The 55,150-nt window shown below is 69.5% G+C and carries 53 protein-coding genes and 2 pseudogenes (1 of these 55 cut by a window edge); 29 read left to right on the top strand and 26 right to left on the bottom strand.

Features of this window, described 5'->3' with window-relative positions; genetic code table 11:
- From HNV26_RS11090 to HNV26_RS11080, 4 genes are all read left to right on the top strand, one after another.
- Positions 1-461 carry the 3' portion of an iron ABC transporter ATP-binding protein gene (locus HNV26_RS11090; protein ID WP_171440352.1) on the top strand. Its footprint begins 298 nt before the window's first position, so only the last 461 of its 759 coding nucleotides appear in the window; its start codon lies beyond the left edge, outside the window; its stop codon occupies positions 459-461.
- On the top strand, positions 461-691 hold the full coding sequence (locus tag HNV26_RS39250; protein ID WP_216612075.1) for a cittilin family RiPP precursor: 231 nt from the start codon (positions 461-463) through the stop codon (positions 689-691). The genes HNV26_RS11090 and HNV26_RS39250 overlap by 1 nt, the downstream gene beginning before the upstream one ends.
- Positions 692-809: 118 nt before the next feature.
- Positions 810-2,162 carry a cytochrome P450 gene (locus HNV26_RS11085; protein ID WP_253816450.1) on the top strand — a complete coding sequence of 451 codons (1,353 nt, stop codon included), beginning with the start codon at positions 810-812 and terminating at the stop codon, positions 2,160-2,162.
- Complete coding sequence (locus tag HNV26_RS11080; protein ID WP_171440354.1) at positions 2,146-2,760, top strand: class I SAM-dependent methyltransferase; 615 nt, start codon at positions 2,146-2,148, stop codon at positions 2,758-2,760. Before HNV26_RS11085 ends, HNV26_RS11080 begins: the two co-directional genes overlap by 17 nt.
- A gap of 43 nt (positions 2,761-2,803) precedes the next feature.
- On the opposite strand, the gene HNV26_RS11075 is transcribed toward HNV26_RS11080, so the two are convergent.
- Both HNV26_RS11075 and HNV26_RS11070 read right to left on the bottom strand, forming a co-directional pair.
- A complete protein-coding gene (locus HNV26_RS11075) occupies positions 2,804-4,039 on the bottom strand; it encodes an RNA polymerase sigma factor (RefSeq protein WP_171440355.1) in 1,236 nt (411 codons plus the stop codon).
- An 18-nt stretch (positions 4,040-4,057) separates the two neighbouring features.
- Complete coding sequence (locus HNV26_RS11070; protein WP_171440356.1) at positions 4,058-4,420, bottom strand: YciI family protein; 363 nt, start codon at positions 4,418-4,420, stop codon at positions 4,058-4,060.
- Positions 4,421-4,792: 372 nt separating this feature from the next.
- On the opposite strand from HNV26_RS11070, the gene HNV26_RS11065 reads away from it, so the two are divergent.
- The 3 genes from HNV26_RS11065 to HNV26_RS11055 all read left to right on the top strand — a co-directional run bounded on the left by HNV26_RS11065 (position 4,793) and on the right by HNV26_RS11055 (position 7,340).
- Positions 4,793-5,602: a M57 family metalloprotease gene (locus HNV26_RS11065; RefSeq protein ID WP_216612073.1), complete on the top strand. Its 810-nt coding sequence runs from the start codon at positions 4,793-4,795 to the stop codon at positions 5,600-5,602.
- 241 nt (positions 5,603-5,843) lie between these two features.
- Complete coding sequence (locus tag HNV26_RS11060; RefSeq protein ID WP_171440358.1) at positions 5,844-6,815, top strand: aldo/keto reductase; 972 nt, start codon at positions 5,844-5,846, stop codon at positions 6,813-6,815.
- 144 nt (positions 6,816-6,959) lie between these two features.
- Complete coding sequence (locus HNV26_RS11055) at positions 6,960-7,340, top strand: hypothetical protein (RefSeq protein WP_171440359.1); 381 nt, start codon at positions 6,960-6,962, stop codon at positions 7,338-7,340.
- A 69-nt stretch (positions 7,341-7,409) separates the two neighbouring features.
- Here HNV26_RS11055 and HNV26_RS11050 read toward each other — a convergent pair whose 3' ends face one another.
- The 4 genes from HNV26_RS11050 to HNV26_RS11035 form a co-directional block, all read right to left on the bottom strand.
- The gene (locus HNV26_RS11050) at positions 7,410-7,955 is read right to left on the bottom strand and encodes an SRPBCC family protein (RefSeq protein ID WP_253816449.1); all 546 of its coding nucleotides are present in this window, start codon (positions 7,953-7,955) and stop codon (positions 7,410-7,412) included.
- Positions 7,956-7,995: 40 nt separating this feature from the next.
- Complete coding sequence (locus tag HNV26_RS11045; RefSeq protein WP_171440361.1) at positions 7,996-8,484, bottom strand: SRPBCC family protein; 489 nt, start codon at positions 8,482-8,484, stop codon at positions 7,996-7,998.
- Between the two features lie 114 nt (positions 8,485-8,598).
- Complete coding sequence (locus HNV26_RS11040) at positions 8,599-8,919, bottom strand: transcriptional regulator (protein WP_011550804.1); 321 nt, start codon at positions 8,917-8,919, stop codon at positions 8,599-8,601.
- Entirely contained in the window at positions 8,916-9,476 is a 561-nt protein-coding gene (locus HNV26_RS11035) for an SPW repeat domain-containing protein (protein ID WP_253816448.1), read from the bottom strand. Before HNV26_RS11035 ends, HNV26_RS11040 begins: the two co-directional genes overlap by 4 nt.
- A 267-nt stretch (positions 9,477-9,743) precedes the next feature.
- Between HNV26_RS11035 and HNV26_RS11030 the strand changes: the two genes are divergently transcribed.
- From HNV26_RS11030 to HNV26_RS11020, 3 genes are all read left to right on the top strand, one after another.
- On the top strand, positions 9,744-9,947 hold the full coding sequence (locus tag HNV26_RS11030) for a cold-shock protein (protein ID WP_002635980.1): 204 nt from the start codon (positions 9,744-9,746) through the stop codon (positions 9,945-9,947).
- A gap of 93 nt (positions 9,948-10,040) precedes the next feature.
- The gene (locus tag HNV26_RS11025; RefSeq protein ID WP_171440362.1) at positions 10,041-10,607 is read left to right on the top strand and encodes an endonuclease dU; all 567 of its coding nucleotides are present in this window, start codon (positions 10,041-10,043) and stop codon (positions 10,605-10,607) included.
- A 200-nt stretch (positions 10,608-10,807) separates the two neighbouring features.
- Positions 10,808-11,236: a hypothetical protein gene (locus HNV26_RS11020; protein WP_171440363.1), complete on the top strand. Its 429-nt coding sequence runs from the start codon at positions 10,808-10,810 to the stop codon at positions 11,234-11,236.
- Positions 11,237-11,290: 54 nt separating this feature from the next.
- On the opposite strand, the gene HNV26_RS11015 is transcribed toward HNV26_RS11020, so the two are convergent.
- Positions 11,291-11,848 (bottom strand): DUF2378 family protein, encoded by a 558-nt coding sequence (locus tag HNV26_RS11015; protein ID WP_171440364.1) that lies wholly within the window; start codon positions 11,846-11,848, stop codon positions 11,291-11,293.
- Positions 11,849-11,903: 55 nt separating this feature from the next.
- Between HNV26_RS11015 and HNV26_RS11010 the strand changes: the two genes are divergently transcribed.
- Positions 11,904-12,656 (top strand): hypothetical protein, encoded by a 753-nt coding sequence (locus HNV26_RS11010; RefSeq protein ID WP_143043105.1) that lies wholly within the window; start codon positions 11,904-11,906, stop codon positions 12,654-12,656.
- Between the two features lie 25 nt (positions 12,657-12,681).
- On the opposite strand, the gene HNV26_RS11005 is transcribed toward HNV26_RS11010, so the two are convergent.
- The 4 genes from HNV26_RS11005 to HNV26_RS10990 form a co-directional block, all read right to left on the bottom strand.
- Positions 12,682-15,798 (bottom strand): efflux RND transporter permease subunit, encoded by a 3,117-nt coding sequence (locus HNV26_RS11005; protein ID WP_171440365.1) that lies wholly within the window; start codon positions 15,796-15,798, stop codon positions 12,682-12,684.
- A gap of 12 nt (positions 15,799-15,810) precedes the next feature.
- Positions 15,811-16,920: an efflux RND transporter periplasmic adaptor subunit gene (locus HNV26_RS11000; protein WP_171440366.1), complete on the bottom strand. Its 1,110-nt coding sequence runs from the start codon at positions 16,918-16,920 to the stop codon at positions 15,811-15,813.
- The gene (locus tag HNV26_RS10995) at positions 16,917-17,648 is read right to left on the bottom strand and encodes a TetR/AcrR family transcriptional regulator (RefSeq protein WP_171440367.1); all 732 of its coding nucleotides are present in this window, start codon (positions 17,646-17,648) and stop codon (positions 16,917-16,919) included. The genes HNV26_RS11000 and HNV26_RS10995 overlap by 4 nt, the downstream gene beginning before the upstream one ends.
- A gap of 98 nt (positions 17,649-17,746) precedes the next feature.
- On the bottom strand, positions 17,747-18,424 hold the full coding sequence (locus HNV26_RS10990; RefSeq protein ID WP_171440368.1) for a DUF2293 domain-containing protein: 678 nt from the start codon (positions 18,422-18,424) through the stop codon (positions 17,747-17,749).
- A 119-nt stretch (positions 18,425-18,543) separates the two neighbouring features.
- Between HNV26_RS10990 and rnz the strand changes: the two genes are divergently transcribed.
- Positions 18,544-19,467, top strand: coding sequence for a ribonuclease Z (gene rnz, locus HNV26_RS10985; protein ID WP_011550794.1), 924 nt, complete (start codon positions 18,544-18,546; stop codon positions 19,465-19,467).
- 2 nt (positions 19,468-19,469) lie between these two features.
- Here rnz and HNV26_RS10980 read toward each other — a convergent pair whose 3' ends face one another.
- Positions 19,470-19,994, bottom strand: a complete 525-nt coding sequence (locus HNV26_RS10980; protein WP_171440369.1) for a hypothetical protein — start codon at positions 19,992-19,994, stop codon at positions 19,470-19,472.
- A gap of 201 nt (positions 19,995-20,195) precedes the next feature.
- Between HNV26_RS10980 and HNV26_RS10975 the strand changes: the two genes are divergently transcribed.
- From HNV26_RS10975 to HNV26_RS10960, 4 genes are all read left to right on the top strand, one after another.
- Positions 20,196-20,969: a rhomboid family intramembrane serine protease gene (locus HNV26_RS10975; protein WP_171440370.1), complete on the top strand. Its 774-nt coding sequence runs from the start codon at positions 20,196-20,198 to the stop codon at positions 20,967-20,969.
- A gap of 100 nt (positions 20,970-21,069) precedes the next feature.
- Positions 21,070-21,768 carry a hypothetical protein gene (locus tag HNV26_RS10970; protein WP_253816447.1) on the top strand — a complete coding sequence of 233 codons (699 nt, stop codon included), beginning with the start codon at positions 21,070-21,072 and terminating at the stop codon, positions 21,766-21,768.
- Positions 21,769-21,891: 123 nt separating this feature from the next.
- Positions 21,892-23,613: an amidohydrolase gene (locus tag HNV26_RS10965; protein ID WP_253816446.1), complete on the top strand. Its 1,722-nt coding sequence runs from the start codon at positions 21,892-21,894 to the stop codon at positions 23,611-23,613.
- A 186-nt stretch (positions 23,614-23,799) separates the two neighbouring features.
- Complete coding sequence (locus tag HNV26_RS10960) at positions 23,800-24,348, top strand: hypothetical protein (RefSeq protein WP_366816841.1); 549 nt, start codon at positions 23,800-23,802, stop codon at positions 24,346-24,348.
- A gap of 43 nt (positions 24,349-24,391) precedes the next feature.
- Here HNV26_RS10960 and HNV26_RS10955 read toward each other — a convergent pair whose 3' ends face one another.
- Together HNV26_RS10955 and HNV26_RS10950 are read right to left on the bottom strand one after the other, a co-directional pair.
- Positions 24,392-24,835 (bottom strand): hypothetical protein, encoded by a 444-nt coding sequence (locus tag HNV26_RS10955; protein ID WP_141591770.1) that lies wholly within the window; start codon positions 24,833-24,835, stop codon positions 24,392-24,394.
- A gap of 131 nt (positions 24,836-24,966) precedes the next feature.
- Complete coding sequence (locus HNV26_RS10950) at positions 24,967-26,973, bottom strand: hypothetical protein (protein ID WP_171440374.1); 2,007 nt, start codon at positions 26,971-26,973, stop codon at positions 24,967-24,969.
- Positions 26,974-27,072: 99 nt separating this feature from the next.
- Between HNV26_RS10950 and HNV26_RS10945 the strand changes: the two genes are divergently transcribed.
- A complete protein-coding gene (locus HNV26_RS10945; protein ID WP_253816445.1) occupies positions 27,073-28,302 on the top strand; it encodes a DUF6068 family protein in 1,230 nt (409 codons plus the stop codon).
- A gap of 11 nt (positions 28,303-28,313) precedes the next feature.
- Here the strand turns inward: HNV26_RS10945 and HNV26_RS10940 are convergent, their stop codons facing one another.
- Positions 28,314-30,044, bottom strand: coding sequence for a leucine-rich repeat domain-containing protein (locus HNV26_RS10940; protein WP_366816837.1), 1,731 nt, complete (start codon positions 30,042-30,044; stop codon positions 28,314-28,316).
- 95 nt (positions 30,045-30,139) lie between these two features.
- On the opposite strand from HNV26_RS10940, the gene HNV26_RS10935 reads away from it, so the two are divergent.
- Positions 30,140-31,054, top strand: coding sequence for a hypothetical protein (locus tag HNV26_RS10935; protein ID WP_171452792.1), 915 nt, complete (start codon positions 30,140-30,142; stop codon positions 31,052-31,054).
- Positions 31,055-31,107: 53 nt separating this feature from the next.
- Here HNV26_RS10935 and HNV26_RS10930 read toward each other — a convergent pair.
- Positions 31,108-31,254 (bottom strand): annotated as a pseudogene (locus HNV26_RS10930) (Ohr subfamily peroxiredoxin); the annotation flags it as partial.
- 96 nt (positions 31,255-31,350) lie between these two features.
- Complete coding sequence (locus HNV26_RS10925) at positions 31,351-32,979, bottom strand: S8 family serine peptidase (RefSeq protein ID WP_171440378.1); 1,629 nt, start codon at positions 32,977-32,979, stop codon at positions 31,351-31,353.
- A 182-nt stretch (positions 32,980-33,161) separates the two neighbouring features.
- On the opposite strand from HNV26_RS10925, the gene HNV26_RS10920 reads away from it, so the two are divergent.
- Both HNV26_RS10920 and HNV26_RS10915 read left to right on the top strand, forming a co-directional pair.
- Entirely contained in the window at positions 33,162-33,947 is a 786-nt protein-coding gene (locus HNV26_RS10920) for a HipA family kinase (protein ID WP_171440379.1), read from the top strand.
- Positions 33,925-34,341 carry a DUF3037 domain-containing protein gene (locus HNV26_RS10915; RefSeq protein WP_171440380.1) on the top strand — a complete coding sequence of 139 codons (417 nt, stop codon included), beginning with the start codon at positions 33,925-33,927 and terminating at the stop codon, positions 34,339-34,341. Before HNV26_RS10920 ends, HNV26_RS10915 begins: the two co-directional genes overlap by 23 nt.
- Here HNV26_RS10915 and HNV26_RS10910 read toward each other — a convergent pair.
- Together HNV26_RS10910 and HNV26_RS10905 are read right to left on the bottom strand one after the other, a co-directional pair.
- Positions 34,316-34,873, bottom strand: a complete 558-nt coding sequence (locus HNV26_RS10910; protein ID WP_171440381.1) for a hypothetical protein — start codon at positions 34,871-34,873, stop codon at positions 34,316-34,318. The genes HNV26_RS10915 and HNV26_RS10910 overlap by 26 nt on opposite strands.
- Positions 34,874-34,929: 56 nt before the next feature.
- Positions 34,930-35,445 carry a hypothetical protein gene (locus HNV26_RS10905; protein ID WP_253816444.1) on the bottom strand — a complete coding sequence of 172 codons (516 nt, stop codon included), beginning with the start codon at positions 35,443-35,445 and terminating at the stop codon, positions 34,930-34,932.
- Between the two features lie 326 nt (positions 35,446-35,771).
- Between HNV26_RS10905 and HNV26_RS10900 the strand changes: the two genes are divergently transcribed.
- Positions 35,772-36,764: an endonuclease/exonuclease/phosphatase family protein gene (locus tag HNV26_RS10900; RefSeq protein ID WP_171440383.1), complete on the top strand. Its 993-nt coding sequence runs from the start codon at positions 35,772-35,774 to the stop codon at positions 36,762-36,764.
- A gap of 10 nt (positions 36,765-36,774) precedes the next feature.
- On the opposite strand, the gene HNV26_RS10895 is transcribed toward HNV26_RS10900, so the two are convergent.
- Entirely contained in the window at positions 36,775-37,566 is a 792-nt protein-coding gene (locus tag HNV26_RS10895; RefSeq protein WP_171440384.1) for a J domain-containing protein, read from the bottom strand.
- Positions 37,567-37,753: 187 nt separating this feature from the next.
- Between HNV26_RS10895 and HNV26_RS10890 the strand changes: the two genes are divergently transcribed.
- From HNV26_RS10890 to HNV26_RS10880, 3 genes are all read left to right on the top strand, one after another.
- Positions 37,754-40,396, top strand: a complete 2,643-nt coding sequence (locus tag HNV26_RS10890) for a M1 family aminopeptidase (RefSeq protein WP_171440385.1) — start codon at positions 37,754-37,756, stop codon at positions 40,394-40,396.
- 147 nt (positions 40,397-40,543) lie between these two features.
- Positions 40,544-42,139: a sensor histidine kinase gene (locus HNV26_RS10885; RefSeq protein ID WP_253816443.1), complete on the top strand. Its 1,596-nt coding sequence runs from the start codon at positions 40,544-40,546 to the stop codon at positions 42,137-42,139.
- Positions 42,140-42,293: 154 nt separating this feature from the next.
- On the top strand, positions 42,294-42,461 hold the full coding sequence (locus HNV26_RS10880; protein ID WP_162295036.1) for a hypothetical protein: 168 nt from the start codon (positions 42,294-42,296) through the stop codon (positions 42,459-42,461).
- A 6-nt stretch (positions 42,462-42,467) separates the two neighbouring features.
- Here the strand turns inward: HNV26_RS10880 and HNV26_RS10875 are convergent, their stop codons facing one another.
- Positions 42,468-43,037, bottom strand: a complete 570-nt coding sequence (locus tag HNV26_RS10875) for a TspO/MBR family protein (protein ID WP_171440386.1) — start codon at positions 43,035-43,037, stop codon at positions 42,468-42,470.
- A gap of 153 nt (positions 43,038-43,190) precedes the next feature.
- Here HNV26_RS10875 and HNV26_RS10870 point away from each other — a divergent pair.
- Positions 43,191-43,694: pseudogene (locus tag HNV26_RS10870) on the top strand (DUF924 family protein); the annotation flags it as partial.
- A gap of 3 nt (positions 43,695-43,697) precedes the next feature.
- Here the strand turns inward: HNV26_RS10870 and HNV26_RS10865 are convergent.
- Positions 43,698-44,471 (bottom strand): ferritin-like domain-containing protein, encoded by a 774-nt coding sequence (locus HNV26_RS10865; protein ID WP_171440387.1) that lies wholly within the window; start codon positions 44,469-44,471, stop codon positions 43,698-43,700.
- A 1-nt stretch (position 44,472) separates the two neighbouring features.
- A complete protein-coding gene (locus HNV26_RS10860) occupies positions 44,473-45,678 on the bottom strand; it encodes a hypothetical protein (RefSeq protein WP_171440388.1) in 1,206 nt (401 codons plus the stop codon).
- A gap of 262 nt (positions 45,679-45,940) precedes the next feature.
- Between HNV26_RS10860 and HNV26_RS10855 the strand changes: the two genes are divergently transcribed.
- Genes HNV26_RS10855 through HNV26_RS10845 form a run of 3 tightly spaced genes read left to right on the top strand, consistent with a single transcriptional unit; the run spans position 45,941 to position 49,883 of the window.
- Positions 45,941-48,295: a CHASE2 domain-containing protein gene (locus HNV26_RS10855; protein ID WP_171440389.1), complete on the top strand. Its 2,355-nt coding sequence runs from the start codon at positions 45,941-45,943 to the stop codon at positions 48,293-48,295.
- A 26-nt stretch (positions 48,296-48,321) separates the two neighbouring features.
- On the top strand, positions 48,322-48,900 hold the full coding sequence (locus HNV26_RS10850; RefSeq protein ID WP_171440390.1) for an SH3 domain-containing protein: 579 nt from the start codon (positions 48,322-48,324) through the stop codon (positions 48,898-48,900).
- Positions 48,897-49,883 carry a M48 family metalloprotease gene (locus tag HNV26_RS10845; RefSeq protein ID WP_171440391.1) on the top strand — a complete coding sequence of 329 codons (987 nt, stop codon included), beginning with the start codon at positions 48,897-48,899 and terminating at the stop codon, positions 49,881-49,883. The genes HNV26_RS10850 and HNV26_RS10845 overlap by 4 nt, the downstream gene beginning before the upstream one ends.
- Before the next feature lie 10 nt (positions 49,884-49,893).
- On the opposite strand, the gene HNV26_RS10840 is transcribed toward HNV26_RS10845, so the two are convergent.
- The 3 genes from HNV26_RS10840 to HNV26_RS10830 are packed head-to-tail and all read right to left on the bottom strand — an operon-like array spanning position 49,894 to position 54,207.
- Positions 49,894-51,108: an extensin-like protein gene (locus HNV26_RS10840; protein WP_171440392.1), complete on the bottom strand. Its 1,215-nt coding sequence runs from the start codon at positions 51,106-51,108 to the stop codon at positions 49,894-49,896.
- A 5-nt stretch (positions 51,109-51,113) separates the two neighbouring features.
- Positions 51,114-52,073, bottom strand: coding sequence for a ParA family protein (locus HNV26_RS10835; RefSeq protein ID WP_011550766.1), 960 nt, complete (start codon positions 52,071-52,073; stop codon positions 51,114-51,116).
- A 40-nt stretch (positions 52,074-52,113) separates the two neighbouring features.
- The gene (locus HNV26_RS10830) at positions 52,114-54,207 is read right to left on the bottom strand and encodes a HEAT repeat domain-containing protein (RefSeq protein WP_366816836.1); all 2,094 of its coding nucleotides are present in this window, start codon (positions 54,205-54,207) and stop codon (positions 52,114-52,116) included.
- 421 nt (positions 54,208-54,628) lie between these two features.
- Between HNV26_RS10830 and HNV26_RS10825 the strand changes: the two genes are divergently transcribed.
- Positions 54,629-54,988, top strand: a complete 360-nt coding sequence (locus HNV26_RS10825; RefSeq protein WP_026114223.1) for a helix-turn-helix transcriptional regulator — start codon at positions 54,629-54,631, stop codon at positions 54,986-54,988.
- Positions 54,989-55,150: the final 162 nt, after the last annotated feature.

The following is a 55,150-nucleotide window of genomic DNA, read 5'->3' as shown; positions in this document are numbered from 1 at the left end:
GCTATCCGCACACCCAGGGCCGCCCCACCGTGCAGGACCGCGAACACGTGGAGCGGGCCATCGAGCACATGGGGCTGAGCGCGCTCGCCGACCGCTTCCTGGATGAGATGTCCGGCGGCCAGCGTCAGCGCGCCTTCGTGGCCATGGTGCTCTGCCAGGACACGGACCACGTGCTGCTGGACGAGCCGCTCAACGGCCTGGACCTGAAACACGCGGTGTCCATGATGAAGCGGCTCCGGCACGCCGCGGACACGCTGGGCAAGAGCTTCGTGCTGGTGCTGCACGACATCAACTTCGCCTCCTGCTACTCCGACCACATCGTCGCCATGCGCGACGGCAAGGTCGCGTTCCAGGGCCGCCCGGAGGACATCATGCGCCCCGACGTCCTGCGCGCCATCTACGAGTTGGACATCTCCGTGCAGCAGATTGAAGGCGATTGGATTGCCACCCACTACCGGTGATGGCGCGGCGCACCAGCCTGGAAAGCAAGGGGTTTCCACTAATCACAGACACTTGCACTGCCTTCTCGGGCTGTGCCACATTTCACCGCGCTGGCCATGACGTCAGCAGACAGCAAGACGCCACCACCTCAAACCAGGAGTTCGCCATGAAGAAGGCCCTGTACTCTTTGGCTGTGTTGATGCGGTTTGCTCGCGCGGACAAGCTCTCCGCCCCGTATATCTATTACTAGTCAAAAGCCGTCAGGCATTGTGCCCTGACGGTTGGGTCTCAAGAGCTGGTCGACGTGGGTGGCGCGCATGGTTCGCTCCACCTGCGCCAGCGGCAGTTCCCCCCTCCAGGACCCTTTCATGCCACAGGTGCGCCTTCCGCCGGGGCCCCAGGGCCACTTCATTGCTGGCAACCTGGTGGAGTTCTCCGAGGACCCGCTGGGGTTCCTCACCCGCTGCGCCAGGGAGTACGGCGACGTGGTGCGCCTGGGGAAGCGCAACTTCCTCCTCAATCACCCCGACCTGATTGAACGCGTCCTCGTCAACGGCGACGGCAACTTCGTGAAGCTCGCCGGAGTGGGCCAGGGCAAGCGTCACAAGGGCGGCTTTCCCGAAGCGATGATGAACAGCGAGGGTGAGGACTGGCTGCGCAAGCGGCGACTCGTCCAGCCCGCGTTCCATCGCAAGCACGTGGCCGCGTGTGGTGACACCGTGGTCGCCCTCACCGAGACGATGCTCCAGACGTGGCGCCCGGGCGACGCGCGCGACGTGCACGCGGACGTGTCCGCGCTGGCGCTCGACATCGTCAGCCGCTTCCTCTTCCACACGCCCATCGACGATGAGGCCCACCACGTGGCCGCCGCCGTGGACGCCGTCATGCGGCACACCGACAGCCCCCTGCGTCCGCCCATCTGGGTGCCCACGCCCACCAACCTCCGCCTGCGCCGCGCCCTGGGCCGGCTCAACACGCTGCTCGCGACGCTCGTGCGCCGCTATCGGGAGCAACCGGAGTCGCGCACGGACCTGCTCGCCCTGCTGCTGTCCGCTCCGGTGCCCCTCTCCGAGGCCCAGCTGCGCGATGAGCTGGCGACGATGATCATGTCCGGGCACGAGACGACGGCGGACGCGCTGGTGTGGGCCTGGTACCTGCTGGCCCAGCACCCGGAGGCCGAGGCCCGGCTGGTGGAGGAGCTGGAGACGGTGCTCGGGGGCCGGCTCCCTGGCGCCGACGACCTTCCGCGCCTGCGCTACACGGAGGCGGTGGTGAAGGAGGCCATGCGCCTGTACTCACCGGCGTGGATTACCAGCCGGGAGGCGCTGCGCGACTGTGAGCTCGGTGGGTTCCACGTCCCGGCGGGGACGATGCTGGCGGTGAGCCAGTGGGTCACCCACCGCGACGCGCGCTACTTCGACGCCCCCGAGTCCTTCCGTCCCGAGCGCTGGCTGTCCGAGGACGCCCAACGCATGCACCGGTACGTCTACTTCCCGTTCGGCGGCGGCCCCCGGTTCTGCATCGGCTCGGCGCTGGCGATGATTGAGACGGTGCTCATCACCGCGTGCGTGGCACGGCGGTTCCGACTGGAGCTGGCACCGGGCTGCGTGGTGCGGCCCCGGCCGGCGCTCGCGCTCCAGCCGCTCGGAGTCCGCCTGATTCCGCGGCATCGCTCTCACAAAACCCAGGAAGGCGAGGTGCGGCATGCGGCGGGAGCATGAAGGGGCAGCGGTCCGGCGCGAGTTCTTCCGCTCGGCATACCTGCTGGGCGCGCCCTGGGACATTGGACGGCCCCAACGGGCCTTCGTCCAGTTGTGGGAGGCCGGCGCGATTTCCGGCGAGGTGCTCGACGTGGGCTGCGGCTTCGCGGAGAACGCCCTCTTCCTGGCGGCCAAGGGCCTGCCGGTGTGCGGCGTGGACATGATAGAGTCGGCCATCCAGCGGGCACGCGAGACGGCCTGTCTGCGCGGGCTCGACGTGGACCTGCGCGTGGGCAACGCCCTGGAGCTGGCCACGCTGGGCCGGCGCTTCGACACCATCCTTGATTCGGCCCTGCTCCATGTCTTCGAGCCTGGAGACCGGCCCGCGTTCGCCGCCAGCCTCGCGAGCGTGCTCCGGCCCGGCGGGCACTACCATGCGCTGTACTTCCGCGACGGACCGCGCGCCGTTCCACCGGAGGCCCTGAGCGCGGCCTTCGGGGAAGGCTGGCGCGTGAAGTCCATCCAGGAGGCGCACTACGAGCAGACCGACCCGGAGGGCGCGCGGGCCTGGCTCGCCACCATCGAACGGGTGCCTCCTTCGTCATCGACGGAGGACTGACCCAGGCGCTGGAGCGACCACCGAGAAGCCAGCGAGGGCGCCTTCACTCCGCCAGCAGCTCGCGGAGCCGCGCTTCCAGGAAACGCCGCTCGGGCGCGGTGCGGACCGTTGCCAGTGCCCGCCGGTAGGCACTCACGGCCTCGTCCTTGCGCCCCAGACGCCGGAGCAGGTCCGCGCGCGCGGCCGGCAGCAGGTGGTAGTCCGCCAGCCGTCCGGAGGCCTCCAGGTCATCCACCAGGGACAATCCGTGCTCGGGGCCGCGGGCCATCGCCACGGCGGCGGCATGGTTGAGCGCCACCACGGGCCCCGGCGTCAGCACCACCAGCCGCGCATACAGCGCGGCAATCTGCGCCCAGTCGGTGTCCTCGGCGCGCGGAGCCTGGGCATGCAGCGCCGCGATGGCCGCCTGCACCGTGTACGGCCCCCGAGCGCCCATGGCGAGCGCGGCCTCCAGCTCCGCCAGTCCTTCGTCCCGCTGCGCGCCATCCCAGAGCGAACGGTCCTGCCGGTCCAGCAGCACCAGCCCGCCATCCGCCGCCACGCGTGCCCGGCGGCGGGAGTGGTGCAGCAGCATCAACGCCCGCAGGGACGCCACCTCCGCATCGCCTGGAAGCAGCGAGCGCGCCAGCCGGGCCAGGCGCAGGGCCTCTTCGCAAAGGTCCACTCGCAGCAACGCCGGCCCGTCCGTGGCCGCGTAGCCCTCCGAGAAGACGAGGTAGAGCGTGTGCAGAACGCCCTCGGTGCGCTCCGCCAGCGCCTCGGGCTCCGGGATGACGTAGGGAATGCGCGCGGTGCGTATCTTCCGCTGCGCGCGCACCAGCCGCTGGGCCAGCGTGGCGGGCGACACGAGGAACGCGCGGGCGATCTCCTCCGTCGTCAGCCCACACAGGCAACGAAGCGCGAGCGCCACCTGTGCCTCGGGTGACAAGGCGGGGTGACAGCAGGTGAAGAGCAGCCGCAGCGAGTCGTCCGGAAACGTCTGCCATTCGGCGCCGTCCACCGATGGCGCCGCCGCCTCCAACGCGCCCACGCGCGCCTCCAGGCGAGCGGACCGCCGCATGAGGTCCACCGCCTTGTTGCGCGCGACACGCATCAGCCAACCGGCTGGCTCCCGCGGAACACCCTCGCGCGGCCACTGATTCAAGGCAGCGGCGAAGGCGTCCTGCACCACCTCCTCCGCCGCGCCGAAGTCGCCGTCCAGCACGCGGATGAGCGTGGCCACGATGCGCCCGTAATCCTCACGGTGCGCCCGCTCGAGAATGGAGGGGGTGTCCATCATGCCGCGCGGGCCCCGGCGTCAGTCCTGGGGCATGGTGAATTCCCGCACCGGCCGAACCTCGATGGAGCCGCTGCGCGCGCTGGGAATGCGAGACGCGATGCCAATCGCCTCGTCGAGGTCCCTGGCCTCCACGAGAAAGAAACCGCCCAGTTGCTCCCGCGTCTCCGCGAATGGGCCATCGGTCGTCAGTCGCTTGCCGTCGCGGATGCGCACCGTAGTGGCCGCCGCCGTGGGCTCCAGCTCCTCGCCCGAAATGAAGTGCCCGCTCTGCCGGATGGCCTGCTCGAAGGTACCGTACTCCCCCATCACGCGCTGGACGTCCGCCTCCGACAGCGCCTCGGCGGCCTTCTCGTTCTCGTAGATCATCAGCAGGTACTTCATGGGTCCGTGCCTCACGGGTGAGCGGGAGAAGAGCCTCCCTGCTTCCGTGGTCGAACGGAATCCCCGCGAATCGACCGCCCTTTCGCGGGGGATTTCTTGGGGGATTTCTTTTCGATGCCCCCGGTGCCCACCGTCGATGCGGGCCGGTTCACCCCGGGTGAAGGCGGGGCCATGGCGCCGCGTCTCGGAGAATCAGCCCAACGGGCGTCCCGCCAATTGTCGGGGCCCTGAGTTAGAACAGACCCCATCACTTCCAGTGAGACTCAAGCCCGGGTTCAGAATTCGCGTGGACCTGTGTGTCCGTTTTCCCGGTGCCGGGGTCTTCTTCTCGCTTTTCGTTTCAATTCCGAGAATCCGCTCCGAGGGTCCACCATGGCTAAGTTTCACTCCGTTGCGCTTCTGGCAGGCATCTCCATCCTTGGCTCCGCGTGCGGCGCCCCTGAGTCCGAGACGCAGGAGACGCAGCAGGTCTCGTTCGAGGAGTTCCGCGCCGGTGCGTATCAGGAGCCCGAGTCCGGTGGGTTCGTCGTCGACGGTGACATCTTCCTGCCGACGGAGTCGGAGCTGCGCGAGTTCTACGAGCAGTCCGTCAGCGGCATTGGCACCCAGCAGGGTGCGCTGGCCGTGTATTACAGCGGCGGACGCGACATCAAGTGGAGCGCCAGCCAGGCGCTCAACCTCACGTACTGCGTGAGCACCAAGTTCGGGAGCAACTACACGCGCGTGGTCAACGCGATGAAGAGCGCCGCGGCGGAGTGGGAGGCGGCCGGCAACATCAAGTTCGTGCACGTCAGCGCTGAAGACTCGAAGTGCACCAACCGCAACAACAACGTCGTGTTCGACGTGAACCAGACCAACACGACCCAGTACCTGGCGCGCGCCTTCTTCCCCAACAGCGCCCGCCGCAGCGCCAACGTCCTCATCTCGACCACGTCCTTCCAGAACATCGCCCCCTGGACGCTGGAGGGCGTGCTCCGCCACGAGCTGGGTCACGTGCTGGGCTTCCGCCACGAGCACACCCGCCTCACCACCACCGGCTGCTACGAGGACAACGCCTGGCGCGCGCTGACGCCGTATGACTCCAGCTCCGTCATGCACTACCCGCAGTGCAGCGGCACCCAGACGGGTGACCTGGTGCTGACCAGCGACGACCGCAGCGGCGCCCGCGCGCTGTACCCGTAAGCCCTACGGTCTTCCGTCGGCCCCAAGGGCCACCGCCTTCATGGCGGTGGCCCTTTTTCGTTTCACCACCGCCGCCTCGACACGCGCCCGGGTTGGCTGCCCGACACCTGGCGTGGGGACCACCACGAACCCCTGGCCCCCATGCGCCGCGGAGGCCCTGAATGCACGGCACCCGCGGGACGGTGAACGGCCGGGCCGTCCTCGGTGGAGGGAGTCTGCCTCCGGCCATCGAGGAGTCGCCATGAAGTACACGCAATTGGGCCGCTCGGGGCTCTCCGTCAGCCGGCTGTGCCTGGGCACCATGAACTTCGGTTGGACGGCCGAGGAGCCGGAGTCCCACGCCATCATGGATTCCGCGCTCGGCCACGGCATCAACTTCTTCGACACCGCCAACGTCTACGGCTTCGGGGAGAACAAGGGCCGCACCGAGGAGGTCATCGGCAACTGGTTCGCCAAGGGCGACCGGCGGCGCGAGCGCACCGTGCTCGCGACCAAGCTCTACGCGCCCATGGGTGACTGGCCCAACGAGGGCAAGCTGTCCGCGCTCAACATCCGCCGCGCGCTGGATGCCAGCCTGAAGCGGCTGCGCACGGACTACGTCGACCTCTATCAGTTCCACCACATCGACCGCGCCACGCCCTGGGAGGAGATCTGGCAGGCCATGGAGGTGGCCGTGGCGCAGGGAAAGGTGCTCTACGTCGGCAGCAGCAACTTCGCGGGCTGGCACATCGCCCAGGCCCAGGCCGTGGCGGCACGGCGCAACTTCACCGGGCTGGTCAGCGAGCAGTCGCTCTACAACCTGATGGCGCGCACCGTGGAGCTGGAGGTGATTCCGTCCGCGCAGTTCCACGGCGTGGGCATCCTCCCCTGGTCTCCCCTCCAGGGCGGACTGCTGGGCGGCGTGCTCCGCAAGGAGCGCGAAGGCAAGCGCCGCCTGGAAGGACGCGCCAAGGAAGCCCTCCAGAAGCACCGCGAGCGCATCGAGCGCTATGAGGCGTTCGCCGACGAGCTCGGACATGAGCCCGGCGACATCGCGCTGGCGTGGCTGCTGCACCAGCCCGCCGTCACCGCGCCCATCATCGGGCCGCGAACGTCCGCCCAGCTCGAGGCCGCCGTCCGCGCGGCCGGTGTCACACTTGATGCGAAAACACTGTCACGCCTGGATGACATCTTCCCGGGCCACAGGCCCGCACCGGAGGACTATGCCTGGTGACGCACCGGGCGAGACATAAAAGGCTACAAATCCCTCTCAAACGGTCGAAAAAGACACCCATCCATCACAAGGCGAGACCATTGACGACAGGAAATTCCTCTCATATTCCCTGCCACGGTATCCCCCAACAAGAGAGAGGCTCTCATGAAGTCGATGGCTGGAATCTTCGTCATGGCGCTGGTGATGCTGACCTCCTGTGGGCCCGTGCCCACCGAGGAGCAGGCGCAGGGAGGTAACGACGTCACCGCCGAGGACCACTTCCGCACGCAGGAGGCCGCGCTGACCGGTGACTGTTCGGTGCGGATCGAGTGCCAGGGTGGGGATATCAAGGAGTGCAGTGGCACGGGCTTCGCCTGTTCGGCCAACAGCGCCAACGGCGGCACCGTGACTTGCAACGGCAACTCCCAGACCTGCGGGCCCATCATCCTGGAGCCCACCTGCAGCTGCCGGGCGGATGGCTGCTGCAATCAGCTGTGCGCCCTCACCGACCCGGATTGCCGCTTCGTCCCCGAAGAGCCGAAGTAGACATGGACCTCCGGGTGCGGTCCTCCAAGGGCCGCCCCCGGATGCACCGCGAGAGCGCCGGCAACCGCGCTACTCAAAGCCCGGGCGCGTGACGTACTCGGCGTGGGCGCGCTCGTAGGCTGCCCAGAAGTCCGGCGAGCGCTGTCCATTCAGCCGGTCGACCAGGAGGTCGAGGTGCGTATGCCAGCCGCCCGCCACGCTGCGCAGGGAGTCCCGGCCATCGAGTCGCACGTGGGTGACGGTCAGCAGGACGCCACCCTCGCGCTCGGTCAGCTCGAAGCGGACCTCTGACGGGTCCCCGTGGTTCTCCGCCCACGTATAGGCAAACAGGCGCGGCGGCTCGCACGCCGTCACGCGCCCCGCGTTGACGTGGCCCTGTGCCATGTCCTCGTGGCGCGGCGGTGGGGCGCCGCCTTCCTCTGACAGTTCGGCGTGGCGGAACAACAGCTCCACCTTGCCACCGACCTTCGTCTCCGTGGGGCCACCCGCGAGCCACAGCCGGCGCTTCTCCGGCTCGGTGAGATAGGCCCACACGCGCTCGATGGGGCCGGGCAGCAGGCGTTCGATTCGGACGGTGTCGGAGGACAACAGGCGGGCGTGCGAGTCTCGTTTCATGGCGCCTTCGGTCATGCGTGGGGGTGGGGGAACCGCGGCGTCAGACGAGGTGCCGCGCGTCCTCGGGGACATGGTCCGGAACGAGCGCGAGCGCGATGCCGTGCTCCAGCCAGGCCTTGGCCCCGGCGAGGAGCAGGTTGAAGCCTCCCGTGCTGTCCAGCGCTCGCGCCACGACGGCCTTGTCGTCCCCCCGGAAGCCGGACTCGACGACGCGGACATACGTGCGGTCCGGCGACAGCGCCGTGAAGGTCCACTCCACGAAGGTCATCGCCCCCGGGTCGCCCCACTCGATGCGCAGGCGGGCGCCGGGCTCGAAGTCCAGCACGTTCACGGTGGCCGACACGCCGTAGGTGTCCCAGAACCACTGCGCCGTGCCGCCGGGCTGGAGCCGCGCGCTCCCCCGGCTGAACCAGAACTTCGTGGTGATTGCGGGGTCCACGAAGGCCGCGAAGACGTCCGCCACGGGACGGCGAATCATCATCATCGCCGTGGCAACCGGCGCACCCTGGTCATTCCCTGTCGACGCCATGACGCACTCCCAATATTCATCCAGTTGGTTGAGTATCTCTGCGACCACCGCTCGATTGTCAACCGAATGGTGAAATTTCCACCGCGCCCGGGACGGCGCCCCCCCCAGGCGCCTTCAACCGATGACGCGGAAGGCCGGCGGATCGATGCGCGTGGCGCGGCACTGGGGGCAGGCACCGGGCCGCGTGAAGCGCCTGCGGTCCTTGAAGGTGAAGCCACACGCCAGACATGAGGCGGGCAACACCTCCAGGCGGGCGCCCTGGACCTTGAGGGATTTCTCCAGGTGCTCCAGGTGTCCGGCCACGTCCTTCTCGGAGATGCCCACCAGGGCGGAGAGGTCCTTCGCGGTGAGGCCGCTCTCCGGGGCGGACGTCAGCGCCGCCTCCAGCGCGCCGCGCACGGTGCTGCCGCGCGCTGGAGGAACAGGGGCACTCACGCGCCAATCGCCCCCGGGTCCGTCGCCAGCTCGCCGCCCAGGTGCATGCCCGTCTGGCACCGGTAGTCCGTCACCAGCGACGCGAGCACGGTCGTCACGCCCACCGCCACGTGGATGGCCGCGGCCAGCGGGCTGCGCTTCGCATAGCCCAGCACGAAGGGCGAGAGGATGGACGCGGCGCCAAAGGCATAGTCGGCGATTTCATGCGCTTCGATGGGGATGAGCTTGGTCAAGCTGATGCGGTAGTCCGTCAACAATGACACACCGAGGATGGTGGACCCCAGGGCAATGCCCGCGGACTTCGCCACGGCGTCTCCGGACAACACCCCCGCCACCACCGAGGCCGTCCCGCCCTTGTAGTCCATGAGCGAGTGCAGGTCCTGGGGCACCCACCGGCGCAACGGCAGCCGTCCCAGGAGCGGACGGGAGATGATGCCAGCGGCGGCGCTCCGGTCCATGGCGCGGCGCACGCCCCGCCGGAAGCGCCCTTCCGGAGGCACCGGGGGCCGCGGGACGAGTCTGGGGGTGGACGGGCTCAGGGTCTGCGGTTCAGCCATGTGGCGCTCCTTCCAGTCTTGCCGTCGTGAAGTCGCCACTACGGTAGGCACGCGGCCCGTGACGCATGGCGATGCGCGCCTCGCCTGCCCGGGCACCGAGGGTAGGAAGCCTGTCCACCCGCGAATTCCTGGCTGCTGGGGGACCAGGGGGGCTTCCACTCGGTGGCCCGCCCCGGGCAGACTATGGCTCGCAGCACGGCCCTTCAGTTTCTGAGAGGGCGATATCCGCGGCCATCTCAGCCGCTTTGGAACGAAAGAACGCGATTCATGGCAACCGGTACCGTCAAGTGGTTCAACGATGCGAAGGGTTTTGGGTTCATCGTGCAGGACGGCGGCGGTGAGGACGTGTTCGTCCATCACAGCGCCATCAACATGGATGGCTTCCGCACCCTGCAGGAAGGCCAGAAGGTGGAGTTCGAAGTAGGCCGGGGCCCCAAGGGTCTGCAGGCGCAGAACGTTCGCGCGGCCTGAACGGCGGTCCGGCGAAGCCATGGAAGCCCGGTCTCGCGGATGGCGAGTCCGGGCTTTCTCTTTGCGGGCGCCCCCTGAGAGGCTGCGCGGCCCATGCGCCTGCCCCGTCTCCCGCGTGTCATCGGCTTCGACGACGGCCCCTTCGCGCGCCGCCCCGGCGCCGCCGTGCCCCTGGCGGGCGTGGTGTGTGGAGGCACGCGCTTCGAAGGGCTCGTCTGGGGGCGGGTGCGCCGCGACGGCTGGAACGCCACGCGGGAGGTGTGCCGGCTGCTGGAAGGCGGGAAGTTCCTCCCCCAGCTCCACCTGGTGCTGCTGGATGGCATTGCGTTCGGCGGCTTCAACGTCGTGGACCTGCCCCTGCTGGCCAGCCGGCTGAAGCGGCCGTGCGTGGCGGTGATGCGACGGCCACCGGACCTGGATGCGGTGGAGCGCGCGCTGCGGCGTCTGCCTCGCGCGGACGCGCGCTGGGCGAAGCTGAAGCGCGCGGGGCCCATCCACCAACTGGGAGGCTTCACCTTCCAGGCGCAGGGCGCGGAGCCCGCCTGGGTGGCGGAGGCGCTGGCGCGCGTGACGGACCGCGGCCTCGTCCCCGAGGCCCTGCGGCTGGCGCACCTCATCGGCTCCGCCGTGGTCACCGGCCAGAGCAGCCAGCGCGCCTGAGCCTTTCCCAGACGGGCTTCACCTCCTGGCGGAGGATTGCGCCGCCACCACCTGCGGGGGCCAGCACGCGGAAACTTTCACCGGCGTCAGACAATCCAGACACGCTTGCACACCCTTCCAGCCATGAGCCTGCCCTGGAGGGCCGCATGGAACCCCGTTTGTTTTCATGTTAATCTTTGCCTCGCGAGGAGGGCGCACGCATGTTCGAAGTCATCAATGACAAGAATCGCCGTACCGTCACCGTGCGGTTGAGTGGGTTCGTCAGGCCGAACGAGATGCGGGACTTCGCGAGCCGGTATCGCCACGAAACAGACTCCTACGGAGGAGGACGACACCTGGTGCTCGCGGACATGCGCGGGCTCAGGACCCTGGAGCCGGAGTCCGCCAGCCTCTTCGGAGAGGTGGTGGCCTACGGCCGGCAGATGGGCTGCGTCATGTGCGCGCACGTCTCGGATTCCACCATCGCCCGGCTGCAGACGGCGCGGGTGGCGTCGGCGGCGGCGGCGGACAACGACATCACGGTGGACTGCGTGTCGCTGGAGGAAGCGCACTCGCAGCTGGCCAAGGCGCGCTCGCGCTACTTCCTGGGCGCGTCTCCGGACGACGCGGTGGAGCACGCCGCGCGCTGAGACACACCTCCAGGCTGGAGCAGGGCGGCTCCTGCCCATGGAATCCCGGCAGGCTCAGTCCTCGTGGCCGTTGCGCCACGTGAGCCGGTAGGTGACGCCTTCGTCGGTGAAGGCGCGCACCTGCACCTCGGCATGCGGCGCTCCCACGGCGCGCAGGCCCGCGCGTAGCGCGCCTTGCGTGAAGTAGCGGATGGCCCCGGCCTCGTTCATCCACAGGTCCACTTCGGTGGGGGACACGTCGTCCAGGCGTGTCTCCGTGTAGTTGTTCCCGGAGCGGAACATCTGCCGGGCCCGGCTCACGCACCGGCGGGGGCCCAGGAGTTGAATCACACCGAAGGCCGCGCGGCCCAGCACCGTCTCCCGGTAGCCGTCCACCAGGCGCTCACCCAGCAGCGCGTAGCCCACGTCGTCGGGTACGTCCGGGTGCAGCTCGCGCGCGGCCACGCGCACGGCGAAACACCATGTTTCAAAGGCGTAGGCGGGCTGCAGCTTGCGCTCCAGGTCCACCCCCACCTCCCGCAGCCGCTCGCGGAGCACGGGGGTGACGCGGGCCCCCAGTCCTCGCACGAAGAGACCCTCCAAGGTGTGCTCGAAGACGAGCTTCTCCGGCATGTTCAGCAGTGTACCCTTCCTCCGCTAGGATGTGCGGCGAGGGGGTAGGAATTCCATGGGTCTGCAACGAGAGCTCGCCATCCTGGCCATGAAGGCCACGCCGCTGCCAGGGAAGAAGAACTTCCTGGCGGAGGCCGGTATCGCCACACCGGTGCCCGCCATCCGCGGGTCGATTGGCGCGGTGGCGCATGAGCCCTTCATGGCCTTCGACACCAAGCGGCTGATGGACCTGCTGGTGGCCTTCACCATCGGGGACTTCCCGGAGCGGGCCGGCTGCTCCAACTACTTCAACCCGCACAGCCCCTGGTACAACGTCTTCTACGGCGCCTACGGCATCCGCTCGTACAAGCGGGATGGCAGCCCGTGGGGATTCACCCGCGACGGCCGCCCGGACCTGGACGAGATGCTGGAGATTCCGCGGCTCGACTACAACTTCCTCACGGCCGGGGAGCTGGGCTGCCCCGCGTCGAAGATGTGCTTCGAGGTGCTGGACGTGCGCCAGGGCCGTGAAGGCCCGTGGCACATGGCGGAGGTGGGCTGCATCATCCCCAGCGGACTGCACCGGGTGCAGGACGCGCAGGCGCCGGACCTCACGTACTACGCCGTGTTCGGCGTGCCAGAGGAGGACTACCTCGTGGGCGGCCGGGAGAGCTACGAGCCGGTCCGCATGCGCGGGCGCATGTACTTCCGCCCGGTGGCCGAACGCCTCACGCTCGTCTGGGGTGGACTCTGCCCGGACACGCCCGACGGCCAGCGGCTGATGGGCGCCATCGTGGATGCGATGGCGCCGCTGTACGCGGGGGGATGAACGCCCCCCCCCGGGCCCGTGGACCTCAGGCCGCCTGACCGGGCTTGGGCTCCACCGGGCGCGGCGGCGCGGCGGCGGCGTCGCGCGGGCGGCGGCGCTTGAAGCCCAGGCGCTCCATGCCGGCGAACACCACCGGCACCACCAGCAGCGTGAGGAAGGTGGAGGTGATGACGCCACCAATCACGGAGATGGCCATGGGTGCGCGGAACTCCGAACCCGTGCCCGTGCCCACCGCCGTGGGCACCATGGCGATGGCCATGGCCGCGCTCGTCATCAGGATGGGCCGCAGCCGGCGCGGGCCCGCCTTGAGCAGCGCCTCGTCCACCGTGTCGCCTTCCCGCAGGTTCTGAAGCGCGCCGTCGATGAGCAGAATCGCGTTCTTCGTCACCAGGCCCATCAGCAGGATGATGCCAATCATGGCGCCCATGGACAGGTGGAAGCCTGTCACCACCAGCCCCAGCAGCGCGCCCACCAGGGCCAGCGGCAGCGACACCATGATGGTCAGCGGGTGCTTGTAGGACTCGAACTGGCTGGCGAGCACCATGTAGATGAACACGAAGGCCAGGCCGAACGCCGCGCCGAAGGCGTCGTTCTGCTCGTCCAGGTTCTTCATCTGCCCGTCGTAGATGAGCGCGTAGCCCGGCGGCAGCGGATGGGCCGCCACGCGCGCCTTCAGCTCCCGGGCGATGTCGCCCAGCGCCGCGCCCGGCCCCAGCTGCGAGTACACCGCGATTTGCCGCTCGCGGTTCTCATGCTCGATGAGGCTGGGGCCATTCTTCATCTCCACCCGGGCCACGTCCGTCAGCGGGCGCAGGCCGCTGGGCGTGTACACCTCCAGTTGGCGCACGCGCTCCGGCGTGGCGCGGTCCTTCTCCGACAGGCGCACGCGGATGTCCGTCTCGGTGATGCCCTCGCGGAGCTTCGCCACCACGTCACCGCCAATGGCCAGCCGCAGCTGCGTGGCCAGCGCGCCCGCGTGCAGGTCCACGTCGCTGGCGCGCGCCCGGTCGATGAGCACCTGCATCTCCGGCTTGGGCGGGTTGGACTCCACGCGCACGTCCGCGGTGCCCGGCAGCTCGCGGAGGATGCCCGCGACGCGCTCGGCCTCCTCGTTGACGCGGTCCAGGTCCGGCCCGGTGATGCGCACCATGATGGGGTAGTAGTCGCCCATGCCCTCCAGGATGGGCGGGTCGCTCAGGTTCACCCGCGTGCCCACCAGCCCCGGCTCCAGCAGCGCGCGCGCGTCCTCCTTCAGCACCTGGATGCCCTTGGTGCGCGCGTCCTTGCCCACCGTCAGCACGCGCATGCGGGACTTGTTCACATCGCCGTCCTTGCCGACGATGGAGTAGACGTCCGTCACCTCCGGGAGCTGGCGCAGCAGCGCCTCCGCGTCGGCGGTGCGGGCCTCCGTCTCCCGGATGCTGGCCGAGTCCGGCAGCGTCAGGTCCACGAAGAACTGCGAGCGGTCCTCCGCGGGCATGAACTCCATGCCCAGGCGGCTGGCGCCTCCGAAGGACACCACCAGCAGCACCAGCGTGAGGCCCATCGTCGTCCACTTGTGCGCCAGCACCCAGCGGAGGATGGACTCGTAGACGCGCTCGGTGCCGTCCAGGAAGCGGCGCAGCGCCGCGGCCACCGCGTTCTCCTGGCGGACCTCCCCCGGCACGCGCCGCTTCGCCAGCCGCGCCGACATCATCGGGTCCAGCGTGAAGGAGATGAACAGGGAAATCAGCACCGCCACGGAGATGGTGATGCCGAACTGCCGGAAGAACTGGCCGACGATGCCGGGCATGAAGGCCACCGGCACGAACACCGCCACCAGCGACAGCGTGGTGGCGAGCACCGCCAGGCCCACGTCCTGGGTGCCGTTGGACGCGGCGCTCACCGGGTCTTCACCCTTCTCCAGCCGGTGGGTAATCGCCTCGCGCACCACCACCGCGTCGTCGATGAGCAGACCGATGGCCAGCGACAGGCCCAGCAGCGTCATCTGGTTGAGCGTGTAGTCCAGCACGTACATCACGAAGAAGGTGCCCAGCACGGAGGTGGGCAGCGCCAGCGCCGAGATGAAGGTGCCGCGCACGTCCAGCAGGAAGATGAGGATGATGAGCACCGCCATCGCGCCACCGAAGATGAGCGCCACCCAGACCTCGTGCGCGTTCTCCTGGATGATGTCCGACTGGTTGATGAGCAGCGTGGCCTGGAAGCCATGCCCCACCACCGAGCCCATCTGCGCCATCACCTGCCGCACCGCCTCGCTCACCGCGACGGTGTTGGAGCCCGGCTGCTTGACGATTTCCAGGATGACGGCGTCCTGCCCGTTGAGGCGCGCCAGGGTGCGCCGCTCCGCCACGCCGTCCGTCACGCTGGCGATTTCGCCCAGCCGCACCTGCGCGCCCGTCGCGCTGCGCGCCACCGGCAGGTCGCGGATTTCATCCACGTTCTGGAACTGCCCCAGCGAGCGCACCGTCATCTCGGAGGCGCCCAGTTGGAGCCGGCCCGCGGGCAGGTCCAGGTTCTCCGCCGCCACGCGCTGGGCGATGCCCAGCGGGGACACGCCCGCCGCGCGCGCCTTGTCCAAATCGATGTCGATTTGCACCTCGCGCGTGTCTCCTCCCGTGACGCGCACCTCGGCGGCGCCTTCCAGCTGCGCGAGCGCGGGCTTCACGCGGTCGTCGATGAGCCGGCGCAGCTCCTGCGAGGGCAGCTCCGCCGAGACGGCGTAGGTGAGGATGGGCGTGGCCCCCAGGTCCACGCGGCCGATGACGGGCGCGTCCGCGTCCTGGGGCAGGCGGCTGACGATGCCGGCGACCTTGTCGCGCACGTCTTGCACCGCGCGGTCCAGCGGGGCGGTCATCTTGAACTGCACCACCACGATGCCCACGTTCTCCCGGCTGTAGGAGTGAATCTTGTCCACGCCGCTGATGCCGGCGACGGCGTCTTCGATGGGCTTGACGACCTGCGTTTCGATTTCGCCCGGCCCCGCGCCCTTGTAGACGGTGTTGATGACCACCACCGGGAAGGACACGTCCGGATAGAGGTCGGTGCCCAGGCGGCCCAGGCCCATGAGGCCGAGCACGACGAGGCACAGTGACAACATCGCGGTGAAGACGGGCCTGCGGATGGAGACGTCGCTGAGCAGCATGGGGAGGGCTCCCTACTTCACGGAGACGCGGGCGCCCTGCGACAGGCCCGGAGTGGGGTGGTCAACGACGGCGTCGAGCGGCGAGGACGCCAGCACCACCACCTCGCCCTGCTCGCGCCGCTCCAACACCCGCACGTCCACGCGGCGCACCTGACCGGACACCACCACCCAGACATGGTCCCCGTTGAGGGCCGACAACGCGGTGCCCGGCAGCACCTGGGCGTCCTGCGCCTGCCCCAGTGAGAGGACCGCCCGCGCCAGCGTGTGCGCCACGAAGCGGCCATCCGCGTTGGGGACGGCCAGCTCCACCGGGATGCGGCGCGTGGCGGGGTCCGCGGAGGGGAGGATGGTGCGCACCACCGCCTCGTCCGAGGACACGCGCGCTCCCACCGACTCCACGCGCACCTTGGCGCCGGGCTCCAGCTGCGAGCGCAGGGCCTCCGACACCGTCGTCTTCAAGAGCAGCGTGTCCAGGCGCTCCAGGTTGAACAGCGGCGTGCCCGGCGCCACCGTCGCGCCCGTCTGCTCCGGTGCGTCGATGATGGTGCCGTCGAAGGGCGCCCGCAGCTCGTGCCGGCGACGGGACGCGCGCGCCTGGGCCAGCTGCGCCTTGGCGGCCATCCACTGCGCCTGCGCCTGCGCCGCATTAGCGCTGGCGGTGCGGTGGGCCACCTCGCTCACCCCGCCCTGCTGCTGGAGCTTCTCGTTGCGGGCGGCCACGTCGGCGGCCATGGTGGAGGCGGCCTCCGCGGCGGCCACCGCGGCCTCGGCCTGGGCCACCTGCGCGTCGGCGATCTCCGGGTCCAACTGCGCCAGCACCTCGCCCTTCTTCACCCCCTGCCCCTTCTTCACCCGGACGACCGACAGGCGGCCTCCCACCTCGAAGCCCACCATCAATCCCTGCGCGGGAAACAGCGTCCCCGTCACCGACTCGCTCGGCGCGGCCCGCACCGTCCGCGCGGAGACGACCTTCACCGTGGGCACCACCTCCTGCGCCGAACCCTTGGCGGGCGGCGACGACGAGGCATCCGCCTTCTGGCATGCGGTCAGCGACAGCACGGCGATGGCCATGCCCGCCGCGGCGAACACGCGGACAGCGGACGGCTTCAGGTTGGGTTTCACGAGCGTTTCCTCGGGGTCTTTCGGGGTTTCTCGGCGGCGGCCCGGGGCCGGCGCGCAACACGCTTGGACGGGGCGGGCGACGCCGGACGGGTGCCCTCCTGGCACAGCCGCTGGAGCGTGTTCGCCCACGCGTTCAGGTCCGGCTTCTCATCCAGCCGCGCCATCTGCGTGGAGAGCAGCAGGAAGGACCCGACGATGATGGAGGCGAAGATTCGCGCGTCCAACTCCGGGTCCATGGCGCCAGCCTCCTGCAGCCGCCGGAAGTCGTGGGAGATGCGCTCCACCTGGGCATCCGTCACGCGCCACAGCAGGGATTCGAACTCCGTCCCCTGGCTGCCGCTGGTGAGGACCAGGGACACGTCCCGGAACTCCCACACCCAATCCAGGGCCTCCAGGTCGTGCTCTTTCTCCAGTTGGAGGAACCGCAGGTAGCGCTCGCTGCGCTCGATGCGGTCCTGCGCGCCCGGGATGCCGTGCGTCTGGAAGAAGCCCTCCATGCGCGCCATGCGCCGCCCGTTCATCTCCATCAGCCCGGACTCGAACGCGCCCACCACCTCCCCGAACAGCGCCTCCTTGGACGGAAAGTGCAGGTAGAAGGCGCCCTTGGACAGCCCGCACGCGGCGGTGATGTCCTCGATGCGCGCGCCCTTCAGCCCCCGGCGGGCGAACTCCCGCCGGGCCGCGGACACCAGCGCACTGCGAGCGTGAGGGTCGGCGGGACGGGCCATGCTGGCCGGATTCCTAACCCGCCGGTCATTAACCGCGCAAGGTTTCTGAACGCCGGGTCAGTCACCCAAGGACTGCGACTGTGGGTGCGTTCCGCCGCTCAGGTCCGCGTCAGCGCGGTGCACAGCGGGCACGCGGCGGGCGCGTGGGGGGCATCGCGGCGGTGGAGGTCCAGCACGGCGCGGGAGATGTCCGCCAGCTCCCGGCGCACCTCCCGCCGGGCGCCCTTCACCCGGGCGATGCGCATGTCGTCGTAGCGCGTGGTCTGATGTCGCATCCAGGCGATGACGGCGGCCTCGGCGCGGCGCTCCAGGGGGATGCGCTCCGTGCGGGCCACGGTGCCGCTGCCCACGGGGGTGGCATGGGCGGCGACGAGCACCGCCATGCGCTTGGCGTGCGGCAGCCACGCCGGGGAGAAGGCGAGGAAGCGCAGCACGGCGTTGGCGAAGTCGACCTCATAGGCCTCCTGCTCGCGGGCGCGGCGCTCGCGTCCGGCGGCCAGCTTCTTCTCGTAGGCGGGGGTGGCGCGCTCGGCCTCGAGGGCGGCGCGGGCGTGGAGGATGTGCGCTTCCGGCGCCCACACGCCCCGGGAGAAGAGCTTGCGGCCCACCTTCTCCGCCACGGTCCAGGAGGGCCCCGCCGCCTTCACGCGGCGGGTGAGCCCGGCGTCACCGGGGGGGAGCAGGGCCCAGCCGTCCGGCACGGTGAGCACGCGGCCATCCGGCGCGCGCACGCGGCGAGGGTCCGAAGTCGGCGCGAAGGTCAGGGATTCAGGCATGGTGAAGTCCGAGGTCGGGGGCGGCCACATAGCATGGGCGCCTCCAACCCTGGTAAATGGCCCCCTCGCGTCGGCGGTTGCCTGGCGCGGGAGGTCCTCAACGCGTGGGAAGTGCCGGCATGTCCCTCCTCAGGCTCACGTTCCTCGGTACATCCGCCGCGCAGCCCACGCTGCACCGGAACCTGTCCGGACTCGCGGTGAAGGCGCACTCGGACCTGCTGCTCTTCGACTGTGGCGAGGGCAGCCAGCGGCAGATGGTGCGCTACGGCACCGGCTTCACCGTGGACGCGGTGTTCTTCACGCATTTCCACGCGGACCACTACCTGGGCATCATCGGCTTCCTGCGCACGCTGGGCATGACGGGGCGCTCCGAGCCCATCCACCTGTACGGCCCGCCCTCCGCGAAGCGCCTGCTCCACCAGGCCGTCCACCTGGGCGTGGAGTCCATGTCCTTCCCAGTGGAGATTCACGAACTGAAGGACGGTGACGTGGTGCCGCGCAAGGGCTACGCGGTCCACGCGGTGGGCGTGGACCACCGCATCAACGCCCTGGGCTACGCGCTGGTGGAGGACGACCGGCCCGGGCGCTTCAACCTGGACGTGGCGCGCTCACTGGGCGTGCCGGAGGGCCCCAGCTTCGGAAAGCTCCAGCGGGGCGAGCCGGTGACGCTGGAGGACGGGCGGACGGTGAAGCCGGAGGACGTGCTCGGCGCGCCCCGCCCGGGGCGCCGGCTGGTCATCTCCGGGGACACGCGCCCGTGCCCGGCGCTGGTGAAGGCCGCGAAGGACGCGGACCTGCTGGTCCACGAGTCCACCTTCTCCGACGACGAACAGGAGCGGGCCGTGGAGACCCGGCACTCCACCGCGCGGGAAGCGGCGCGTGTGGCGCGAGAGGCGGGAGCACGGCGGCTGGTGCTCACCCACCTCTCCAGCCGGCACGACACCGACCCCTCGAAGCTGCTCACGCAGGCGCGTGAGGAGTACCAGGGGCCGGTGGAGGTGGCCTTCGACGGGTTCACCGTCGAATTGCCCCTCAGGGACTGAGGCTACTGAATCTTCTCGGACTCGGCGCGCAGGGCCGACGCGGACTCGGCGTCCACGCGCTGGACCAGCTCCCACTCCAGCGCCTCGTCCCGGGTGATGTTGCCGCCGTCGGCGCGCACGGCGGGCTCGGTGATGTCACTCGCGCGGCCGGAGGTGTTGGCGGCGCCCGCGGACTGCGTGACGAGCTGCCGGGTGAGCTCCACCGAGCACTGGCCCGGGCCCTTCTCGATGCCGCGCACCAGGTAGCGCACCTGGGTGGTGCCCAGCGACGACGGGGCGCCCTGCATCAACCACTCGGTGGTGGCCTCGAAGCCGCTCTGGCCCGCCTTGAAGGAGTAGCCCTTCTCCTTCAGCAGGGCGAGCGCCTGCGGATACACCTCCGCCACGGGCTTGCGGTAGACGTGGTTGCGCGCCTTCTCCAGCAAGAAGGCTTCGCGGCGGCGGCCGGCGCAACCAGTGGTGGTGAGGGACAGCGCGGCGACCACGAGGAGCGCGGCGGCGCCGCGCGACAGCATCGACAGGTTCATTTCTCAGAACTCCACGGGAGTGTGAGGCGGCTCAACATCCCTCAACCTTCTTCCCGCAGCCAAGTCTCCCCGGGGATGGTTTCCCTGGGCAAGCATCCCACCCGCTCCGTCCGTATGGGTGCCCATGCGTCCAGCGCCGCACATCCAGGCCCCCTCCGCCGCCGCGCCCGGCCATGGGAACGCGCATGATGGGGCCCCCACATGATTCCCATCAGCGACGACAACCCCACCCTCCGCACTCCCGTCGTGACGTACCTGCTGCTCGGCACCATCGGCTTCGTCTGGGTCTTCATCCAGGGCGCGGGCCTGGACGCCTACCGGCTGGCCGCCAGCGTCTGCAACCTGGGCATGGTGCCGGGCGAGCTGACGGGCAAGGCGGCGCTGGGACTCCCCGTTCCCCTGGGAGATGGGCTGGCGTGCGTGGTGGACAACGAGCCCATCAACCTCCTCACCCCCATCACCTCCATGTTCCTGCACGGCGGCTGGGGACACCTGCTGGGCAACTGCCTCTTCTTCTGGGTCTTCGGCAACAACGTCGAGGACAGCATGGGCCGCCTGCGCTTCGTGGTGTTCTACCTGCTGTGCGGACTGGCCGCGGCGGCGGCGCACCTGCTGGTGGACCCGGGCTCGCCGGTGCCCACGGTGGGCGCGTCCGGCGCCATCTCCGGCGTCATGGGCGCGTACCTGCTGCTCTATCCACGGGTGCGGGTGAACATGCTGTTCATCATCGTCATCTTCATCCGCGTCCTCCCCGTGCCCGCGTGGGCGGTGCTGCTGTGGTGGTTCGGCGTGCAGCTCGTCAGCGGCCTGCCCCAGCTCAACACGGTCAGCGCGGAGGCGTCCGGCGGCGTCGCCTTCTGGGCGCACATCGGCGGCTTCGTGGCGGGCATGGCGCTCATCAAGCTGTTCCAGAACACGCGCTACACGAACCAGCGCACGTTGATGCGCCACCGGCTCCATCCCAACCATCCGTGAGGGGCTCTGACTTTTTCCACATCCGTGAATTGCCAGGCTTCGTGAACCGCTGCGTATCCAGGCTGCTGGGGCCTGACACCTGAAGGAAGCGCAGATGCGGATGAGCAAGACGAAGCGACAGACGCTGGGGTTGACGATGGGCGCGGTGCTCGCGCTCACGGCCTGCGGTACGGAGCCCATGGAGCCGGCGCAGCCGCCCGTGGAGGCGGACGCGGTGGAGCGCGTGGACGCGCAGGCGGCGGACGCGAAGCCGGTGGACATCATCGCGATGGAGAAGCAGCTGCAGGAGAGCAACCTGGCGCCGCCGGCGCAGTGCAACGACCCCACCTGTGAGGGCGGCGGTGGTGGCGGTGAGCCCGACCCCGACTGGCCCTACTACACGCTGTTCTGGCGGGCGAACCTGCTGTCCCTGAAGTGCATCACCACGTCGGACATCGACGGCAACGACGAGGCCTGGCTGGAGGCAGAGGTCACCGGCGACAATCAGTCCGAGGTCATCTGGAACGACGACTACATGACGCCGAACAAGCGGGTGGAGTGGAGCCCCCTGAACTCCTATCCGCCGCCGCTGCAGTTCACGACGCAAACGGTGGGCGCGGGCGGCAAGCTGGTGGCGCTCTGGGACAAGAGCATGCACATCTTCGATGTGCAGGAGCAGATTGGCTGGACCACGCTGCGTGGCCAGACGGGCACCTTCACCGCGATTCTCGAAGGCCACGGTGGCAAGTACGAGCTGACCTACCAGGTGGAGTCCACGGGCTGCTCGCCGCGCTCGCGGCCCTGCCCCACCAGCCTGTAACCGTGCAGTGACGTCAACGCGCCTGGAGGGGGCCGCCCATGCTTGGCCTCCCCTTCCAGGTGCGCCAGAGTGCCACGCCGGACGCGCCAGGAATTGGCGCGGGCTTCCAGACAGGTGCCAGACATGACGCTACGACGACTCGGTGGTGGACTCCTCGGGGCGGTACTCCTTCTGACAAGCCTTTCGGGCTGCACCCGGCGCGTGCCGCCCGTGGATGACCACCCGGCCCCCGCGCCGGAGCCCACCGCCACCACGACGGTGTACGTGGCCGAGCGCATCCGGACGCTGGACCCGGCGAAGCCCCAGGTGGAGGCGCTCGCGGTGAAGGACGGCAAGGTGCTGGCCACTGGCACCAGGGACGAGGTGCTCGCGGCCGCCGGCAAGGACGCGCGCGTGGTGGACCTGGGCGGCGCCACGGTGGTGCCGGGCCTCACCGACGCGCACGGGCACCTGGCGGGCCTGGGCCGCGGCCTGGTGACGGTGGACCTGCAGGGGGTGGACACCAAGGAGGAGGCCCTGGAGCGGCTCGCCTCGGCACCCTCCTCCGCGTTCCAGGGCGAGTGGCTGCTGGGCCGCGGGTGGGACCAGAACGACTGGCCGGAGAAGACCTTCCCGTCGCGCGCCGACCTGGACAAGCGCTTCCCCTTGCGGCCGGTGGCGCTGAGCCGCGTGGACGGCCACGCGCTGTGGGTCAACGGCGAGGCGCTCCGCCGCGCGGGCATCACCCGTGACACGAAGGACCCGGCGGGCGGACGCATCCTCCGGGGTGAGGGCGGGGAGCCCACCGGCATCCTGGTGGACAACGCCATGGAGCTGGTGGAGTCCGTGCTGCCGCCCGCCACGGACGCGCAGCACGCGGCGCAGTTGACCGCGGCGCTCCAGCGCGGCGCGCAAGTGGGCCTCACCGGTGTCCACGACGCGGGCATGGACCTGCGCACCTTCCGCCTGCTCCAGCGCTGGGACAAGCAAGGCAAGCTGCCGCTGCGCGTCTACGCCATGGCGGATGGACAGTCAGGCGACCGGGAAACGTACCTGAAGGACGGCCCCTATGAGGGGCGCATGCTCACGCTGCGCGCGGTGAAGCTCACCCTGGATGGCGCGCTGGGCAGCCGGGGCGCGGCGCTGCACCAGGACTACAGCGACGAACCCGGCCACCGCGGCCTGCTGCTGCTGTCCCCCGAGGAGTACGAGGCGCGCGTGCGCGCCTTCATGGCGCGGGGCTTCCAGGTGTGCACGCATGCGATTGGAGACCGGGCCAACACGGTGGTGCTGGACGTGCTCGCGCGCGCGGCCGAGGCCACGGGCACGCTCCAGTCCGGCCGGCACCGCGTGGAGCACGCGCAAATCATGCGCCCCGAGGATATCGACCGGCTGGGCAAGAGCGGCTTCATCGCCAGCGTGCAGCCCACGCACGCCACCAGCGACATGCCGTGGGCGGAGGCCCGCGTGGGAGCGGAGCGCATCCGCGGGGCCTACGCGTGGCAGCGGCTGAAGGCGTCCGGCGCGGTGTTGGCGTTGGGCAGCGACTTCCCCGTGGAGCGACCCAACGTGCTGGCGGGCCTGTACGCGGCGCGCACGCGTCAGGACGTCCGGGGCCTGCCGGAAGGCGGCTGGTACGGGGAGCAGCGGCTGAGCGGGCAGGAGGCGCTGGAGGGCTTCACCGTGGGCGCGGCGCACGCATCCTTCGCCGAAGCCCGGCGCGGCCGGCTCCAGCCCGGCATGGACGCGGACTTCGTGGCCCTGTCGGTGGACCCGGTGGACGGGCCCGTCACCGCGCTGCCCGGCGCCGAGGTGCGGCTGACGGTGGTGGCCGGCGTGGAGGTCTACCGCGCCTTCCAGCGCTGAGCGCCCAGGACAGTCGGGGAATCCAGGGCGCAACGTGGCTGTCGCGGGGAATTGGCGTGTACTGCTATTTCCGCCGTGTCGTGGAGTGCTCTAGCATACGGCTTTGCCGCAACCCTCCTGTGAGCCAAGGCCGGCTCACAGGTTGGAGCGGGGGGTATCGCAAGCGTGACAGCCTCATTGTCCGGAGTGAACTACAAGGGCTTCACCGTCCAGAACCTGCTGGCCTACGTGCACGAGCGCTTCGGCGAGGACACCGCGCGGACGGCCGTGGAGTCGCTGCTTCCCGAGCTGAAGCCCCACGCGGACCCGCGCACGACGCTGGCGGTGGGCTGGGTGCCGGTGGAGACGTACTTCGGCATCATCCAGCACGTGGTGGACCGGCACTTCGACGGGAAGCCGGAGGGGGCCCACACGGTGGGCTACGAAGTCACCCTGCGAGACATCCACTCCATCTTCAAGATGGTGCTGCGCTTCACCACGCCGAACATGGTGTTGGGGATGGCGCGGCGCATGTGGCGCTCCTACTGCGACCAGGGGGAGCTGCTGCACCAGGAGGAGAACGGCACGGGCATGCTGCTGCTGCGCCAGTTCACCTACCAGACGCCGGTGGCCCTCCATGAGATGGCGGGGGGCTTCAGGGCGTACCTGGAATGCTCCAGCGCCAAGAATCCGCGCGTGGAAATCGTCGCGCCGGACAAGGATGGAACGCTGCGCTGGCGCATCGTCTCCGGGTAGCACGGCCGCCCTCAACGCGGCGGCCGCGCCAGCACGCGGTCGCTCAGCGCAGGCTCCTGACAAGCACCCCAGTCAACCGGAGGATCATCGGGGACAGGTGGGCGGGCATGAACATCGGGTCCACCATCGCCTCCCTCACTTCGCCCTTGTCGGCGAGTTTCAGGCTGTACCTCCCCTGGTCCACGCAGTCCGGGCATCCGTACACGGGCGCCCACGTCTCTGTGCGCGCCAGCGCCGCATCCTCCAGGAGTCCGTCCAGTTCGGACTGCCTCAGCAAGAACGTCTGTTTCGACTCGCGCGCGCCCTTTCTCTCCGCGTAGGCCACCTCGGCGGAGCCATCCGAGGCGACGTCGAGGCGGTAGTAGCAAATCCCATAGCACTGGCCGAAGCTCGCCTCGAACCGGGCCACGAACGCGTCCTCGTCCGGTCCCCCACCATCACCACAGGCCATCAACAGCACTGCCAGCAGCACGGCCTGAATTCGCATGTTGTCTCCTCGCATGAAGATTACCGAGCGGCAGTGTGCCAACGACGCTCCGGCATCTGCATATCGGGCCCCAACAACCTCCACCTGAGACGCGCCTTCAGAAACCGGAAAGCGGATTCGAATTTCTCGGATTACAGGTCCGTCGTGTAGCTGAGCGCCTGGATGCGGCGGTTGAGCGCCTTCTGCGCCTCCTGCCGCTGCTTCGCCAGCTTCTCCAACTCGCTGGCAATGGCCTCCAGGCGGTCCTCCTGCTCGTTGAGCTTGGACACGAAGCGGTCCGCCAGCTCGCGTTGCGACGCCCCGCTCTTCAGCGACTCGATGTTGGAGCGGATGCGCTCCTGGTCCCGGAAGAGCTGGTTGCGCTCCTCCTGCAGGCGCTGCTCGTCCTTTGCCAGCGCATCCACCTGCTCGCGCTGCGTGACGACCTCCTTCAACGCACCCGCCATCTTCTCGTCAACGAAGCGCTGCGACACGAAGTAGGAGACCTGGTCCAACCCCATGCTGGAGATGAGGTACTGGCGCTGCCCCCGCGTGCGCTCGGTGACGGTGAGCGAGTCCTGCCCCCCCGCGGCCAGCTCCCGCTTGAAGCGCCAGAAGCCGTCCGTCGTCTCCGCGGGCTCCGGAGCATCCTTGGCCAGCTCCCAGCCCTGGCGCGGATGCTCCACGAACAGCACTTGCGCCCGCTGCCCCTTGTTGCGCGACAGGTACGTCGTGCGCCGCACGTGGAAGTACTCCGCCACCAGCATCCCGGAGCTCACCGCCACGCGGAACACCGGCCCGTCCTCCGTGTGGTCCTCAATCGACACCACGCAGCCCAGCTCCACCGCGTAGGGCACGAAGCGCCGGTCATTCGGCTTCATCGTGTCGAGCATCGCCTCGCCCACGTAGCGCTCGTCCTCCGACACCGTCACCGGGCCGCCTTCGAGCGTCAGCCCCGTGGTGTTCTTGAGCTCGATGCACGCCATGGGGTTCTTCTCACGCGTGGCCCGGTTGTAGAGGAGCACCCGCTTGCCCTCGAAGGGCTTGTGCAGGATGGGCACCAGCGCGCTCTGGTTGCGGTGCACCGTCACCGGCCGGTCCACGCCGTACTCGAAGAGGTCCCCCACCTCCTTCGTGAGCGTCGTCACCGCGGCGCTCGTCTCCATGGCCTCGCGCCGGCTCGGGCCTCCACGGCCAGGGCCGCCCACCATGGCCTTCTCCGCCCGAGAACGCCGCGGCGCGGCCATGGGGGCCGCTGCGGGCATGGCGGACATCATCGGCGCGGCCATCTCCTGCTCCATCATCATGTCCCCGGCGCTGCCGAAGCTCTCCTCCGGAATCACCGGCGCGGCGGCGGCCTCCGTCCTCACCTCCACCACCGGCCGCTTCATGTACCGGGGGTTGTACAGGTCATGCACGAAGGACACCGGCAGCCCGGCGATGAGCGACAGCTTCACGTCCACCCAGTCCTCGTCACCGGTGTTGTCCACCAGCGCCCAGCCCTGGAGCAGCGGCGGCTCGCCCTCGTCCAGGAGGATGCGGTAGCTCGTCTTCCACACCGGCGACTCCACCACGTAGCTGACGAACAACTCGCGCTCGCCCTGGCCCGAGGTGAGGATGGCCATCCGCTTCGAGTCCTTCTTGTACGAGGACAGCACCGTGGCCAGGTAGAACTCCAAATCCTTGCGCACCGCCTCGTCCAGGAACTCCAGCTCCGACACGTCCAGGATGTCGAAGGTCCGCAGCGAGGCGCCCACCAGCAGCGACAGAAACGGGCGCATCAGGGTCGTCTCGCCGGCCGCCACCGCCAGCGAGTCCAGGCCGATGATGGAGCCCTCCACCTGCGCGCCGCCCACGCGCACCCGCACGCGCGCGCCCTTGATCTGCCCCAGCAGCGCCGTGAGGCTGCCATCCTCCGGGATGCGGATGGTGGCCTCCGCCAGGAGCTGCTCCAGCGGCTTCGTGGAGTCGTAGCTCACCGCCGACACCGAGCCGCCCGACAAGTCGAGCACCGTCAGCGACTTCAGCACGTCGTTCATGTCACGCGCCTTGAAGTCCAGGTGGAGCGTGTCGTTGCCACTCACCTTTCCCCGGCGCTCGAAGTAGCCGACGCCATGCTTGTAGAGGACGACACGACGAATGCGCAGGTTCGTGGTCATGGGACGCGGAACTCCAGAAAGTTGAGGGCGGGCCAGCACCCCGGTGTATCAAGGTCGGACAGGGGTGACGCAATGCCCCCCACCGCCGAGGTTGCCCGAATGCGAAAGCCTGTCGCCTCCTCCCTGTCCCGCTCCGCGATGCTGTGCGCGGCCCTGGCCCTTGGCACGAGCTGCAAGAGCGTGGAGCCCCACACCACGCCCTCCGAGGACACCACCGCGCCGCCGGAAGTTTCCACCCAGGAGCCCATGACGGAGACGAAGTCGGAGACCGAGAAGGAGACGCCAACGCGGCGCGGCAACTCGCCCTGGCTGCAGGCTCGCGTGGGCGACCGCGTGGCGTATTCCTTCTCCGCCAACCGCAAGGCCATGGGCCGGCAGCAGCCCGGCACCGTGCCAGAGGCCGCGGTGGCCGGCGTGGTGACGCTGGAGGTCGTGGCGGTGGAGCTGCCCTGGGTCTGGGTGACGCTCTACTTCACCGAGGATGGCGGCGCGCCGTCGCGGCGGCCGATGCTGGCGCGGCCGCTGGTGGTGCCCGTGCGAGCGGATGAGTCGCGTGCGCTGGAGGTCCCCCGCGAGGGCAAACAGAGCACCGAGCAGCTCACCGCCGCGGGCCGCCACTGGGAGGCGAAGCGCTACCTCAACGACAAGCGGGCGTTCGACGGCCCCCTGGAGAACCGCCTCTACGCGGCGACGCCGGGCCCGCTGTACCTCACCAATGGCCTGCTCGACGCGAGCGTCACGCTGGCGGGCTTCGCCATGGGCGGCGGCTCTCAGCTCACCCTGGTGGAGGCGCGGCAGGGACAGGAGGGTGGCACCGGCGTGCCTCCGACGCTCGCCCGCCCTTGGGGGCCGGGCACCTGGTTCGACATGCGGATGGAGACGGAGGGCACCACGTCCGTGCTGCGCACCTGCCAGGCCGCGGAGCGAGGCTTCATCCTGCGTCAGCAGGTGACGCCGCCCACCTCGGGAGCGGCGTGCCCGGACTTCGCCCAGGCGGAAGCCGTGCCACTGGAGGAGGCGGTGCTCGCGCGCATCTGGGAGTCACTGGACGCACGGCAATGGCCCCCTGCCCCCGAGGGCCTCGCGCCAGCGAAGCGCGAGACGCTGACGGTGGGCACGCACCAGGTGCCGGTGCTCCAGTTCGAGACCGCGCAGCCCCAGGCGAACAACATCCGCGTCCAGGCCTACGCCGCCGACCCCTGGGAGGATGCGCTGGCGGGGCTGGCCCACGAGGCCCGCTTCCAGCCGCTGCTTGACCGCATCACGCCCAACGGTGGAGGCACGCAGCTCACGGACTGGGGCGTGTGGGTGCCGGGCGCCACGCCGTAGGCGCCTCGTGTCTAGGCTCGCGCGCGCTCGTCGAACAGCGCGCGCAGGCCGTCCACGAGCGCGTTCGCTCCGTACGGTTTGCCCAGCGTGTCGAGCGCGTCCCTGAGCGCGCCGAACAGCGCACGCGCGTGCTCCGGATTTCTTTCGCTCCGGTCGATGACATGGCCCACCCTTTCAATCTGATGCTTCCAGGTGGCCAGCACGCCTTCGTATGACGCGGTGACGGGAACGGCGCTCTCCAGCAGGAGGCCGACCAGCGCGATGACGTCGGTGAAGTCGTATCGCCGAGCCGCCGCGTCGTAGAAGTCCTCGAGGTGGACGGTGTCGTGCGCGAACCAGAAGCGCACGAAGTCAGCGGCGGTCTGCTTCGCTTGCTCCGTATCGACGTCGACCAACGGGTGCAACACCCTGTCGGCCTCGGTGATGAGCGAGTCCTTGATGCACACCCGCTGCAAGGCCTTGCTGTCGAAGGCGCGCGTCGGCAGCGAGCGCAAGAAGGTGCCCTTGAACTCCACCACCTCCAGCTTCGGCAAGCGGGTGAGGACCACGGGGAAGTCCCAGAGCACCTTCACCTTGCTCCAGCCTCCGAAGGCGGTGCGCACGTATGAGTAGGGGTTGTTGATGAGGTTGATGGTGCGCAGCTCGGTGCAGCGCGCCAGGGAGTCCGGAAGCCGCCAGATGCAGTTGGCCTCCAGGTCGAGGTGGACGAGCTTCTCGAGGTTGCCAATCGAGTCCGGCAGCTCCTGCAAGCCGTTGCCGCGCAGCCGAAGCTCTCGCAGCTCCGTGAGCTGCCCCAGCTCCTCGGGAAGCTTGCGCAGCTTGTTCCCCGTCAGGTCGAGTTTCTCCAGCCGGCGGAAGTGAAACAACTCCGCGGGCAGGGTGCCGAGATTCTTGTGGGGCAGCGCCAGGCTCTTGAGCGTGTCGGGCGCCTCCAGCTTCTTGGCCATCTGCTTGCGGAACTCCGCGCGAACGCTCACGGGCGCATCGAGCAGGATGGGCTTGCGCTCCGCCAGACGCTTGCGCGCGAGCGAGAGGTCCACCTGGCCTTCTGCCTTCTTGAGGACACCGGAGACGAAGACGCCCTTGGCGTCGTGCGGGTCGCTCGCGTCTTCCACGCCATCTGTCACCGGGAAGATGCTGGCGCCCCATCCCAGGTAGCGCAAAGCGTTCACCTTCCCGGCGACGGTCACCGCGTGCTCGGTGGCCACGATGCGAGCGTCGAGGTCACCGCCCACGTCGAGGTGGCCGTGGTTGTAGACGCCGACGAGTTCGCCCGTGCGAACGCTCCCGTTGACTCGGAGCTGCGAGCCGCCGACCCCCACTCCGCTGGCAACGAGCGCGCCTTCGACCTGGAGGAAGGGCCCGGTGTCGTCCTCGAAGTTGAGCAGGCAGCCCTCGATGGTGAGCGCTCCCCGCACCAGGAGCCCCACGCAAGGCGGTGACTCCTTCTCGGGTGCGAGCAGGCCGAACCCGTCATCGAGGATGAGGTCGTGCGGAATGACGAGGTCACCGTCATGCACGAGGACGCGAGCGGTGTCGCTCTCGCCGTTCCCAGCGACCTTCAGCTCGGCCTGCAGCTCCGAGAAAGGAACCACGCGGAGCCCCAGCTCGGCGGAGAAGAAACCCTTCTCCACTTTCGCGCGAAGGCTCTTGTCGCAGAAGGCGAGCGCCTCGGCTTCGGTCTCGAAAGCCTTCTCGGTCTGCTTCAATTTCCCGCCGAGCGGGCCTTCACGAAGCGTCACGACCGTGCCGCCGCGCTCGAGGGACCAGGTTCGTTCTGTCCCTTTTTCTCGGGCGATAAGAGCAAGGGCTGCGCGAGGAGAGGGAGCGGGTAACGATGAGTTCGACATCGTCCCACGATATCAGCCCGCTCTCGACACTCCGGAACTTCGACGCGGCGTTAGACTGGACCGCGATGAGCAAGCACCTGAGCTGGAAGCCCGAGCGCAGGAACCCCACCACCAAGACGGAGCTCGAGTTGCCCTTCGACCTGGGTGATGGCGCCGTCTCCTTCGCCGCTGGCGGCGCGCTCGTACAGTGGCGCGACGGACAGTGGACCCGCTGCATCAACACGAAGCACAGGATTAATGACCTCCAGCGTGACGAGGAAGGCCGGCTCCTGGTGGCTTGCAATGGCGGCCGGGCCCTGCGCGGACATCCCGACGCGCTGACCGTGGTGAAGGTGCCCTTCGAGACGGTCTCCGCCGTGGCGGCGCTGGAGGGCACGCGCTGGGTCTGCGCTGGCCTGGAGGGCGAGGTCCTCCTCCTGGATGGAGAGACGGTAGTGGCCGAGCTGAACACGGGCGGCGCCATCCATGCAGTGCTCCCCCTGAACGCGCGAGAAGCGCTCCTGTTCGGAGATGGCATCCACCTGCTCACGCAGAAGGGGCAGCTCAAGCAGGAGGTGCCGGATGTCTGGCTCCAGTCCGCTGTCCACTTCAAGGAGGCAGTGCTGGCCTTCGGTGGCGGCGTCGGACTGACGGGCAAGCCGACCTATGCCTTCCGCCAGAAGAAGAAGTGGAAGGTCACCCAGTTGGCGGACCTGGACGGCGAGTTCCTTTCCGTCGCGGTGCTCGGTGATGCCATCTACGTCCCCACGGGGACGGGGCTCTTTCGCCTGACCGAGACGAAGCCCGCGCAACAGGTGTCCGATGTGCCCTGCACGCATGTAGGCATCGTTGGCGGGAAGCTCATCGCGAGCGGCCGAGGCGCCGCCTATGTCCTGAAGCGGCGAGCGCTCATTCCCCTTTGACCCCGAAGGCGAGCCCCCTGGAGCGTGCTCGCCCTCACGTTCCCCCCGAGAGGCTACCCAGCGACGGAGACCTTCACGTCGATGTTGCCGCGCGTCGCCTTCGAGTACGGACACACCTCGTGGGCCGCGTGCATGAGCTTCTCGGCTTCCTCGCTCGGGATGCCCGGCAGGGCTCCCTGGAGCTCCACCGCGAGCCCGAAGCGTGCGCAATTGAATTGCGCACAATCAAATCGAACGCAAAAAACTCCCGGCACCTGGGCACCGGGAGCGCTTCACTGCGTCATCTCAGGACCGGCTCAGCGCCCGGCGACCGTGGTGTCGTCCTCGAGCGTGGCCTTGGCGGCGGCGACGGCGGCCGCGATGTCCAGCTTGCCGCTGGTGCTCACCTTGCCCTTGAGGTCGGAGTCCACCTCGACCGTCTGGACCAGCAGGTCACGCACCTGCGCGGCCGTCAGGTTGGGGTTTTCGGCGAACATCAGCGCCGCGGCGCCCGCCACCGTCGGGGTGGCCATGGAGGTGCCGCTCATCTCCTCCCAGCGGCCGCCCGGGACGGTGCTCAGCACGTCCTCGCCCACCGCGGCCAGCTCCACGACCTTGTCCCCGTGGGAGGAGAAGTCCGCGAGCTTGTCGTTCTTCTTGTCCATGGACGCCACGGTGATGACGTTGGGCAGGTCGATGTTGGCGGGCATGTCCGCCACGTCGTTCAGGTTGCTGCCGTAGCCGTTCGCCGTGGCCGCGACGAGGAGGATGTCCGCGTCAGCCAGCTTCTGCACCGCGTCCGTCCAGCGCTTCACGGAGGCCGCGTCACGGTACTCGTTGCCGAAGCTCGCGTTGACGGCGCGGATGTTCACGCCGTGCTCGGTCTTCATCTTCACCATGTAGTCGACGCCGCGCTCGAAGTTCGTGAGCAGGTCCGCGCCGTTGTACAGGCCGCCCAGGCTCATGATCTTCGCCTTGCCCGCGGCGACGCCGGTGTTGCCCTCGCCGTTGTCCTCGGCGGCGATGATGCCGGCCACGTGCGTGCCGTGGTCCGTGCCGCTGCCGCGCATCACGTCGCCGCTGTTGTAGCCGACGTTGTAGCCGTAGATGTCGTCCTTGACGCCGTTGCCGTCGTTGTCGATGCCGTCACCCGCGACCTCGTTCGGGTTGACCCACATCGCGTCATCCAGGTCGGAGTGCTTGAAGTCCACGCCGCCGTCGAACACGGCGATGACCGGCGGGCCGGAGAGCTGGGGCTTCGGCTCCTCGATGGGGCCCGTGCCCGTCGTCTGGCCGGCGGCGTCCAGGCTCCAGCTCTTCAGGGTGCCCGTGTCGCGGCGTGCCTTGTCCTCGACGGAGAGCGTCCAGGTGCCCTTGGTGGACTCGCCCTTGAAGGCGGCCAGGTCGAAGCTGCCCTTGATGTTGTCCGCGCTGCCGCCCTTGCGGTTGTGGAGGATCTCCGTCTTGCCGGAGGGGCTGGTCAGCTTGACGACCAGGTCACCCTTGAAGGTATGCGCCAGGTCCAGGTTCAGCTTCAGCGAGTCCAGCTTCACGTCCTGGTCGAAGGACACGGTGGACGTCGTCGTCTGGAGGTCGTTCACCTTCGCGTTGGGCGTGGCGGACGCCGTCAGCGTCACGGGCGCGCGGGCCGCGCTCGCCGCGAAGGGACGGACGGCGACGTGGCCGGAGCCGAACGTGAAGGCCGAGGCCGGCAGCGCCGACGGGGTGCCCGGGGGCAGGCCCGTGGGGCGGTCCACGAAGTTGCCCTTCGGGCGGTCCACGAAGTTGGAGCCCCGCGCGCCCCCCGTGGGCGCCGAATCGAAGCCATCCTTCGCAGTCTGGACCGGCGCCTTCTCCACGGGCCTGGCCGCAACGGCCGGCTTGGCCGCGTCACCAGCGCGAGTGGACTGCGACACGGGCGACTTCGGCTTGCGAGAGATTTCCATGGTGGGGGAGCTCCGTGGGGGGCAGAAAAACGCCGACAAATGATTGTCGCATTGTGTCGGATAAAGTTTCCAACGCGCAGCCCGAGGCGGCGTCAGCGCCTCTCCCCGGCCGGCATGCTACATGCCGCGACGCGGCCCGACGCCCCAGGGACGACGCCGGGAGAGAGGACGGGAGGTCAGGAATGCCAAGGACGGTCACCGCCACGCGCTACGTGACGCCACTGCGGGAGGGCGGCTCGCTGCCGGCCATCATCGAGGCGGACGACGCGGGGCTCTACGTCGTGAAGTTCCGGGGAGCCGGACAGGGCGCCAAGGCGCTCGTCGCCGAGCTCATCGCCGGAGAGCTGGCCCGGGAGCTGGGACTCCGGGTGCCGGAGCTCGTGCTGGTGGAGCTGGACCCGGCCCTGGGACGCAACGAGCCTGACTCCGAGATTCGCGAGCTGCTCAAGGCCAGCGCGGGCCTCAACCTGGCACTGGACTACCTTCCGGCGTCGGTGACGTTCGACCCGGTGGCGGACCCCGCGCCCACCGCGGAGGAGGCGTCCGGCATCGTCGCCTTCGACGCGTACATCACCAACGTGGACCGTACCCCACGCAACCCCAACATGCTGACCTGGCACCGGAAGCTGTGGCTCATCGACCACGGGGCCTCGCTGTACTTCCACCATTCGTGGGACGACTGGGAGGCGCGCAGCCAGGGCCGCTTCGCGCCCATCAAGGACCACGTGTTGCTGCCGTGGGCCACGGCGCTGACGGAGGCCGGCAAGCACCTGGGCGCGCGCATCACCCGGGAGGTGGTGGAGCGCATCGTCGGGGCCATTCCGGAGGCGTGGCTCACGAGCACCGAGTCCCCCTTCCCCACCGCCGAGGCGCACCGAGCAGCCTATGCCACCTGGCTGCTGCGCCGGCTGGAAGCCGTGCCCGCGTTCATCGAGGAGGCGGACCGTGCCCGCGTCCAGCTCGTTTGATTACGCCATCATCCGCGTCGTCCCGCGCGTGGAGCGCGAGGAGTTCATCAACGCGGGCGTCGTCCTCTTCTGCGCCACCCAGCGCTTCCTGGGCGTGCGCGTGGAGCCGGACGAAGCGCGGTTGAAGGCGCTGTGGCCCGACGTTGACGTGGACATGATTCGCGGCCACCTGGAGAGCTTCCGCCGCGTGTGCGAGGGCGGGAAGGGCTCGGGGCCCATTGGCCAACTGTCCCAGAAGGAGCGCTGGCACTGGGTGGTGGCGCCGCGCAGCACCATCATCCAAACGGGGCCGGTGCACTCCGGCCTGTGCACCGAGCCCCAGGCGACGCTGGAGCACCTGCTGGACACGGTGGTGCGGATGAAGCGCGCTACTCCGCCACCCGGCGGCCGGTGAAGCGGACGGCGGAGGCGCAGCCGGAGGCTATCGTGGAGCCGTTGACGGGGTCCCGCTCGACGTGCTCGTTGCGGACCCAGACCGTGCCCTGGATGGCGTCATCCAGGTCCTTGTTGTTGATGGCGATGCGGAAGGCGTGCTCGTTGCCCAGGGCGGACAGCTTGTGCGTCTCATCCAGGCGCGTCTGGATGTGGATGAACTGGTAGCCGCCGTCCGCGCCCACCGAGCCCATGAGCACGTCCGGCTCGCCGTCGCCGTTGATGACGTAGGCGTTGTTCGGCGTCTGGAAGTCGATGTCGGGGACCTCGAGGTACATCGAGTCCATCTCCCCGCGGCGAATCGTCCAGCGCTGCTGGGCTTCCAGGCCGACCGCAGGGCCCTGGGCAGGTTCGACGAACTCGCTGCACTCCGTCGGCACCTGGGCAAGCGTCTCCGCGTCCAGCGTCACGTCGTAGGTGTACGTGTCGTCCTCGCCGCATCCCGTGAGCGCCATCACCACGGCGGCCATGGCGCCCCACTGGTCTCCACGCATCGGTCTCCGCTCCTTCCGTCACAGGGCTCGCGCCACGGCGACACGAGCGGAGCAGCCTACTCCTTCACGCGCTTGCCCGTGAAAGGGATGGTGATGGCGCACTGAGGACTCGTATTCCACGATCGAAACTTGTCCATGCTTCGAACCCACATGAATCCCTGAATGGTGTCATCCAGGGTCTTGGTCTCGATGACGATGGTGAAAGCCTGATCTGTCCGCGGGTACCCCATGTAGAAGCCTTCCGTGAGGTAAAGGAATTGGAATCCCCCACCTGCGGCAGCCGCCCCGGCAATGACGTCTGGCGCGTCATCCTGATAGTCGATGACAAACGACCCGATACCCGGGGTGGAGAGTTCGACATCGGGAATCTCCAGCGACATCGATTCCACTTCCCCATCCCCTCGCTGAAAACGCCACCGCTGCTGCGCCTCCAGTCCTTCAACAGCCCGATCCTGCGGGACTGCCTGCGCCTGCCCCGAGCATTCGATGGGGGCGTTGCTCAGCGCCGCCGCATCCAGCGTCACGTCATACACATACGTGTCGTCCTCGCCGCACCCGATGAGCCCCATCATGGATGCGATTGCCACACCCCACGCGTATCCCCGCATGAACAGCCCTCCTTCGGTTACACCGCTGATGACCCGTCACTGGTCGCCGGGCGCCGTCCCCCCCGCGAGCCCGGAACCCTCAGCAGAAAACCACAAGATGGCTGGAACCCGGCTCCAGTCGTTGCCTGGTGAAGAGCATCTTGGCGCGGTGTCCTCGCCTCCCCGCACGAACAGTACGGCCGGGCAGGCAGGCCCGAGGAGTGTCAGGTGCCTGACGCCATCGCAAGCCGGAGCGCCTGGCGGTTAGTAGTTTCCTCCCGAGGCCCACCGGAGGGGCCAGCGCGCTGCCCATGAGTCCATCCCCGCTGCGAATCGTCACCTACAACGTCCGCTACTTCGGCCACATGCTCCGCGGCCTGGCGAGCACCGTGGGCCCCAAGCGGCGCGTCGCCGCGGCGTTGGCGTCGCTGGACCCGCTGCCGGATGTCGTCTGCCTGCAAGAGGTGGAGACGTCCTCGCTGCGCAGCAACATCGCCGACCGGCCCAAGCAGCCGGGCGAGACGCAGCTCACCGCCTTCATGGGCCGGATGGTGGAGACGTTCGACAGGCTGGGCCGGGAGATGCCCTACGAGGCCTTCTACTTCCGCGCCCACCACTACAAGCTCCGCGAGGTGTCCCTCTACACCACCGGGCTGGCGGTGCTGGTGAACACGCGCAAGCTGGAGGTGGCCACGCACAACGTGGGCGCCCCCCAGGCCATCACCCACCACCACGTCCAACGGCTCAAGGACCGGAAGCAGAGCCGCATCTGCGCCCACATGCGCCTGCTGCGCCGCGAAGACAAGCACCCCTTCCACATCTTCAACACCCACCTCAGCCTGCCCACGCCCTTCGCCCGTGAGTTCTGGGCCACGCGCGACAAGATGGGCGGCGGCGTCAACCAGCTCCACGAGGCGCGCAAGCTGACGGAGTTCATGCAAGGGCTGACCGGTGACGAGCCCTACATCGTGTGCGGAGACTTCAACTCCCCGCCCGCGTCACCCGTGTACCGCTACCTCACCACCGATGGCCGGCTCACCTGCGCGCAGGCCGCCGTGGGACAGATTGACCCGAACGTGTCGCGCGGCTTCCCCACCGCCGGCTTCCTGCACATGCGGATGCACCTGGACCACGTGTTCTCCGGCGCGGGCGTGCGCTGGCTCGACACGCAGGAGACGTCTCCTTTCGGGGACCTCCGCAGCCGCTTCCACGGGCTGTCCGACCACATGCCCATCGTCGCGCGCTTCGCCCTGGACAGCGGCAAGACGCTCATCACGCCTCCGCCGACGTCGCTGCTGCTGTAGCCACGCGGACTCACGCCCCTCCGGACAGCGCTCGCTCCACCTCTTCCCACGCGTCCAGAATCTCCCGCGTGCGCAGCTCGGCGAGCGCGTGGAACTCCGGCGCCAGGTGCGCCACCTTGTCCGGGTGGTACTGCACCACCAGCGCCCGGAAGGCCTTGCGCGCCTCATCAAGGGGCGTCCCGGGCGCGATGCCCAGCACCATCCACGGGTCCTTCCTCGGCGGCGCGGGCGGCGGCACGCGCGTCCCCCGGGGCGGCGTGGCCTCATCATCCCAACCAGTCCGCTCTCGCGTACCCGTGGCGCGGGCGTTCGTGCCACCGCTCGCGGGCCGTGGGGGTGAGCGCGGCGCGGGCTCCGCGCGGCGACGTCCTGGCCGCTGGGCCGGGTCCGGCGGGGGCACGCGAGGGGTGAGCTTGCTCAGGGCTTCTTGCAGGAACCAGAGGTCCTCGAACGGCGTGCCCCGCTTGCGCACCACCGCCGCGGGCCGGCCGTCCCGCAGCAGCAGGTAGCCCGTGGACGCCGCATAGGCGTCATCCCGACTGCCGGGGTGGAGCCGGTCGCCCAGGTCCCCCAGCGGGTCTCTCCACATGCCATCCGAGGTGCCCTCGTCGGCCACCAGCACCTGTGACAGCACGTCGCCGTGGAGTCGCTCCAGCGTGGCGAAGGGCTCACGGGCCTCCGGAGGACGCATGGCCGCGCCGTGCCGGACCCCCGTCACCAGCAACAACCCACGGGTCGAATCCACCCGGGCGAAGAGCTGCTCACGCACCTGCCTGTCGGAGAAGAAGAGGACCCACTGCACGGTGGTCAGAGACTACCCGGTCGACGCCGTTCCGCGTGTGTTCAGGTGCGTGTCATGAACGCCCCAGTGGGGAGGGGCGCGACCCTGGCGTCATCTTCATGACTTCGTCGATACACGACGCTCATCGGCCCCCGGGTGCACTCCTCCTCGACGGTGGCGCGGGCTTGCGGAAGAGTCTCCGGTGCCCATGCGCTGCTGCCACCGTCACGCCTCCGAGTCCGTCCCCTCCGGCCCCCGCCCCTTCTCCCTTCCTGGCGCCACCGAGCACTACGCCGCCGAGCGGCCGGTCCGCGCCGAGCACGTCCGCATCGAGGTCGACCTCGATTTCGACACCCACCGCATCACCGGCCTGTGCACCACGCGCGTCTCCGCCGTCCGTCCAGTCCACACCCTCACCTTCGACGCGGTGGACCTCGACGTGTCCGAAGTCCAGGTAGACGGCCGCGCCGCGCGCTTCTCCAACTCCGGCGCCCACGTCCGCGTGGAGCTGTCCGCGCCGCTCACCGCCGGGCAGGCCTGTGAGGTGGCCATCCGCTACACGGCCCGGCCTCGCCGCGGCCTCTACTTCTGGGCGCCTGACGCCGCCTATCCGCACCGTCCCCGCCAGGCCTGGACACAAGGCCAGGACATCGACGCGCGCGCCTGGTTCCCCTGCCTGGACACGCCCGCCCAGAAGGCCACGTCCGAGGTCATCGCCACCTTCCCCGAGGCGATGACGTCCCTGTCCAACGGCACACTGGAAAGCGACCGCGTCCACGACGGGCGCCGCACCCAGCACTACCGGATGGCGCAGCCGCACGCCCCGTACCTCGTCACCCTCGTGGTGGGTGAATTCGAAGAGGCCACCGACACGGCTGGCACGGTTCCCCTGCGCTACCTCTTCCCCAAGGGCCGCAAGGAGGACGCGCTGCGCTGCGTGCGCCGTACCCCGGAGATGGTGCGCGTCTTCCAGGAGGTCACCGGCGAGCCCTACCCCTGGAGCAGCTACGCCCAGGTCTTCGTCACCGAGTTCATCCTGGGCGGCATGGAGAACACCTCCGCCACCAGCCTCACCGACACCGTCCTCCACGACGCCCGCGCCCAGCCGGACTACAACGCCGAGCCGCTCATCTCGCACGAGCTGGCCCACCAGTGGTTCGGGGACCTGCTCACCTGCCGTGACTGGCCCCATGGCTGGCTCAACGAGGGCTTCGCCACCTGGCTCGAGATGCTCTGGAAGGAGCGCGCCGACGGGCAGGACGAGGCCGACCAGCACCGGCTCGTGGACCTGGAGGCCTACCTGGCCGAGGCGCGTGAGCGCTACGCCCGCCCCATCGTCGCGCGGCGCTTCCACGCGCCCATGGATGTCTTCGACCGGCACCTCTACGAGAAGGGCGGCCTGGTCCTCCACGAGCTGCGCCGCCGGCTGGGCGATGACCTGTTCTTCAAGGGCCTGCGCCACTATGTCGCGCGACACCGCCACGGCTCCGTGGAGACGGTGGACCTGGCCCGCGCGTTCGAGGACGCCACGGGCCACAACCTGGACGCCTTCTTCGACCAGTACATCTTCGCGCCCGGCCACCCCGAGCTGAAGGTCGACGTCCGCTACGACGCCGAGGAAGCGCGGCTGCGCCTCCAGGTGCGCCAGACGCAGTCCACGGCGGACGGCGTGCCCCTCTTCCGGCTGCCGCTGGACGTGGCGCTCACCGTGGACGGCCGCGACACCGTCCACCGGCTGGAGGTGACGGACGCGGAGCACGCGTTCCACCTGCCCTGCCCCAGCGCGCCCTCGCAGGTGCGGGTGGACCCGCGGCGCGAGGTGCTCGGCACGCTGACGGTGGACAAGTCCGCGGGCCTCTGGATGGAGGAGCTGCGTGCCGCGCCGGAGATGCGCGCGCGCACCGAAGCCGCCGTGGCCCTGGGACGCGACGGAAGCCCCCGCGCCGTGGACGCGCTGGGAACGGCGCTGGCGGACGCGCGCTTGTTCTGGGGCACCCGCGCCGCGTGCGCCAAGTCCCTGGGCCGCATCCGCACCCCCGATTCCCGCGCGCGCCTCCTGGACGCGCTGTCCACCGAGCATCCCCGCGTGCGCCGCGCCGTGGTGGCTTCGCTGGGCGAGTTCCGCCGCGACGCGGAGGTGACAGCCCGCCTGCGCGCCCTGGTGAACGGCGGTGACGCCAGCTACTTCGTGGAGGCGGAGGCCGCCCGCAGCTATGGCCGCGTGCGCGCGCCCGACGCGTTGGGCGTCCTGGAGGCCGCGAGCACCCGGCCCTCGTACCAGGACGTCATCGCCGTGGGCGCGGTGGATGGGCTCGCCGAGTCTCAGGACCCCGCCGCCTTCTCGGTGGTGCTGGCACGCACCGCCTATGGCCACGCGGCTCCGCTGCGCCGCGCCGCCACGCTCGCGGTGGCGAAGCTGGCGGAGGTCGCGGGGCGCAAGCGCGAGGCCGTGGACCTGCTCGTGGAGCTGCTCCGCGACCCGCTCTTCCGCGTGCGCATGGGCGTCTTCGAGGCGGCGCGCACGTTGGGGGATTCACGCCTGGTGCCCGCGCTGGAGCAGACGCCACTGTTGGATGCCATCGCCCGGCGCGCGGCGCGCGAGACGGTTCGCTTCCTGCGCGAAGGTGAACCGCAAGCCCGCGAGGTGGCATCGCTGCGCGAAGAGGTGGACCGCCTCAAGGAGGAGACACGGGCCCTGCGCGAGCGGTTGGAAGGGCTCTCGCTGAAGCCACCCGAACCGCCGCGTCCACCGCGCGGGGGCCTGAAGCCGGCGCGAAAGCAGGTCACGGCGCGCTCGAAGACAGCCGCACGCAAGGCGGGGGGCCGGAAACGCAAGGCCACGCGCCGCTAGGCAGGGGCTCGCCCGCTCGCCAGCCCGTCGAACCTGGCGTCCGCACGCCGGCCATCGACGTTGAAGGCGCGGGCTGTGCCCCCAATGCCTACTTGTATGGAAAGGGACACGCCCTCCGCATTCCGCGTCGAGGCGTTTCGAGCTCCCATGTCCCGGGACGCTGGCAATGACGACCAGCGGGCTTCCGAGGAGAGCATGGCCTCAGGCATCGACGAACTCAGCGCGTGGCTGGACGCCGCCGTGGACCCTTTCGTGGCCTGCGACGCCGGTGAGAACGTCTGCTTTCTCAACGCCGCCGCGGAGCGCCTGCTGGGTTGGACGCGAGCGGAGCTCATCGGCCAGCCGGCGTCCCGGCTCTTTCCCCAGCGGCTGCACCGCCACGAAGGCGAGAGCCTGCTGCGCCACCTGCTCTCCCGGCGGACCGCGCTCGGAGGGCGAGCGACCCGGGTGCTCGCGCGTCGCAAGGACGGCGCTGAAATCATGGTGGAGCTGACGGTGGGCGCCTCCGGCAAGGGCCGGGATGAGCGAATCGTCCTCAACTTCCGCCGCCTGCACGAGGTCGTCGACACCCTGGCCGAGCCCGTGGAGCGCGCGCTGCACGGACGCGAGTCGGAGAGCGTTCCCGGCGACGCGCTCTTCCGCACCGTCGTGGAGCACGCACCCCTGGGCATCATCTACTTCGACCTGGACGCCATCGTCATCGCGTGCAACGAGCTGTTCGTGCGCATCATCGGCTCTCCCAAGCGCTTGATGGTGGGCCTCAACCTCCTGTCGCTCCGGGACGAGGGCGTCCTCCACTGCGTCCGGGAGACGCTGGCGGGACACACCTGCGACTACGAAGGCGAGTACCGCGCCATCACCTCCGGCAAGAAGACGCCGGTCCACATCCGCTTCGCCCCCTGCTTCAACGCGGCCGGACAGGTGGAGGGCGGCATTGGCATCGTCGAGGACATCTCCGAGCGCCGCCGCGCGGAGCGCGAGCGCGAGCGCCTGTACCGCGAGGCCCAGGAGGCCATCCGCGTGCGCGACGACTTCCTGTCCATCGCCTCGCACGAGCTGAAGACCCCCCTCACCCCGCTGAGCCTCCGGCTGGCCACGCTGGAGCGCCGGCTGGCGCGTGGCGAGCTCGTGGAGTCCTCCACCTTGCGTCAGGCGCGCCTGTACCTCTTGCGCATCACCAGCCTCATCAACGACCTGCTGGATTCCTCACGCATCGAGGCGGGACGACTGGCCCTTCACCGGGAGGCCACCCGGCTGGAAGGACTGGTGGAGCACGTCCTCCACGAGCTCGAGCCCCAGCGTGGCAACCACACCGTGCGGTTCGACGCGCCCGAGCAGCCCGTGCAGGTGAACGTGGACCCCTTCCGGATGGAGCAGGTGCTCGCCAACCTGGTGGAGAACGCGTTCAAGTACAGCCCGAATGGAGGCACCGTGCGCGTGAGCTTGCGCCAGCGCGGCGGGCTGGCGCTCCTGTCTGTCTCCGACGAAGGCATCGGCATCCCTCCGGACCAGCAGAAGCTGCTCTTCGACCGGTACTTCCGGGCGCGCAACGCCTCCGCCCATTCCTTCGGGGGGCTGGGGCTGGGGCTCTACATCAGCCGGGACATCGTCGAGCGCCACGGCGGGCGCATCTGGGTGGAGAGCGAGCCAGGCCATGGCGCCACCTTCCACGTCGCCCTGCCCTTGATGGCGGGCGCTCCCGCGCGGCCGAACGTCGAGGAACCCGGACAGCTCATCCACTGAAACTCCGCCACCCCGCCTTCCGCAAAAATGACAGGCGTGGGTGTCTTCCATTGGCCAGGAGGCCGGGGGAAGCGCCTGGATTCGCACGCTTCCGGCGCTGGCATGGCGGCTGCTCTATCGAAAGGCGGAGGATGCACTTCGAGGGAGGATGACCATGACGACCGACACGCCTGCTTGGACTCGTGACAATGAAGGCTGGCTCGTCCGCGTGAAGGTGGGCGGACGCATCCAGGAGGTGCGCTGCACCACGGAGAGCCAGGCCCGCTACTTCGCCACCGTGTTGGCGATGAACCCGCCCAAGCCGTCGAAGCTGCGCAACTAGGGTGGCTCAGGAGTTGAGGCGGACGATTTCGGCGTTGAGCACGTTGGCGAAGCCCACCCAGCCCAGGTACGGCATCGCCATCCAGGCCGCGGGGCGGTCCACGTCCTTGGTGACGGCGACATACGCCGTCACGCTGCCCAGCAGCGCCAGGTTGTCCGCCAGGGCGCGGCGAGGCTGGTGTCTGCCGAAGAAGAGCCAGGACCAGGCGGCGTTGCATCCCATCTGGATGCCCCACCAGGCCAGGGCCTGGGAGCGGGCCGCGCCCGCGGGCGCCGTCCATACACGCCAACCCGAAAGGGCGATGAGGCCATACAGCACCGTCCATACCGGGCCGAAGACCTTCGGTGGCGGCTGGAACGACGGCTTGCGCAGACGCCGGTACCAGCGCGTGTCCGCCGAGCTGACGCGAGCGCCCAGGGCCGCCGCGCCAAACGTCAGGGCGCCGAAGACGCCCAGCGCCACCACGGACTCCCTGCGCAGCGTGGGGTTGAGCGCCGTGCGCCGCACCGGGTCGGGGATGCTTCGTGTCGTCGGCTCCAGCGTCCAGTCCATCCGCGTCCTCCCTTGGCGGAGCACCCGCCAGTGTCGGCTGGAAGGTGGTACCGACACCTCCCAGCCGCCACCCCGGCTGGCGCCGGTGTACAAGGCGGCTTCCCCTCGTTGACGAAGAGGCGTCTCATGGCGAGCGCAGAGGAAATCCTGAGCTTCTGATTCGGGCAGCCACGCGAGCGGTGGTTCCTGCGGGACAAAGCCTTCGATGATGAATGCCGGCGCCGCTTCCTGCCCGCCGTCGAGCGCGCCGCCGAGGGCGAGTTGGACGACTGGCGGGACGAGCCTCGCAGCTGCGTGGCCCTGCTCCTGCTGTTGGACCAGTTCCCGCGCAATCTCTTCCGCGGCACGCCCCAGGCCTTCGCCTCGGACGCGCGGGCGCGCGAGGTGGCCCGGCACGGATTGGCGCGAGGCCTGGACATGGTCCTGCCGCCGCTGTGGCGGTGGTTCATGTACCTGCCCTTCGAGCACAGCGAGTCCGTCAACGACCAGCGGCTGTCAGTGGCCCTCTTCGAGGTGCTCGCGCTGTATCACGCGGACAGCCAGGAAGCGCTCGACTATGCCCGGCAACACCGGGACATCATCCAGCGCTTCGGCCGCTTCCCGCATCGCAACGTGACGCTGGGACGTCCGACGACTCCGGAGGAGTCCGTCTTCCTCCAGGAGCCGGGCTCGTCGTTCTGAGCGTCAAACCCGCGGCTGCGTGCCCGCGCGCTCTTCGCGGGCAGGCGCCCCGCGCGCCTCCACGCTCACGCCCGCGGCCAGCCAGCCACGCACCCAGAGGAGGTGCTGCACCTCCGACTCCAGCGCGAGCTGGAAGCGGTCCGCCAGCGTGTCATGACTCAGGTCGCGGGCCAGCTCGATGAGCATCTCCCAGCCAGCGTTGTCCGCCAGCTCCGCCACCAGCAGCGCTTCCAATGACTGGCGGAGGTTGGCTCGCGGGTCCGCGATGAGCAGCGGCAGTCCCTGGGACACCACCGCTGCGACGTCCGCGCTGGGCGTCATCGCCGTGGGGTCCGCGCCCAGTGACTTCAGGGCCTCGGTGAGCATCAGGAAGTGGGACAGCTCATCGTTGTAGATTTTCTCCAGGCCCTCACGCGTGGGCCCACCTTCCCAACTGCCGTAGACGTCGAACTTGGCGAGCGCGCCCTCGTAGAGCCGGGTCCCGCTGCGCTCGAAGGCCAGCCGCTCTCCCAGCTTGTCGATGAAGACGGTGGGCTTGGAGCCCTTGAGCACATCCACCGCCGTCTTCGCCACGCCCTTGAGGCTGACCGGCGGCGGCACGCTGCCCAGGCCTTCGGATTCCCTCGCGTAGATTTGCCGGACCTGGAGGAGGAGCGAGCCGTCTCCCAGGTGGCTGGGCTGATGCTTCTGCGCTTCCTGGGTGATGTCCGCGCTGTCGATGGGCGAGGTGGCCACGCCCGTCCGGTTGCGCCCCATGTCGCTGGTGGTCGTCTTCATGTCAGTGAACCTTCTTTCCCTCGAACGTGGAGCCCATGCGCGGCGTGCGCGCGGCGAGCTCCGTGCCCGGAATCCATTTGTAGCCAGCGGCCACCGTCTCGGACGGGGAGCCGTCGGAGTTGAGCTGGTCGCGCCAGATGTACGAGCGGTGGTCGCGCGGCAGGTCCGCCATCCGCACGTAGTCCTGTCCGTTGGAGGCCATGTCCTCCTCTTGATTCAGTGTCTTGCGAACGAAGTCGCGGTGTTCCTTGAAGCCGATGGGCTCCGGCAGCGTGCTCGGGAGCACCTCCGCCGCGTCACGCTTCTCCACGTTCTGGAAGATCTCCTTCACGTAGTGGAGCTGTCCCAGCTCGTAGTCCAGGAAGCGCTGCCATATCTCCTTGATGCGCGGGTTCTTCTCGAAGGCCACGCACGAGTAGAAGTTGTAGACCTCGCAGGCCTCGTGCATCAGCCACTTCTCCAGCAGGGACTCCCCCGGGTCCAGCAGTGACTCATACATGGAGGTGTGCTGCTCCTCGATGGAGGCAATCTCCGCGTAGAGCTGGCGGGCCACCGGGTCACTGAAGAACGGGCCCACCGTCATGTAGTAGTCGTGCGTCTGGTTCTCCGCCGCGGTGATGCTCATCGCGTGGAGCTTCGTCAGCGGGTGCGCCGCGCGCTTGTCGTAGGGACGGCGCAGGTCATCCAGCGGATGACGATGCTCCACGGAGGTCGGCCGCCCAGGGATGATGTCCGTGTACGACTGGGTGATGTTGTTGGGGTCCTTCCCCTCCAGCCGGTCGTAGAGCGCGGAGTAGCGATACAGGTGGTCGAAGTCCTCGAGCAGACCGAACCGGTACGTCTGGGCCAGGTAGGGGTCGGGCTCGCGAAGGGCCACGCTGGCCGTCACCTCGATGGCGACCTGCTCGAAGCCCAGGGTGGTCTCCAGCGGCGTCTGGTCCGCGGGATTGAGCCAGTTGATGAGCGTCTGCTCGTACTGCTCCAGCCGGCGAATCAATGCCAGCGGCTCCCGCAGCTCGCGGTTCATGCGCGCGAAGGCATGCTTGGTCCTGAGCGCGTCCGCCATGATGCCGTTCATGTAGATGACACACACGCGGGTGAAGGCGTCGTCATCCAGCTTGCTGTAGGGGCGCCGGACCAGGTCCTTCCAGGTGAAGACCTGCTTGTCGAGCGGGACGCCTTTTTCTTGGAGGATATCCAGGGCCACGTCTGACTCCTTGAAAGCGAAAATCCGTGTCGAACCGAGTGCAAAGGTCCGGACGGCACCGACATGGGGCAAACGGTCCACGGGTTTTCGGAAGGGTGACGTCAGAGGCGCCAGCAGCTCGCCTGGATGCCTGCTGGGGCCCCCTTGAAATCTCGGGTTTCTCCGTGAGTACGCGGCCAATACGCCCAGACATGCGAGGTGACTGCCCACGCCCCTGCCGCTGGGGTAGTGTCCACTCCAGCACGCTTCGCAAGAGGGGGACGTGGCAGGCGAGCGCTGGAAGACGGTCCGTTCACGGTGGCAGAACCACTGGCGGCTGATGCTGGGCGTGGCGGTGCTGGCCACCACGCTGGCCGCCGTCTGCCTTCACTTCGACGCGAAGCTGGGCGGCCTGCTGGAGGAAGCGGAGCGCACCGCGTACGACACCGCCGTCACGCGCTTCACCGCGCGGCGCGAGGTGTCATCCCAGGTGGTGCTGGTCACCATCGACCAGCCAAGCCTGGAGCGCATCCGCGCCAACGAACAGTACGCGCTCAACTTCGGAAGCTGGCCCTACAGCCGCAACCTCTGGGCGCGCGTGGTGGAACAGTTGGAAGCCGAGGGCGCTCGGGCCATCGTGTTCGACGCCGTCATGGACGAGCGCGGCACGGACGAGTCCATGGACCTGGCCTTCGCGCAGGTGCTCCAGGAGACGTCCATCCCCTTCTACCTGGGGGTCTCCACCCACGCGAACGCGCCGCTGCTGCCCCCCGCTGACTTCGGCGCGGCGGTGGTGGTGGACGGCCCCACGCAGGAGGAGGACACCTTCCCGGAGGAGGCCGGCGCGGAGACGTTCGAGGACGGCGCCCCGGAGGCGGTCCTTCCTTCCGCGTCTCCCGAGCAGCTTGCCCGGGCCATCGCGTTTCCGGTGCGCGCGAACGGCCGGACGCTGCCCGCGCTGGATTACGCGACGTCCTCGGGGGAGCGGCTCCCCAGCCACCCGGTGCCGCCCATTCCCGTGCTGGTGGGCGCGGTGGATGGCTTCGGGCTGGTGGAGCCGGAGTCGGACGCCGACGGCTTCATGCGCCGCACGCGCTTCGTCTATTCGGATGGTCCCAACGCCTTCGCGACGCTGCCGGTGCGCGTGGCCGCGGGCCTGCTGGGCGCCAGCGCCATCGAGTTCTCCGGGCGCACGCTGCGCCTGGGCCCGCGCACCTACGCCGTGGACGCGGATGGCAGCGCGGGCATCGACTTCGGCGGGCAGCTCCATGACCGCTTCACGAGCGTTCCGCTCATCTCCGTGCTCGACGCGTGGGTGCACCGGGGACAGGGCCAACCCACGGGGCTTCCGCCGGACGTCTTCCGCGGCAAGGTGGTCATCATCGGCGGCAACGCGGTGGGCCTCAACGACGTCAAGGCCACGTCCTTCTCGTCGCATGAGCCCGGCGTGGTGAAACAGGCGGCGGTGCTGGACACGCTCCTGGGCAACGGCCGCTTCATCACCCGGGCGCCGCTGGGGGTGAGTCTGGCGCTCGTCTTCGCGGTGGCCTTCGTGTCGGTGGTGCTGCTGATGACCACGCGCTGGACGCCGCTGGAGATTGCGTGGCCGCTGGGGCTCTACGCCGGCATGAGCTGGGTGACGGGCCCCGTCCTTGGACTGACGCACACCTACGTGCTCACCGCCCTGCCCGCGCTGGCGGGCGTGCTGGCCAGCGTCAGCGCGGTGGCCTTCAACCACCTGGTGGCCAACGAGGAGGCGGCCTTCATCCGGCAGGCCTTCAGCCGCTTCATGGAGCCCAAGCTGGTGGAGCAGATGATTGCCCAGCGCGAGCTGCCCCGGCTGGATGGGGAGAATGTCGAAATCACCGCATTCTTCAGCGACATCCGCGGCTTCTCCACCTTCAGCGAGCGCTTCAAGGACGACCCGCGCAACCTGGTGCGCCTGCTCAATACGTATCTGACGCGGGTGAGCGCGGCGCTGCTGAAGGAAGGTGGGTGCCTGGACAAGTACATCGGTGACGCCGTGGTGTGCCTCTTCGGCGCGCCGATGCGACAGGCGGACCACGCGCTGCGCGGCTGCAAGGGCGCGCTCGCGGCGAAGGCGGCGGTGGACCGGCTGCGCGACGAGTTCCGCGCCCAGGGGCTGCCGGACATGTACACACGCATCGGCGTCAACACCGCGGTCAACTTCGTGGGCAACTTCGGCAGTGAGCAGCTCTTCAGCTACACCGCGATTGGCGACGGGATGAACCTGGCCGCGCGGCTGGAGGGCGCGAACAAGGCCTATGGCTCCGTCATCATGATTGGCCCGCGCACGTACGAGCTGGCGCGCGAGCACATCGAGGTGCGGGAGCTGGACCGGGTGCGCGTGGCGGGCAAGACGGAGGCCGTCACCGTGTACGAATTGCTCGCGCTCAAAGGCGGGCTGGACGCGCGCAAGCGGGAGACGGTGGAGCGATATCACGCGGCGCTGGCGCTCTACCGCGCGGCGCGGTTCGAGGAAGCAGCAGCGGTGCTGAATGCGCGCCGCGCGGAGGACCCGGAGGACGGGCCCACGCAGGCGTTGCTGGAGCGCTGTCAACGATACGTGAAGGCGCCGCCGCAGGACTTCGACGGCGTGGCGAACCTGGACAAGTGAGCGGTGCGGAAAGGAGTCGGGGAGACATGGGGATGAAGACGCGGGTGGCATGGACCACCGCCCTGCTGGCGCTGGCGATTCCGGCGGGGGCGTCGGCCGTGAAGGTCGGCGAGCCGCTGTACGTGAAGGCGAAGAACACGCGCGTGCAGGCGAGTCCGTCTGGCTCGGACAACGCCGTGGCGGTGCTCCAGCCCGGGGAGCGGGTGACGTGGGGCGGCGCGGATGCGAAGCACAAGCAGTGGCACCGGGTGACCACGGCCACCGGCAAGAAGGGCTTCGTGTTCCAGACGAACCTGTCCACCACGCCGCCCAACATGGAGCTGGTGACGCAAGGGAATGGCACCCAGCAGGTGGATCCAAAGAAGTTCGTCGCCAGTGGCGCCGCGGTGAAGGCGCTCAGCCCCGGCGCGGAGCAGTACGGCAAGGACAAGGGCGGCGACCACGGCAAGGCCGTGCAGGACATCAAGGCGCTGGAGACGCTGGCGAAGTCCGTATCCACGGCGGACATCGCCGCGCACGTGACGGCGGTGGGGCTCTTCCCGGTGGTGGGCGCCAGCGACACGGTCGCGAAGGCCGGGACGAACAAGCGGAGCGGCAACCGATGATGCGAACGGGCTGGAAGGTGCTCGCGTTGGTGGGTCTGGGCGCGCTGACGGCGTCCTGCAAGGGCTTCAATGCGTCCTCGCTCACCCGGGGTGAGAACATCCTGGGGAAGCTGAGCGCCGCGTCCGCGGAAGCCAAGACGTGCAAGAAGCTGCGCGCCGCCCCCAGCGTGCAGGAGGAGTACGCCCTGGGCGGCGCGCTGGCCATCAACTACGTGCGACGGGGTGGCGGGCTGCTGCTGGACGGCCCCAACGACGCGCTCCACCGCTACGTCAACGTCGTGGGGAAGAACCTGGCGGCGCAATCCGCGCGGCCCACGCTCGAGTGGACCTTCGGCGTGCTCCAGGACACGTCCCAGTTCAACGCGATGTCCGCGCCCGGCGGCTACGTCTTCGTCACCCGGAAGCTGCTCCAGGGACTGGAGAACGAAGGACAGCTGGCCGGCGTGCTGGCGCACGAAATCGCCCACGTCACGCTCAAGCACGCCATCCATCAATACGGCGACGCGAAGGTGAAGACGTGCGAGCTGGTCACCTACGGCGAGGCCGTGCTCTCCCCCACCGCGGTGAAGGTGCTCTCCGCCGGCCGCGATGGCGACGGGACGCTGGACTTGGACCAGGAACCGGGCCTGCTGGGCCACCTGAGCGAGAAGACCATCGACCTCATCGACAAGGGGAACGCCAAGGAGCAGGAGTTGGAGGCGGACCGGATCGCCGTCGAGCTGATGCTCTCCGCGGGCTACACGCCGGACGACTACCTCGCCCTGCTGGCCAAGACGAAGGACGGGGGCAGCACCTTCGCCAACCACCCGGGGAAGGACGAGCGCCGGCGCAACATCCTCGCGCACGTCCAGGCGCTGAAACAGCCGGCTGGCGCCTTCAGTGGACTGGCCACCGAAGGGCTCCGCTCGCCGCCGCTCAGCCCCGCCTTCGCCGCCGTGCGCGGTGGAAACAACGCACGCGGCGTGGCGAAGGACGGGAAGTAGCCGGGCGGCTTCAGCGCACCGTGGCCTGACTCAGGGCCCGGTGCACCGACTCCAGGGCCTTGCGCGCCTCGAGCAGTTCGGCGCGCTCGGCGGTGAGCGAGGCCACCTGCTGGGCCAGCACGTCGCGCTCTCCCTGGAGCGCTTCCACCGCGCGGTGCAGGGACGTGGACTCGTCCTTGGCGGCCTCCAGCTCACTGGCGAGCCGCTCCTCCTCGGCCAGGCTGTCCACCAGGGACTGCTTGCCGCGGGCGACCTCTTCTTCCAGGGCCTCGCGCTCCTTGGCAGCGGCCTGAAGCGCCTGCCGCGTCTCCTGGAGCGACAGCAGCGCCTCGTCGCGCTCGCCCTCCAGCGCGGACAGCTCGCGCTCCAGGTCGGCCAGCAGCTTCACCCGGCCCTCCATCTCCGAGGACAGGCGGCGCGCCTCGTCCATGCGCAGGCGGGCCTCTTCCGTGGCCTTCTCCGCCTGACGGCGAGACACCTCCAGGTCCTGCGTGAGGGAGAGGTTGAGCGCCTTCACCTTCACCAGCTCCGCCTGGAGGTGGGTGATGCGCTCCACGGCGCGCTGGCCCGCCTCCGCCACGGTGGCGGGCAGCGGCTCCGGGCGCGGATTCTCCCGCACGGCCTTGAGCCGGGCCTTCAGTCGCTCACGGCGGGCCGAGGAGTCCTGCCCGTCCTCGCGCGGCGGGGCCGGCCGCTGCACCTCCACCTCGGTGGGCGGCGCTTCGACACGGGCCACCGGCTCCGCGACGGTGGCGGTGACGTGCGGCATGGACACGGGAGCCGAGGCCTGCGTCATGGGGTGCGCCTCCGGAGGAGGACTGACGGCGTCGAAGTGCAGCGCCGGAGGCGGCGCGGCGAAGGTGACGGGCTCGGCGTGCGGCTCGGTGTCGAGCAACGCCTCCGCCTCCGGCGGAGCCCCGTACGTCACGGGCACGTCGGCGACCGCCTCGGGCTCCGGCGGGGGCTCCTCGTAGACGGGCGCGTCGTCCTGCTCGCGCAGGGCGGCGTCCATGGCCTGGGCGGCGCTGGGGCGCGGGCTGCGGGCGCGCTCGATGCGGGCGCGCACCTCGGCGGAGAGGTCGGGGGCCTCGGCGACGGGCTCGGGTGCCGCTTCGGCCTCGGGCTCGGGAGGCGTGGGCTCGACGGGGTCAACGAGGCCCGTCAGCGCGCCCAGGCGGAGGCGCGGCTTGGCGCGGGACACGTTCTGTTCAAAGGCTTTCTTCATGGTTCTCAGCCGGCCTGCTGGGTGCCCTTCGTCTGGGCGACGGCTGCCGCGGCCACCAGCCGGGGCAGGATGTTGTCAATCATGGCCTGGATGTCGTTGGCCCCCTTGGACGAGGGGTCCGCGACGAACACCGGCCGACCCTCGCTGGAGGCCTGCGCGAACTTGGTGCACTGCCGGATGATGGTGGGCAGCAGGAACTCCGGATAGTGCGTCTGGAGCGCCTCCAGCGCCTCCTTCGCCAGCTTGAAGGTGGCGTTGAAGGAGTTGACCACGATGAAGACGTGGTCGAGCACGTGGTTCAGGTCCTCCTCCAGGCTCTGCACCGTTTCGAACAGCAGCTTGAGGCCGTGGAAGGACAGGAAGTCCGCGAGCACGGGGACGAACAAGTCGTTCGCCGCCATCAGCGCGTTGAGGTTGAGCAGGCCGAAGGACGGCGGCGCGTCGAAGACGACGACGTCGTACTGGGCCTCCACGTCCTTGAGGGCGTTGCGCAGCTTGAACTCGCGGCCGGCCATGGGCATCAGCGCGAGGTCCACCGTGGACATGGTCAGGTTGGACGGGACGAAGTCCAGGTTGGGCAGCGAGGACTTCTGGATGACCTTGGCCAGGGGCGTCTTGCGGACGAGGACGTCCAGGAGCGTCTTCTCGAAGTCCTCGCCCTCGTAGCCCAGGCACTTGGTGGCGTGGCCCTGGCTGTCGAGGTCGATGAGGAGCACCGCGTAGCCCAGCTCCGCCAGGCGCCAGGCGTAGGACGTGGACAGCGACGTCTTGCCGGTGCCGCCCTTGAAGTTCAGGAAGAGCTGGCGGCGGTGGCCCAGCCGCGCCGGGAAACGGTCGAGCGTGGTGCGCAGCTCCCAGATGTCGTCGGGCGTGTAGGCGTCCTTCCGCGATTCCTCCGGAATCTGCTTCGGGGACACGCCGAGCATCTCGGCGACCTGCTTGGAGCTGTACGTCGGCGCTTCCATGGACGACCCTTCGAAAGACGTGCGGGACGGCTACCTTGCCTCAAGCGGCGAAGTATTTGTGCCCCCTTCGAATCACCGCTCCCCGTGCGGACAACAGAGTGAGCGCCTCCTGGGCGAGCTCCGAGGGCGCCGAGAGCGCGACCGCCAGCTCGACGAGCGAGCGGCCTCGGACGGCGACGCGGACTTCGGCCAGCATCTGCGAGCAGAGGGTTTCCACCGGTGACGCACTGGGGCGCGAGGGGGCCGCCGGACGGGACGGCCCCGCGGCGGCAGCGGGAACACGCGGCGCGGGAGCGGCCTGCCCGGGCACCGCGCCCATGGCTACCAAGGCCGCCTGGACGGGGGACAGGCGAGCGGCCGGGGCGCGCGGAGCCTGCGCGGAACTTGAATGGATTGGGGCGGCCTGCGGAGCGGGCGCGGGCGGACGCTGCACGGGGGCGGCGGCCTGCGGAGCCGGCGCGGGTGGACGCGGTGCGGAGGCGGCGGTCTGCGGAACCGACGCAGGCGGACGCTGCACTGGAGTGGCGACCTGTGGCGTCGGCGCGGACGGGCGCTGCACGGGAGCGGCAGCCTGTGGCGTCGGCGCGGGCATCGGAGCCACCGGCGCTCCCACGGGGCCCGCTCGCCCCTGCACGGGCCCCACCGGCCCCGCGCCCTGCGCGAGGCCCACGGTGACGGCCTGCCGATTCGCGGCGGCCCCCACGGCGGCGACCGCGTGAGCGGGCTGCTCGACCACCGCGACCGGCGCCTGAACCACCGCGGCGACAGCCACTGCCGGCGCGACCGCCTGCACCGAAGCCACCACCGGACGAGGCTGCTCCAGCCGCGCCCGCACGGGCTTCACGGGCAACGTCGCCAGCCGGCGAATCTCCCGGCGGCGGTGCGTCTCGTCCAGGTCCACCACCGCCGACACGTCCTGCCCCAGGATGCGCGACAGACTCTGCGCGGCGGCCTTGCGAACGCGCTGCTCACGGTCACCCAAGGCGCCCAGCAGCAGCGTGCGCGCGTTCTCCCCAGCGCCAGCTCCGAGCGCCAGCGCGGCCAGCGCGCGCGCCTCCGGATCCGCGTCGTGGATGGCTTCCTCGCCCAACCGCCGCGCCGTCTCACCTTCCAGGCCCAGCGCCAGCAGCGACGCGCGGCGGCGCACCGAGCGGTCCGGATCCTTCATCGCCTGCGCCAGATGCGGCGCCGCGTCCTTCGGCGCCAGCGTCAGGAGCGCCTTGAGCGCCGCGATGCGCACCTCCGGCACCGGCGACGCGAGCAGCGGCGACACCACCGACGCGCCCTCTTCCTGGCACAGCGACGCGAACGCCTGGAGCAGCGCCACCTGCGCCGTCGGATCCGTCTCCGCATGCAGCGCCGACGCCAGCGCGGGCGCGGCGGCCGGCTGTGACAGCGCCTTCAATCGCTCCGCGGCGCGCACCCGGGCCGCGCCATCCTGCGCGGACAGCTCGCGGATGGAGAACCCGAACAACGTCTCATCCGTCGGCCCGCCGAAACCCGCGTGCGAGGACAGCTCCGCGTGCTGCGCCGCGCTCACGCCCAACCGGCCCGCCTGCAGGAAGCGCTGCGCCTCACGCGCCACCGGAGACAGGCCGTCGTCCTCGGCGACAGCGGCCACGGGCGGCTCGCTCACCGGCGCCGGCGTCACGGGGACACTGGCCGCCGTCTCACGCAGCGGCACCGTCGAGCGCCGCGTGGGGACCACCAGCCCGCGGGCCACCGGCCCCCCCTCACCGCGCAGCAGCACCTCGCTGCGGAGCTGGGAGATGAACGACGCCAGGTCGAGCCCCAGGTCGTCGTCCTCGTCGTCGCGCTCCTGGGCGGTGGCGCGGATGCGCCCCACGTCCAGCAGCTTGTCCATCATCTGGTTCCGCTCGCCGCGCAGGGCCTGGTTGAGCCGGGCCAGCTCCTCGCGTTCGGCCTGGAGCCGACCCACGCGGACCTCCAGCTCCGCGACCTCACGGCGCAGCCCCAGCTCGCGCTGGTGCGTCTCCGCGAGCTCGCGCTTGAGGTGCTCCATCTCATCGCGCGTCGAAGCCAGCTCGCTGTGGAGCTGTTGGGCACGCGCCTCGAAGTAGACGATCTTTTCGAGTGCGCTCTTGAGCAGCGCGTCCGGACGCTCGTCGCTCACGACCTCAACAGCCTCCCCGCGAGGCACGCGGCGCGGCCTGCGGATCCGAGTCACCGGGGGTTTGCACCGGATTCCCGGCACCTACCGGGGGGCCTACCCTACGTCAGACGTCCACACTTCGTAAACCACGGAAACACCAGGGCTTTTTTCAACGCGTCCCGTGCCGTCATTGACAACGCCGCGCAGGCCGAATTTTCGGCTTCCGCGCGCACGAGGGGGCCGCGCGAGTCACATCCGTCTCAAGGGGTTGAAGCGCTCGATTCCGGACGCTCCAGCAGGCCCTCCCGGAAGCCCCGGAATGTCAGACCCCACTCGTAATCTGTGTTCCACGAGGCAGCCAACGGCCGTCACTTCTCCCCGGAGCCTCTCCGCCTGGATGCGGGGGGACGAAGCCCTCTTTTCGACAGGTTTTCCGCACGCCATGGAACAACGACTGGCAACCCTCATTGGAAACGCGGTCCGCGCGGCGCGACAACGGCTGGAGCTGACCCAGGCCGACGTGGCCGAGCGCGTTGGCATCGCCACCGAGGTGTATGGCCGCCTGGAGCGCGGCCACATGCTCCCCAGCGTCCGCACGTTGCGCAAGCTGTGCCTGGTGCTCAACTGCTCATCGGACGTGCTCTTGGGAATGGCGGGCGTGGAAGGCGCGCCCACGCTGGCGGAGGACCCGCCGGAATACCGCGAGCGTCCGGAAGTCCGCCGGCTGCTGCGCACGGTGCGCAAGCTGGACGCACCGCGTCTTCGCCTGTTGGGGCAGGTGGCGAACGCGCTCGAGACGTAGCGATACAGCGGAGACCCGGCCGGGGCGGTGAAGACCCTGGCTGGGACCTGAAGGGTGGTGAGGGGCCGGACGGATTGCGCCCTGGCGCAAGCGCTTGGCGCGTGGAGTGAAGCAGCCGCTGCTGGGGGGGCGTACTGATTGCTTCATGACCCCCGCCCGCCC

Origin of the sequence: Myxococcus xanthus (assembly GCF_013116825.1) — a bacterium.
GTDB classification, from domain to species: Bacteria; Myxococcota; Myxococcia; order Myxococcales; family Myxococcaceae; genus Myxococcus; species Myxococcus xanthus_B.
This window is presented reverse-complemented; position numbering and strand designations above follow the sequence as displayed.

What these genes read in the sequence shown, in the direction of transcription:
- HNV26_RS10955 (WP_141591770.1), bottom strand. Translation starts at nt 24,835, where the DNA reads ATGCGAATTCAGGCCGTGCTGCTGGCAGTGCTGTTGATGGCCTGTGGT.
- HNV26_RS11030 (WP_002635980.1), top strand. Translation starts at nt 9,744, where the DNA reads ATGGCAACCGGTACCGTCAAGTGGTTCAACGATGCGAAGGGTTTTGGG.
- HNV26_RS10845 (WP_171440391.1), top strand. Translation starts at nt 48,897, where the DNA reads ATGATGCGAACGGGCTGGAAGGTGCTCGCGTTGGTGGGTCTGGGCGCG.
- HNV26_RS11010 (WP_143043105.1), top strand. Translation starts at nt 11,904, where the DNA reads ATGGGTCTGCAACGAGAGCTCGCCATCCTGGCCATGAAGGCCACGCCG.
- HNV26_RS10920 (WP_171440379.1), top strand. Translation starts at nt 33,162, where the DNA reads ATGCCAAGGACGGTCACCGCCACGCGCTACGTGACGCCACTGCGGGAG.
- HNV26_RS10905 (WP_253816444.1), bottom strand. Translation starts at nt 35,445, where the DNA reads ATGATGGGGCTCATCGGGTGCGGCGAGGACGACACGTATGTGTATGAC.
- HNV26_RS11045 (WP_171440361.1), bottom strand. Translation starts at nt 8,484, where the DNA reads ATGGCGTCGACAGGGAATGACCAGGGTGCGCCGGTTGCCACGGCGATG.
- HNV26_RS11075 (WP_171440355.1), bottom strand. Translation starts at nt 4,039, where the DNA reads ATGATGGACACCCCCTCCATTCTCGAGCGGGCGCACCGTGAGGATTAC.
- HNV26_RS11035 (WP_253816448.1), bottom strand. Translation starts at nt 9,476, where the DNA reads ATGGCTGAACCGCAGACCCTGAGCCCGTCCACCCCCAGACTCGTCCCG.
- HNV26_RS10970 (WP_253816447.1), top strand. Translation starts at nt 21,070, where the DNA reads ATGAGCAAGACGAAGCGACAGACGCTGGGGTTGACGATGGGCGCGGTG.
- HNV26_RS10980 (WP_171440369.1), bottom strand. Translation starts at nt 19,994, where the DNA reads ATGAACCTGTCGATGCTGTCGCGCGGCGCCGCCGCGCTCCTCGTGGTC.
- HNV26_RS10835 (WP_011550766.1), bottom strand. Translation starts at nt 52,073, where the DNA reads ATGGAAGCGCCGACGTACAGCTCCAAGCAGGTCGCCGAGATGCTCGGC.
- HNV26_RS10880 (WP_162295036.1), top strand. Translation starts at nt 42,294, where the DNA reads ATGACGACCGACACGCCTGCTTGGACTCGTGACAATGAAGGCTGGCTC.
- HNV26_RS11060 (WP_171440358.1), top strand. Translation starts at nt 5,844, where the DNA reads ATGAAGTACACGCAATTGGGCCGCTCGGGGCTCTCCGTCAGCCGGCTG.
- HNV26_RS39250 (WP_216612075.1), top strand. Translation starts at nt 461, where the DNA reads ATGGCGCGGCGCACCAGCCTGGAAAGCAAGGGGTTTCCACTAATCACA.
- HNV26_RS10935 (WP_171452792.1), top strand. Translation starts at nt 30,140, where the DNA reads ATGAGTTCGACATCGTCCCACGATATCAGCCCGCTCTCGACACTCCGG.
- HNV26_RS10975 (WP_171440370.1), top strand. Translation starts at nt 20,196, where the DNA reads ATGATTCCCATCAGCGACGACAACCCCACCCTCCGCACTCCCGTCGTG.
- HNV26_RS11025 (WP_171440362.1), top strand. Translation starts at nt 10,041, where the DNA reads ATGCGCCTGCCCCGTCTCCCGCGTGTCATCGGCTTCGACGACGGCCCC.
- HNV26_RS10825 (WP_026114223.1), top strand. Translation starts at nt 54,629, where the DNA reads ATGGAACAACGACTGGCAACCCTCATTGGAAACGCGGTCCGCGCGGCG.
- HNV26_RS11050 (WP_253816449.1), bottom strand. Translation starts at nt 7,955, where the DNA reads ATGAAACGAGACTCGCACGCCCGCCTGTTGTCCTCCGACACCGTCCGA.
- rnz (WP_011550794.1), top strand. Translation starts at nt 18,544, where the DNA reads ATGTCCCTCCTCAGGCTCACGTTCCTCGGTACATCCGCCGCGCAGCCC.
- HNV26_RS11005 (WP_171440365.1), bottom strand. Translation starts at nt 15,798, where the DNA reads ATGCTGCTCAGCGACGTCTCCATCCGCAGGCCCGTCTTCACCGCGATG.
- HNV26_RS10900 (WP_171440383.1), top strand. Translation starts at nt 35,772, where the DNA reads ATGAGTCCATCCCCGCTGCGAATCGTCACCTACAACGTCCGCTACTTC.
- HNV26_RS10965 (WP_253816446.1), top strand. Translation starts at nt 21,892, where the DNA reads ATGACGCTACGACGACTCGGTGGTGGACTCCTCGGGGCGGTACTCCTT.
- HNV26_RS10865 (WP_171440387.1), bottom strand. Translation starts at nt 44,471, where the DNA reads ATGAAGACGACCACCAGCGACATGGGGCGCAACCGGACGGGCGTGGCC.
- HNV26_RS11020 (WP_171440363.1), top strand. Translation starts at nt 10,808, where the DNA reads ATGTTCGAAGTCATCAATGACAAGAATCGCCGTACCGTCACCGTGCGG.
- HNV26_RS10910 (WP_171440381.1), bottom strand. Translation starts at nt 34,873, where the DNA reads ATGCGTGGAGACCAGTGGGGCGCCATGGCCGCCGTGGTGATGGCGCTC.
- HNV26_RS11065 (WP_216612073.1), top strand. Translation starts at nt 4,793, where the DNA reads ATGGCTAAGTTTCACTCCGTTGCGCTTCTGGCAGGCATCTCCATCCTT.
- HNV26_RS11085 (WP_253816450.1), top strand. Translation starts at nt 810, where the DNA reads ATGCCACAGGTGCGCCTTCCGCCGGGGCCCCAGGGCCACTTCATTGCT.
- HNV26_RS10890 (WP_171440385.1), top strand. Translation starts at nt 37,754, where the DNA reads ATGCGCTGCTGCCACCGTCACGCCTCCGAGTCCGTCCCCTCCGGCCCC.
- HNV26_RS10950 (WP_171440374.1), bottom strand. Translation starts at nt 26,973, where the DNA reads ATGACCACGAACCTGCGCATTCGTCGTGTCGTCCTCTACAAGCATGGC.
- HNV26_RS10995 (WP_171440367.1), bottom strand. Translation starts at nt 17,648, where the DNA reads ATGGCCCGTCCCGCCGACCCTCACGCTCGCAGTGCGCTGGTGTCCGCG.
- HNV26_RS10840 (WP_171440392.1), bottom strand. Translation starts at nt 51,108, where the DNA reads ATGAAGAAAGCCTTTGAACAGAACGTGTCCCGCGCCAAGCCGCGCCTC.
- HNV26_RS11055 (WP_171440359.1), top strand. Translation starts at nt 6,960, where the DNA reads ATGAAGTCGATGGCTGGAATCTTCGTCATGGCGCTGGTGATGCTGACC.
- HNV26_RS10885 (WP_253816443.1), top strand. Translation starts at nt 40,544, where the DNA reads ATGTCCCGGGACGCTGGCAATGACGACCAGCGGGCTTCCGAGGAGAGC.
- HNV26_RS11070 (WP_171440356.1), bottom strand. Translation starts at nt 4,420, where the DNA reads ATGAAGTACCTGCTGATGATCTACGAGAACGAGAAGGCCGCCGAGGCG.
- HNV26_RS10850 (WP_171440390.1), top strand. Translation starts at nt 48,322, where the DNA reads ATGGGGATGAAGACGCGGGTGGCATGGACCACCGCCCTGCTGGCGCTG.
- HNV26_RS11015 (WP_171440364.1), bottom strand. Translation starts at nt 11,848, where the DNA reads ATGCCGGAGAAGCTCGTCTTCGAGCACACCTTGGAGGGTCTCTTCGTG.
- HNV26_RS11080 (WP_171440354.1), top strand. Translation starts at nt 2,146, where the DNA reads ATGCGGCGGGAGCATGAAGGGGCAGCGGTCCGGCGCGAGTTCTTCCGC.
- HNV26_RS10990 (WP_171440368.1), bottom strand. Translation starts at nt 18,424, where the DNA reads ATGCCTGAATCCCTGACCTTCGCGCCGACTTCGGACCCTCGCCGCGTG.
- HNV26_RS10925 (WP_171440378.1), bottom strand. Translation starts at nt 32,979, where the DNA reads ATGGAAATCTCTCGCAAGCCGAAGTCGCCCGTGTCGCAGTCCACTCGC.
- HNV26_RS10945 (WP_253816445.1), top strand. Translation starts at nt 27,073, where the DNA reads ATGCGAAAGCCTGTCGCCTCCTCCCTGTCCCGCTCCGCGATGCTGTGC.